A 54,678-nucleotide genomic window follows, 5' to 3' on the forward strand; every position below is an offset into this window, starting at 1 on the left:
GAAGGCGTCCGGCGTCTCGCGCGCCGCGAGCCGCGCGGCCTCGTAGGCGGCGGCGTCCATATGGGCGCGTTCGGCCCAGTCGGCAGGGACGGGATACAGGTCGGGGTCGGTCATGGGGGGGACCTTCAAAGCGCTAGAAGCCATATTTTGCAAACACCTGAAGGCGGGTCACATCACCCGACAGGCCCGATTCCAGCTCCCGCTCGCCATGCATGAGCTTGGCGCCGAGATCCATGCCCGGGATGGGCGTCCAGATCAGGTTGGCCCGCACGCTCTGGGCCGACCTGTTGGTCGCGAGACCGATGATCGACGGGTCGTTGTCCACGGTCTGGGCCGACCAGGTCAGGTTCGAGCGCCACTGCGGCGACCAGATATGGCGATAGCTGGCGAAGCCGGCGACAAGGCGGATCGCCTGCAGGTCTCCGGACGCGTTGAGGACGGCGTCGTTGGCGAAGTTCAGGCCGACGTAGCGGCCGATGCCCTCGCCGCCGGACAGCATCAGACGAAGATCGTCGGCGGCGCCGACCTTGATCCTGGCTGCGGCGGACAGGCCCCAGCCCGCGGTCGAGGAGTCGATCGCGCCGACGCCTGTCGTCTGATCCCGCAGCTGGCGCACGAGGCCCGCGACCGAGGCCTCGCCCCATGGCCGGGAGATCGCATAGCGGGCGGTCAGGTCCGGCAGGCTGTTGTCGTCGGCCACGATCCGGGTCGCACCGAGATGGGGCGTGATGGTCGTTTCGGGATTCTCCAGCGCGATCGAGAACGGACCGCGCGTGTAGCGGACCTGGACCTGACGGTTGAAGACGGTTCCCTCGGAAGCCCCGACATAGTCGGCCGTGTCGGGCAGGACCGCGAGGTTCTGGAAGTTCGTCCACTCCTGGCCGAACAGCCAGTTGTCGATGGTCACGAAGGCGCGGCGCAGCGCGGGAGTGGACGGGCTGGTCGTCCGCTGGTCGCCGGTCCCCGGCAGGACCTGGAAGTCCATTTCGATCCGCGTGCCGACCTTGTGGCCGCCGATCATGCCGTCGGTCGTCAGCCAGAACCGGGTTTGACGTGCGTTGAAGTCGGTGGCTGTACTTTCGTCCGCGCCACCGACGGGGATCGAGCCCGGCAGATAGAAATCACGCAGCTGGTCGCCATTCGCGGGGTCGCCGCCGCTGTACTGACTGGCCATGAAGTCGGCCTTCACATAGCCGCCGATCTTCAGGACGTTGTTGCCGACGCGGAAGCCGTCCGCCGGGGTGACGACGGGCGGGGGCGCAGGCGGCCCGGCGGCGACGGTCTGGTCGATGCGGATGATGTCCCGGGCCTGGGCTGTCTGCTGGGCATGCGACGCCTGGACCTCGCCTTTCAGCGCGTCCAGCTGGGCCTCCAGCAGGGCGATCCGGGCCTCCAGCGCGGCGGGGCCGTCCTGCGCCCGGACCGGAGCGCCGATCAGGGCGAGCGTTGCGGCGCCGGCCATCAGGATGTGTCTGAGCATGGTTTCCTCCCGGGGTGCGTCTGATGCGCGCCTGTCGAGACCTTTCCGGAAGGAACCGCTTTGGAGCCATTAGCCATTGGTCTAGTTACGACCAAGGTCGGGGGGTGTCAGAGTGGCGCAGGGCACGCGCCGCCAGAGCGCGGCCCGGGAGCAGACGACATCATGGACCGCATCGTCATCGCCGATGATCACCCCCTGTTCCGGGCTGCTCTCGCGACGGCGCTGATGCGCGCGGCGCCCATGGCCTTGATCGAGGAAACGTCCAGCCTGGCCGGGGCGCGCGCCGCCCTGTCGGCCGGCCCGGTCGATCTGCTGCTGCTGGACCTCAAGCTGTCGGACAGCGAGGGGTTCGCCGGCCTTGCCGGCATTCGCGCCGACTTTCCCGCGGCGCCCGTCGCGATCGTCTCCGCCAGCGAAGATGAGGCCACCATCCGTCGGGCGCTTGCATTCGGCGCGGCGGGCTTCATCCCCAAGTCCGCCACCCTGGCGATCATGGTCGAGGCGCTGGCGTCCATCCTGGCCGGCGAGGTATGGGCTCCGGTCCTGCCGGATGCCCCGGTGGTCGAGTCCATGGAGGCGCGGATCGCCAGCCTCACGCCATCCCAGCTGAAGATCCTGATCGGATTGCAGCATGGACGTTTGAACAAGCAGATCGCCTTCGACCTCGGCGTCACCGAGGCGACGATCAAGGCGCATTTGACCGGCGTATTCCGCAAGCTGGGCGTTCATAACCGGACGCAGGCCGTGATCGCAGCCCAGGCTCTGACCACGGAGATCTGAGGTAGAAGGCGAACGCCGCTCAGATCCCTCTCTTGCTGGACAGGAATGCCTTGAGGTTCGCCGGCTTGACCGGCTTGGACATCAGGACGGCTCCCGCCGCCGCCGCCCGCGCGGGGAGGGTCGGGTCGGCATCGGCGCTGATCAGGGCGAGATGGCTGACGCCGCGCGCCTTCAGCGTTTCGATCACGACGAGGCCATCGGGGCCTTCGCCCAGATGGAGATCGATCAGGGCGGCGTCGAATGCGCCTCTGACCGCAACGGCCGAGGCCGCGTCCGGGGCCGTCACGACGGTCATGCCCCAGCGCGTGAGCAGGGCGCTCAGCGCCTCGAGGATGACCGGCTCGTTGTCCACGCAAAGGACCCGCAGCCCCGTCGACAAAGGCTGCAGAGAGAGCTGCGGCGTCGGCGCCGAGGCGATGGCCTCCGCGAGCGGCGCGGTGACCGAAAACGCGGACCCGCGACCCGGGCTGGATCGCAGCGCAAGCGGGTGATCGAGCAAGCTGGCGACCCGCTGCACGATGGCCAGACCCAGTCCGACGCCAGGCTCGTCGCCGCCCTGTCCCGGCAGCCGGGTGAACTCGGTGAAGATCGCTTCCCGCTGGTCTTCGGCGATGCCGCGACCGGTATCCAGGATGTCGATCCTCAACGTCTCGCCGATCGTGCGCGCCCCGACGAGGATGCGGCCCTTGTCGGTGTATCGGATGGCGTTTCCGACGAGGTTTTGAAGCAGGGAGCGCAGCAAATCGGCGTCGGACAGCACCCATCGACCTGACGATATGACGCTCAGTCGCAGCCCCTTCTCGACCGCCAGGGGTGTGAACTCGCGCCGTATGTCGGCGAACAGGGCCTCGACCGACAGGGCCCCGACGGTCGGCCGCACGCCACCGGCCTCGAGCCGTGAGAGGTTGAGCAGGGCCTTCAGCAGGCCGTGGGCGGATTCGATAGAACGATCCGCGTTGTCCACCAGACGCCAGGTCTCGGGCTCCTGCGCGCCCTTGCCCTCCTTCAGCGCCGCGATGAACAGCCGGGCGGCGTGAAGCGGCTGCAGCAGGTCGTGACTGGCGGCGGCGAGGAAGCGGGTTTTGGAGGCCGTGGCGTCCTCCGCCGCCTGTTTGGCCTCGACGAGCCGTTCGGTCCGGTCCGCCACGCGGGCCTCAAGTTGCTCGTTGGCCTCCTCCAGCGCCAGGGCCGCGCGGCGTAGTTCAGTGATATCCGTGTAACTGGTGACATAGCCGCCCCCCGACATCGGCGCGCCGGTCGATTTGAGGATGCGACCGGTCGGCTGGGCGCGCTCGTGGTCATGCGGCTCGCGGCGTCGCAGCGCCTCCAGCCGCCGCTCGATCCAGGCTTCCAGATCGTATTGTGCGACCTCACCCCGCTCGGCATTCAGCCGATAGACCGCGGCCACCGGCTGGCCGACGTGGACGAAGCCTGACGGCAGACCGAACAGCTCGATATAGCGGGCGTTCCAGGCGATGAGGCGCAGGTCCTCGTCGACCACGCTGACACCCTGGTCGATGTTGTCGAGTGTGGCCTGCAGCAGTTCCCGGTTGAACTGGACGGCCTGGGACGCCTCGTCTAGCATGCGCACCACGTCCTCCGGCGCGCGACCGCCGCCGGCGAGCGCCGCAGAGATGACCCGTCGGGCCGAGGAGGCTCCGACCGCGCCCGCCAGCATCCGCTCGGCCGCACGCGCTAGGCCCGCATCGGCCGGTTCGGCGTCCTTCAGGACGCGACCGGTCTCTCGCCCGAAGGCAGCAAAGGCCCGATCGGCCCCGGGATCGCCTACGAACCGGGCGACCAGCGTCTTCAGATCGCCCACCGAGGCGCCGGACGGGGCGGACGCCTGTTCCCGCCAGTCCGGACTCAGGCGATCGACGAAGGCGCGCGCCTGGATCCGATCGATCAGTCGTGGCTGGGCGGCTCGCGAGACCAGGACATAGACCAGGGTATTGAGGCCCAGGCTCACGAAGACGGCGGCGGGCAGGGCGTCATCCAGGCCGAACGGCCGGATCGCGCCGGCGCCGAGGGTGGAGCCGATTTGCGGCAAGGCCAGCAGCAATAGCCAGATCGCCGTGCCGCAGATGATCCCTGCGATGGCCCCGCGTGCATGGCCGTCTCGCCACATCACCGCGCCGAACAACGCGGGCGCCAGCTGGGCCAGGGCGGCGAACGACGTCAGGCCGATCGACGCCAGGCCGGACGCGCGATCAATGGCCTGGAAATAGAGCCAGGCCAGCAGAAGGATGGCGCAGATGACGATCCGACGCACCTGCAGGATGGTCTTGGCGACGTCCGACGAATCCTCTCGCCGCCGCCACCGACCGCGGGCCAGCAAGGGCAGGATCAGGCTGTTGGACGCCATGGCCGAAAGGGCGACGGTTTCCACGATCACCATGGCGGTGGCCGCCGAGAAACCACCGACGAAGACGACGGCGGTCAGCAGCGTGGCGCCTTGGGAGAAGGGCAGGTCCAGCACATACAGGTCGGGGTTGGCGATCAGCGTAAACACGCCGCCCGCCGCGAGCAGCGGCACGACGGCCAGGCTGGTGATCAGGAGATAGATCGGAAAGACCCAGCGCGCGCGGCGAATCTGGGCGGGCTGCGCCTCCTCCACGAAGGCGACGTGGAACTGGCGCGGCAGGCAGAAGATGGCGAGCGTCGCCAGCACGGTGATGGCGATGAAGCGTGCGTCGATGACCGGGGGAGCGGCCAGATCCTTCAGCGCGGCCGTCACTGCGTCGGGCGAAGGCGAGCCGAACAGGAGCAGGGCCGCGAAGATCGCAACGGCCACGAGCGCCGCGAGCTTGACGATCGACTCCAGGGCGATGGCCTGGATCAGGCCGCGATTGTGCTCGGTCAGGTCCGGGCGCCGCGCCCCGAACAGGATGGTGAACCCGGCCAGGATGCAGGCGATGACGCTGACCGTCAGCTGCTCGGACCCGGCGACGGGCGTGCCCGCGGTCACCAGTTGCCAGGCCATGGACAGTGATTTCAGCTGCAGCGCGATATAGGGCAGCGACCCCATGATGGCGACGCTGGCGACCAGGGCCCCGAGCGTCTGGCTCTTTCCATATCGGGCGGCGATGAAGTCGGCGATCGAGCCGATATTCTCGCGCCGGGCGGCGGCGGCGATTCGTTGCCAGATCGGGAACAGAACGACGATCCCGAGGGCCGGACCGATGTAGATCGGCAGGTACTCCCAGCCGTCGCGGGACGCTGTGCCGACCGCGCCGTAGTAGGTCCAGGAGGTGCAGTAGATCGCCAGCGACAGGGCATAGGCCCAGGGGCGCGGTCGACGGGCGGGCGCATGAGGTCCCGGCCGTTCCGTCCGCCAGGCGACGAAGAACAGCACCCCCATATAGGCGGCGACCATCGCCAGGATCAGCAGACTGAACATCAGGATCATCTAGAGGGGTTTGGGTCTGGCCCTGCAAGGCAAAGGGCGGGGGATCATTGCCGATCCACCCGCCCCTGCCTTTGCCGCCCTGCGTCGTGTCAGGCGTTCAGGTCGACGTCCTTGCCTTCCTTGACCAGCAGGAAGCCCAGCACCACCGTCGCCAGGGCGACGATGATCGGATACCAGAGGCCGTAGAAGATGTTGCCGGTCGCCGCGACCATGGCGAAGGCCGTCGTCGGCAGGAACCCGCCGAACCAGCCATTGCCGATGTGATAGGGCAGCGACATCGAGGTGTAGCGGATGTTGGTCGGGAACATCTCCACCAGCGCCGCCGCGATCGGCCCGTAGACCATCGTCACATAGAAGCCGAGGATGAACAGGATCAGCACCACCATCGGCTTGTTGACCTGATCGCTGTCGGCCTTGGCGGGATAGCCTGCGGAGGCCAGCGCACCGCCCAATCCGGTTTCCCAGGTCTTCTTCGCGGCCGCGAACTCGGCGGTGGGAAGCGCCTCGCCCCTGAAGCTGGGGTAGACCACGCTGTCACCGATCCGGACCTCGGCGACGGCACCCGCAGGCGCCGCCAGGTTCGTGTAGTTGACGCCGGCCTTGGCGATATAGGACTTGGCCAGGTCGCAGGACTGGTTGAACACCGTTTTGCCCACGGGATCGAACTGCACGTTACAGTCGGCCGGATCGGCATAGATGGTGACCGGCTGGGACGCCGTCGCATGGGCGAGGGCCGGATTGGCGGCAGTCGTCAGGGCCTGGAACAGCGGGAAATAGGTCAGGGCCGCCAGCAGGCACCCGGCCAGGATCACGGGCTTGCGTCCTACCTTGTCCGAGAGCCAGCCCCAGAAAACGAAGAAGGGGGAGGCGGCGACCAGGGCGATGGCCAGGAGGATGTAGACGAGGGTGGAGTCGACCTTCATGACCCGTTCCAGGAAGAACAGGGCGTAGAACTGGCCCGTGTACCAGATCACCGCCTGCCCGGCAGTCAGACCGACCAAGGCGATCAGCACCAGCTTCAGATTCGGCCATTTCAGGAAGGAGTCCTTCAGCGGCGTCGACGAGCCCTTGCCCTCGGCCTTCATCTTCTGGAACGAGGGGCTCTCCGCCAGCTTCAGTCGGATCCACAGGGACACGCCCAGCAGCAGGATCGAGACCAGGAAGGGGATGCGCCAGCCCCAGTCAGCGAACGCTTCCTCGCCGACCGCCAGGCGGACGCCCAGGATCACCAGCAGGCTGAGAACCAGACCGGCGGTCGCCGTGATCTGGATGAAGGAGGTGAAGAAGCCCCGCTTGCCCTTGGGAGCGTGCTCGGCGACGTAGGTTGCGGCGCCGCCATATTCGCCGCCCAGGGCCAGGCCCTGGATCAGGCGCATGACGACCAGGATGATCGGCGCCGCGATACCGATGGCGGCATAGGACGGCAACAGACCAACCACGAAGGTCGACAGGCCCATCAGCAGCATGGTCACCAGGAATGTGTTCTTGCGACCCCAAAGATCGCCCAGCCGTCCGAAGAAGACGGCTCCGAAGGGGCGCACCGCGAACCCGGCCGCGAAGGCCATCAGCGCGAAGATGTAGCCGGTGGTCTCGTTTACGCCCGAGAAGAACTGGGCCGTGATGATCGCGGCCAGCGAGCCGTACAGATAGAAGTCGTACCACTCGATCACGGTGCCGACGGACGAGGCGAGAATGACAAGACGGGATCGCTTGTCGAGGGCTCGCTGGTCCATAGCGGGCGCACCCACGGCGCTGTCGGTCATAGAAATCCTCCCAAATCTCGCCGTTGATCGGCTGTTCTGTCGCCGCGCAGGCGGCGTCGATCTGGACCGTGACAGCGATCGACCGCTTCGGGCAGATCGACTTTCGTCGAACAGCCTGGGTGGTGGTGGCAGGCAGGGAGCGCCCGGTCCCGTTTCGGGGAATGACGTTCGGGCGCAAAGCGTGCAGGGCAGGGTAGCGCAGGGATGTCCGTCACCGCTCTTCTCCGTCGTTCGCCCTGTCTGGTTTCCCGCAATGACCGCGTTGCGGAGCGACCGATAATGCAGCCTCGCCAGCGTCAGAAGGTCGACCCCTCTCCGTCTCGAAAGCTGCCCGTGAGTTTGGCCCGGGCAAACCCGTCAGCCTTGTCTGACAGCATGTCTGTGAAAGCGGTGACGGTCATTCGCCGCCGGGGGCATCTGTGCGTGAACGAGACCTCGCCGACGTCAGGCTGACGTCAGACTTTAAGCCCAGCATGCGATCGAACGGAGAGTTCCATGACCAGTACGGCTCCACAGGCGATCAGAATCATCAAGACCTGGGACTGGGGCGTTCGCCTGTTTCACTGGCTCCTCGTGGCCGCCATCGCGGTCGCCTTCCTGTCTTCCGAGGAAGGCAGCGCGTTGTCGCCCTGGCACGTCCCTGCGGGTTGGGTGGCGGCGATCCTGATTGCCTTCAGGCTGGTCTGGGGCCTTGTGGGTGGCGAACACGCCCGCTTCGCGAACCTGATCCGTCCGTCGCGGATGGCGGGCCATGTGAGGGGTCTGTTCGCGGGGCGGGTCCATGCCTCGCTGGGTCACAACCCGTTGGGCGGGATCGCCGTGCTGGTCCTTCTGGCCCTGGTCGCCGCGACAACCTTCACCGGGATCACGGGCGGAGAGGACGGGCATGAGGCCATCGCCTACATCCTTCTGGCGATGATCGCCCTGCACGTCGTCGCGGTCGTGGCGATGTCATTCCTGACCCGGGACAATCTGATCGGCGCCATGATCACCGGCCGCAAGAAGACGACCCGCTTCCCGAACGCCCGGGATGCCGCTCCGCCCGCGCGCTTGGCCATACCCCTCGCCGTCCTCGTCGTTGCGGGGTCCGCCTATGCCGCGACCCGCATCGACCCGCGGGCCTTCACACCGGGCGCGCATGGCGAGGCCGGCGAAGGGGGTGAGGGCGGCGAGGCCGGGGAAGCGGACGAAGACTGAAAAGGCCAGGGATCTTGCCAGACTAGATGACGGTCCCGAACAGGTGGCCGATGCCTGCGGTCAACCCCATGGCGAAAGCTCCCCAGAAGGTGACGCGCAATACGGCCTTGACGATGCCGGCCCCGCCGACCCTGGCACCGATGCCGCCCAGCAGGGCCAGACCGACGAGGGCGGAGCCTGACACCAGCGCCACGAGCAGCGATCCGGGCGCCACGACCACCACCGCCAGCGGCAGCACCGCCCCCACCGAGAAGGTTGCGGCTGACGTCAGGGCCGCCTGGATCGGGCGTGCGGCCGTATGCTCGGACAGCCCCAGTTCGTCCCGCGCATGAGCTCCCAGCGCATCATGGACCATAAGCTGGCGCGCGACCTCCAGCGAGACCTGCGCATCGACGCCCCGGCTGCGATAGATGGCGGCCAGTTCGCGGGTCTCGGCCTCCGGATCGGCATCCAGCTCGGCGCGCTCACGCGACAGATCGGCGGCCTCGGTATCGGCTTGAGAGCTGACCGAAACATACTCGCCCGCCGCCATCGACATGGCCCCGGCGACGAGTCCCGCGACGCCCGCGACGAGGATCCCTGTCTTGCTGGTCTGGGCGGCGGCAACGCCAACGATCAGACTGGCGGTCGACACCAGTCCATCATTGGCCCCCAGCACTGCGGCGCGCAGCCATCCGATCCTGGCGACCAGATGGCGTTCGGGATGGCGTTCAAGACGGCTCATGTTTGATTTTCCTTGGCTGGAGAAAAGACGAGGATCAGTTCGGACCGGTCCGGCCGGGTCTCTATCCGTCCACCATGCGCCGCCATGATCCGCGAGACGATGGCCAATCCCAGACCGGCCCCGCTTATGCTTGCGTGATCTCCACGGCGATACCGTTGGCTGAGGTCGGCGAGGCGTTCCGAGGTCAGCCCGCCCCCGCCGTCGATCACCGAGAGCCTTGCGCCTGGCCCGGCCGCGACGATCACCGTGCTTCCGGGCGGCGTCACCCGAAGCCCGTTCTCGACGAGGTTACGAAGGGCGGCGGCAATGGCTTCGCGGCGGCCTTCGACAAGGACGCCACCATCAAGCTCCAGCGCCACCGACTTGTTTTCGGCGACGGCCAGGGGGGCATACTGCGAGACGATTTCCGTGGCGACTTCGGCCAGATCGACCGGGGTCGCAGTCACCGGCGCCGCCGCCTGCACGTCCAGCTGCGCCAGCACCAGAAGCTGATCGACCAGCCGGGACATTGCCGCGACATCCCGCTTCAGCCTCTGCCCTTCGGCCGAATCCAGCCGGTCCAGCTCCAGCGCGAGGACAGCCAGCGGCGTTCTCAGCTCATGGGCGACGTCGGCGGCAAAGGCTTCCTGGCGAGTCGCGGCCTCGTCGAGGCGGGCGAGCATCCCGTTGACGGCATCCGCGAAACCCGTCGCCTCGGCCGGAAAGTCATGCACATCGACCCGGAAGCCCTTGTCGGCGGCCTGGGCGGCCTCGATCCGTGCACCGGCAAGGCTCAGCGGCCGCAGGGATGAGCGGATGACCCACAGCGCGGCCAGGGTCATGGGCACGATCAGCACCAGCAACGGCACCACGACATGGTCGGCGACCTCGTTCGCGATCCCCGCGAACTGGATTTCATCTCGCCTCGCCCGGGACGACAGGCCGTATTCGACCCCCACGAACAGAAGCAGGATGAAGCCGCCGATGACGCTCATCAGGGCAAACCCGAGCATCAGTCGCTGGAAGATGGACGGCGTACGGTTCAAGCGACGGTGTCCCGCATCAGATAGCCCAGCCCACGGACGGTGTGCAGCATCCCTGTGCAGCCCGCATCGTCGAGCTTGCGGCGAAGTCTGGAGACCGCCACCTCGACGGCGTTGGGCGTGACCGGCTCGTTGAACGCATAGAGCGACTCTTCCAGCGATCCCCGGGTCACGACCGACCCTGCCCGGCGCATCAGCGCCTCCAGGAGATCGCCTTCACGCCGTGACAGTTCGATCGGCAGGTCGCCGTGTACGGCCTGGCGCGAGGCGACGTCGAACGCGAGAGGCCCGACCTGAAGCACGGGCGTCATCCGTTGACCCGGTCGCCGCAGGATCGCCCGGCACCGCGCCGACAGCTCCGAAGCCTCGAACGGCTTGACCAGATAGTCGTCCGCCCCGGCGTCCAGCCCCGTGACCCGATCATCGAGCCCGCCGCGCGCGGTCAGGACCAGGATGGGCGTCAGGTCCGTCGCCCGCCGCAGGGTTCGGACCCAGTCGAGCCCGTCGCCATCCGGCAGTCCAAGGTCGAGGAGGATAAGATCGTAGGTCGCGCTGGCGACGGCTTCCGCCGCGCCTTCGATATCCTGGCGCCAGTCGACGACGAAGCCGTCGTGGACGAGCCCTTCGCGGAGGAGCTCGCCCAGCCGGATCGTGTCTTCAACGAGGAGGAGACGCATGATCGACATCCGTACCGCTGGCGGCGCGTTTCCAGCCGGTCACCATCGACATGACCAGATTTTCGCGGTGACGCCAGCTTTCCACGAGCGCTGCGAGCACATGCAGGATCGCAAGCGCCATGATGGTGTTGGCGGCCGTCTCATGGGTCGCCTCGAGCCAGGGTGCGCCCCAGAAGGCGTCCAGACCCATCATCCAGCCGGTGACGCCGCAGAAGAGCGACAGCAGGATCAAGGCTGCCATCATCAGGCCGCCCGCCGGATTGTGGCCGATGTAGCGTGGCTCCCGTCGCTGGATCATGGCTTTTAGATAGCCGGCGATGCGACGGGGGCCTGCGACGAAGTCCGAGAAACGGGCGTGCCGAGGGCCGACGAAGCCCCAGACCAGCCGGATCGCGATCGCCGCGACGATGACATAGCCGACGTAGCGGTGAACCGGCTTCAGTTCGCGAAACACGGTCAGATTGGCGACGATGCCTGTGACCAGCGTCCAGTGAAACAGTCGCACCACCGGATCCCAGACCTTCGTACGACTGTGTGTCGCCGCAGGGGATGGGACGACCGGCCCATCCCCCAGACGCACGGTTGCCCTGGACACGGGGCTCAGTCCTCGTTGTTCTGGACGACGGCGCCGGTCACCGGGTTGAAATAGACCTCGGCGCGATGGCCGTTGGCGGCGCGGGCATAGATCTCATAGCAGCTGCCGCTGACCTGAAAGACGCGGACATTGGTGTAGCCCAACTGGGCGACGCGCGCCCGCATCTGGGCCTCGGTCAGCCATTGGGCGCGGGGCGCCGTGGTGCAGACCGGGCCGGCCGAGGCCGTGGTCGCGAAGCTCGTCATGGCCACGCCGACCGCTGCGGCGAGGGACAGGGCGACGGCCGAGGGGATCAGGAACTTGTTCATGGGGAGCCTCGAGACGATGGACGGGTCGCCGGACAACATCGCCCGGTGACGCCAACCTGATGTCCGAAGCTGACGGCGACCTGACGGCTCGTTTGAAAGCGACGCCGTCTGCAACTGCGGAGCCAGGTCCGGTCGTCAGGCTCCGGTCAGGCTTCGGGCCGAGACAGCATCCGCGCATCGGGCGCACGCCAGACACCGGAGACTTCCCATGACCCTCAAGAGCCTTCTGACCGCCGCCGTCGGCGCCATCGCCCTCTCTGCCGGGGCGGCGGCCGCCCAGGACCTGAATCCGCAGACGCGGGCCAATCTGGAGGCCGCCATGCACGGCGAGGCTTTCGCCAACCTGAAGTATCTTCGCTACGCCGAGGTCGCACGCGAGAGCGGCAACGCCGAACTGGCCCAGTTGTTCGAAAGCTCCGCCAACGTCGAAGCCAACGAGCATTTCGCGCGCGAGGCCGACGCCCTGAAACTGGATGGCACGAACGACGCCAACCTGGTGGATGCGATGGCCGGCGAGCAGTAGGAGAACGTGACCATGTATGTCCGATTTGCGGACCAGGCCGAGGCCGTGGGCGACACCCGCGCCGCAGCGATGTTCCGCCAGATCGCCTCCGACGAGGGCGATCACTACGAACGCTATCGCGCCGCCGCAGAGCGCCTCCGTCAGTCCCGCTAAGTCGTCTTCCGATGCTCCCTTCGCCAGAGTTGGACGAAGGGAGCGACGGCCTGGGTATCGATTCAAGCTATGCCCGCGGTGCTGGCGGTCTAACGCTAGAAGGTCTCCGGTCAGGGTTTAATGGCCAGGTGGCGGAAAGAGCCCGATCAGTTTCAAGCGTCACCGCCTCCCGGCGGCCGTGATCGTGCAGGCAGTGCGCTGGTATTTCCGCTTCACGCTCAGCATTCGCGCCGTCGAGGTGCTGATGGCCGAGCGGAGGAACGAGGTCAGCCGCGAGGCGATCCGCTGCTGGGTTAGCAAGTTCGGACCGTTGATCGCGGCCAATCTGCGCCAGAACCGGCCATCGCCGAGTAACTTAAGCCAAACGGCCTCCGGCAAACCCGGGGCGGTTCAGCGGCCTTCGTCTATGGCGGATATGGTACTTTGCCAGGCTGGAGCTATCACGATCAGTGGTGGGTCTCGCACAATCCCAACGGCACCTTCATGGCGCGCGGCGCCTTTGGCCAGGCCTGCTACGCCGACCCGAAAGCCGAAATGACCATCGTCCGCTTCGCTTCCGGTCCCAACGCTGGAAACGCGCTGATCGATCCAATTCCACTGCCGGCCTACCAGGCGATCAGCGACCACCTCATGGCGGCGTCTCCAGAATAGCTTTTCCCGGCGCCCACTTCTGTGGACGGCCTCTTGATAGGCAAGAGGCCGGTTTGGGTTTGGGCGGTGGATCTGCGAGGTGCGGACGCAATGGAGATGATGGTGGGTGATGTTGGGTTCGAACCAACGACCCGCTGATTAAGAGTCAGCTGCTCTACCAACTGAGCTAATCACCCGTACCATCGTCGCGCGGTCGTCAGGGACGTCCGGCGAAGGGGGCGGAAATAGAGACATCAGCGCGGGGATGCAAGGGATTTCCGACCGGTGTTCCGGTTCGCCGCAGGGCGGTCTAGCATCCTCGCGGAATCGGTCCGGCAAGGGCCATCGGGGGAGTAAGCGAATGGCCTTCTGGAACCGGCGCAAGTCGATCGACGCGATGCACCAGGCCTCGGACGGACCGAGGCTGAAGGCGACCCTGAGCTGGCCGCACCTGCTGGCGCTGGGCGTGGGAGCCATCGTGGGGACGGGCATCCTGACCCTGATCGGCGTCGGCGCGGGGCTGGCGGGGCCGGCGGTGATGATCAGCTTCGCCCTGGCGGGACTGGTCTGCGCCTGCGCGGCCCTTGCCTATGCCGAGTTGTCGACGATGATGCCCCAGGCGGGCAGCGCCTACGCCTACTCGTATGCGGTGCTGGGCGAACTAGTCGCCTGGATCGTGGGCTGGAGCCTGATCCTCGAATATTCTCTGGTCGTTTCGGCGGTGGCGGTGGGCTGGTCGGGATACGCCGTCGGCTTCCTGACCGGACTGGGCATCGACCTGCCGACGGCCCTGACCGCGGGACCCCATGTCGCAGGCGGCATGGTCAACCTGCCGGCCGTGGCGATCATCGGCCTTGTGACCGGACTGCTGCTGCTGGGCACGCGGGAGAGCGCGACGCTGAATGCCATCCTGGTGGTGATCAAGGTCGCGGCCCTGATCGCCTTCGTCGCCATCGCCTTGCCGGCGTTCGACGCGGCCAACTTCACCCCCTTCATGCCCAACGGGTTTGGAGCGCCCGCCTTGCCGTTCGGGGAACTGATCACCGGCCAACCGGCGGTTCAGACCGGGGTCATGGCGGCGGCGGCGATCATCTTTTTCGCCTTCTACGGCTTCGACGCCATCTCGACGGCGGCTGAAGAGACCAAGAAGCCCGAGCGCGACCTGGCGATCGGCATCGTCGGTTCGATGCTGATCTGCACGGTGCTATACCTGGTCGTGGCGGCGGCCGCGATCGGTGCGCGGCCGGTGGCGAGCTTCGCGGACAGCCCCGAGCCTCTGGCCCTGATCCTGCGCGAGATGGGGCAGGGGACGGCGGCGCAATGGATCGCGGCCTCGGCCGTCATCGCGCTTCCGACGGTCCTCCTGGCCTTCCTGTTCGGCCAGAGCCGCATCTTCCTGGGCATGGCGCGCGACGGCCTGCTGCCGACCTCGCTGGCCAAGATCTCGTCGCGCGGCGTGCCGGCGGTGGTGACGGTGTTCACCGCCATCGTGGTCGCGGCCCTGGCCGGGGTCATGCGGCTGGACGAACTGGCGTCGCTGGCCAATGCGGGGACCCTGGCGGCCTTCGCGGCGGTGGGGGTCTGCCTGATCGTCCTGCGGCTGCGCGATCCGAACCGGGTGCGGAAATTCCGGGCGCCGCTGTGGTGGCTGGTCGGGGCGATCACCATCGTTGGCTGCGTCGTCTTCTTCTTCAGCCTGCGGCCATCGACCCAGATGTGGTTCGTGGTCTGGAACGCCGTCGGTCTGGTGATCTACTTCCTGTGGTCGGCGCGGAACGCCCGGCTGGCGAAGAACCCCGATCAGGCCGCCTGATGTCTCGCCGCGACCTGTCCGGCGCCGTCGACTTTTCGGTCCTGGACCGAACGACGGGCGGCGACGACGGGGTCGCGCAGGAGGTGCTGGGACTGTTCGTGCAACAGGCCGAGATGTGGTCGCCGATGCTGGACACCCGGATCGAGGGCTGGCGCGACGCCGTGCACACGATCCGGGGCGCGGCGGCGGGGATCGGAGCGGGAGCGCTGGCCGAGGTCTGCGCCCAGGCCGAGACGGCTGAAAGGGAGGTCGCGCCAGCCAGGCTGGACCATGTCCGCGACGCCCTCAACGCGACGCTGGCCGACGTTGCGGCCTGGCGGCACGAGTTGATGCTGAGGTCGCTGAAGGGCTAGCGACGCGTGCGGTCGTAGGTCGAGAACTCGTGGGCGATGCAGCGGTCGATGAGCAGGCGCCAGACCGGTTCGGCGATGTCGCGCGACAGATGACGAGCGTCGGCGGCCGCAAGAACTTTCGAGACCACATCCTCGATGCGGGCAGCGTCGTGGACGGCGTCGCGGTCCGGCTTGATCCGGGCGGCGGCGTCCATGTAGCGCTGCCGCTCGGCCAGCAGGGCGACGAGGGCGCGGTCCAGGGCGTCGACGCCCTGGCGAACCTCGACCATGGTCTCGCAGGCCGCGGGATCGACGCGCGCATCCACGGCGACGATCTGGGGGTGGTGTTCGGCCGACCCAATCCTATCCGACAAAGGCGCGCTCCAGAACATAGTCGCCGGGCTCTGCGTTTGAGCCCTCCTTCATGCCGAAGCCTTCCAGCAGTTCGGCGGTTTCCTTGATCATGGCCATGGAGCCGCACAGCATGACCCGGTCGCGCTCGGGCGAGAACCCGTGCGGCAGACCGAGGTCGTCGAACAGGACGCCGGACTTGATGCGATCAGTGATCCGGCCGGGGGTTTCGAAATCCTCGCGGGTGACCGTCGGGTAGTAGGTCAGCCTGGCCATGGCCTCGTCGCCGATCAGGGGATCGTCGTGGATGCCCTTGGTGAGGAAGTCGCGGTACGACAGGTCGGCGACGTTGCGGACCGTGTGGCAGACGATGACGCGGCCGAAGCGGCTGTAGGTGTCGGGATCGCGGGCGACGCTGAGCCAGGGGGCAAGGCCCGTGCCGGTCCCGATCAGCCACAGGGTCTCGCCGCCGTTGAGGGCGTCCAGCACCAGGGTCCCGGTCGGCTTCTTGCCCATCAGGACGGTATCGCCCGGTTTGATGTTGACCAGGCGCGAGGTCAGGGGGCCGTCGGGCACGGCGATGGAGAGGAACTCCAGCGCCTCGTCCCAGGACGGGCTGGCGATCGAATAGGCGCGCAGGACGGGCTTGCCGCCGTCAGCGCCCGGCAGGCCGATCATCACGAACTCGCCGGAGCGGAAGCGGAAATCCTCGGGGCGGGCGACGCGGAAGCTGAACAGCTGGTCGGTCCAGTGATGGACCCAGACGACCTCGAGCTCATGGAAGGCGGAGGGCTTCGGCGGCGGCGGGGACAGGGCGGCGTCGGTCATTGCGGGTCTTCTAGGCGGACGGGCCGCCGGGCGAAAGGTCGTCGGGGTCGCGGCCGAATCGACTCCGGAAATTGGAGTCCGGGTCGTCCATAGAGTCTGATGCCCCCGACTCCGGAAATTGGAGTCTAGATAGTCCACTGAGTCTTGTTCGCCGCATCGGACCTCATGCGAACGGAACTACCAGACGGACACGCCAAGATAGGTCGCAGCCCTTCGGATGGAAGGGGATGACGCGGCCGATTTCTGCGACTAGCGTCCGCGCCCATGCGCACAGTTCTTCTTGCTTCCGTCTTTGCCCTGACGGCCGGTTCGGCCTTCGCCCAGTCCGCCAACCCCGCCGTGCTGACGCCGGAGCGGGTGTTCGCCAACCCCAGCCTGAACGGCCCGGTGGCCCAGGGGGTCAGCCTGTCGCCCGACGGCGAATTGGTCGCCTTCCTTAGAGCGCGTGAGGACGATGTTTCGGTGCTGGACCTGTGGGCGGCGCCGACCGGAGCGGGCGAGCCTTTCAGGCTGATCGACGCGCGCGCCCTGGTCCCCGACGCCGGCGAACTGTCCGAGGCCGAGAAGGCGCGGCGCGAGCGGATGCGGATCTCGCAGCGCGGCGTGGTCGAGTATTCGTGGGACGAACAGGGGCGCTACATCCTCGCGCCGCTGGAGGGCGACATCTTCCTGGCCAGCCGGGAAGGGGGCGGGATTCGCCGCCTGACCGAGACCGAGGCCGACGAGATCGACGCCAAGGTGTCGCCCGAGGGGAACTACGTCTCCTTCGTGCGCGACCAGGATCTGGTGGTCATGAACCTGGCCTCTGGCGCCGAGCAGGCAATCACCACCGAAGGCGACGGCCTGATCACCTGGGCGACGGCGGAGTTCATCGCCCAGGAAGAGATGGACCGCGACACCGGCTACTGGTGGAGCCCGGACGAGACCTACATCGCCCTGCAACGGACCGACGAGACGCCCGTCGATATCGTCCCCCGTCTCGACATCACCGGCGGCGGCGCGAGTGTGGTTGAGCAGCGCTACCCGCGCGCCGGGCGGCCGAACGCCATCGTCGAACTGTATGTGCAGGACGTCGCCGCCGGACGTCGGGTCAAGGTCGACCTGGGGGCTGACACCGACATCTATCTGGGCCGGGTGAACTGGTCGAAGGACGGGCGGACCCTCTACGTCCAGCGCCAGTCACGGGACCAGCAGACGCTGGACCTGCTGCGCGTCGATCCGACGACGGGCGCGTCGCAGGTGATCGCGACCCAGACGTCTAAGGCCTGGGTCGATCTGACCGATGACTTCAAGGCCCTGAGCGACGGCCGGTTCATCTGGTCGGACGAGAGCACCGGCTGGCGGCACCTGTATCTGTACAACGCCGACGGCACGAAGATCCGCGCGATCACCTCGGGCGACTGGCCGGTCAAGGCGCTGAACGGCGTCAACGAGCGGACGGGCGAGGTCTTCTTCACCGCCTCCATGCGCGACGGGCGCGAGCTGCCGATCGAGCAGCAGCTGTTCCGCGCCAACATGAACCGGGCGGCCACGCCCGTGGCGATCACCCCGGCGGGCGGATGGTGGAGCGCCTCGGTCAACCGGACGGCCACGGCCTATGTCGGCGACTATTCCGATCCGGTGACGCCGCCGCAGTCGGCCCTGTACCGGATCGACGGGACGCGGGTGCGCTGGATCGAGGAGAACCGGCTGGCCGAGGGGCATCCCTTCTTCCCGTTCGCAGGGCGGACCCGGGCGCCGGAGTTCGGCACGCTGGAGAGCCACGGCGAGACCCTGGTCTGGCGCATGCAGACGCCGCCCGACTTCGATCCAACCCGGACCTATCCGGTTGTGATGCAGGTCTACGGCGGCCCCAGCACCGGAGCCGGAGTGAAACGCAGCTGGCAGTCAACGACCAATCAACTGTTGACGGAGGCGGGATATATCGTCTTCCGCCTCGACAACCGGGGTGAGGGAGACCGTTCGGCGGCGTTCAAACAGTCGCTGTACCGGCAGATGGGAACGGTTGAGATCGAGGATCAGGTTCTGGCAGCCAACCATCTGAGATCATTGGCCTACGTCGATGATTCCCGGATCGCCATGATGGGCTGGTCCTATGGCGGGTTCATGAGCCTGATGGCGCTGACCGAGCCGGAAATGGGGCTGGCGTCGGCCATCGCCGGGGCGCCGCCGACGGAGTGGAGCCTCTATGACACCCACTACACCGAGCGGTTCATGTCGACGCCGGAGGCCAACCCCGAAGGCTATGCCGCATCGGACGCCATTCCGCGTCTGGACAACCTCACCGGCCGGCTTCTGCTGATGCACGGCATGGCGGACGACAACGTCATTCTCGAAAACTCGACGCGGGTCATCGACTCGCTTCAGTCCAAATCCATCCCGTTCGAACTGATGCTCTATCCCGGGCAGCGGCACGGCGTGCGGGGCAACGACAGGCAGCTGCAACAATGGCGCATGTATCTCGACTTCCTCGACCGCACGATCGGATCGCGGGCGCCCTAGGCGGACTGATCCTCGCCGGGTTCGCGGCGCCGGCGTTCGCGCAGGACACGGCGCCGATACTGGCGGAGCAGGCGGCCGAGGCAGAGGTGCGATGCGCTGGCGTGGAATCGATCGCGGGCGGCGGTGGAATTGACGTCGCTTCGGCGGTCGCTGGCCTCCACTGCCGAGAGGACGCGACGTCATCGCATGCCGTCATCCGCTGGGCTTCGATGGAGAGCCTTGACGCATACTATGCGGACGGGGGCGACGGCCTCTCGATCCTGCTGAAGGACAATATCGAGACGGCGGACATGCCGACGACGGCGGGGTCGCTGGCGCTGGCGAACAATGCGCCGGGACGGGATGCGCCCCTGGTGACGCGGCTGCGAACGGCGGGCTTCCTGATCCTCGGCAAGACCAATCTGTCGGAGTGGGCCAACATCCGCTCGACCCGGTCGATCAGCGGCTGGAGCGCGGTCGGCGGTCTGACGCCCAACCCCTATGATGCGACGCGGACGGCCTGTGGCTCCTCGTCGGGCAGCGCGGTCGCGGTCGCCGTCGGACTGGCGCCCGTCGCCATCGGCACGGAGACCAACGGCTCCATCGTCTGCCCGGCCTCGGTCAACGGCGTCGTCGGGTTCAAGCCCACCGTAGGACTGGTCAGCCGCACCCATATCGTGCCGATCAGCCATTCCCAGGACACCGCCGGACCCATCGCTACCACGGTGCATGATGCGGCCCTGGTCCTGACCGCCATCGCCGGATCGGACCCTATGGATGCCGCGACAGCCGAGGCGGACACGCGCAAGGTCGACTATGTCGCCGCCCTCGATGCGGACTCCCTGCGCGGCGCGAGGATCGGGGTGCTGCGGTTCATGGCGATCACCTTCTCGGATGATACGAAGGCGGCGTTCGAACGGTCGCTGCAGGCCATGCGCGACGCCGGCGCCGAGCTGGTCGAGATCACCGAGGGGCCGGACATGCGGGCCATAGGCGGGGCGCAGCTGACGGTGCTGCTGACCGAGCTGAAGGTCGACCTGAACGCCTATCTGGCCTCGACCGACCCGGAACAGGTGCCGACGCGGACCCTGGCGGACGTCATCGCCTTCAACGCAGCCGATCCGCGCGAGACCGTGCTGTTCGGACAGGAGCTGTTTGAGCGCGCCGAGGCGACCGGCGGGCTGGAGGATCCGGCCTATGTCACGGCGCGGGAGACCTCGCTGCGGCTGTCGGGCGTCGAGGGGATCGACCGGATGATGGCGGAGAACCGGGTTGTGGCCCTGGTCTCGCCGACGACCTCGCGCGCCTGGACCAACGACCGCGACGATCAGGACGAGGGGCAGGGTTCGGCCAGCACGCTCGCGGCCGTCGCCGGCTATCCACACCTGACCGTCCCTATGGGGATGGATCGCGGCATGCCGGTCGGGATCAGCTTCATGGCCGGCGCCTGGCGGGACGCGACGGTGCTGTCGCTGGGCTATGCCTTCGAGCAGAAGACGATGGCGCGACGGGCGCCGGGCGAACCGGCCCCGGCCGGTCAGGACGCACAATGATGATCCGGCGCGGCATGCTTCTCGGCCTGACCTTGGCCGCCCTGACTCTGGCGGGATGCGCCACGCCCAATGGCGACGGCAGCTGGGACCTGGGCCAGGACGCTCCCCGATACCAGCCGCCGACCGTGGCCGCCCTGATCGCGGACCCGACGCTGGCCCCGGGAGCTCTGAGCGCCTCGATGGCGCTGATCGCGTCGACCGGGGTCGGTTCGGATCAGCCGATCAACGCGGTGATTGCGGTCAGCGATCTCGAAGTGATGGAGCCGGGCGTGTTCGCGCCGGGCCCCCTGTCCGGCGTGCCGATCCTGCTCAAGGACAATATCGAGACGGCCGACATGCCGACGACCGCCGGCTCGATGGCGCTGCTCGACAACGCGCCGGGGCGGGACGCGCCTCTGGTCGCGCGGCTGAGAGCGGCGGGCGCGGTCATCCTGGGCAAGACCAACCTGTCGGAGTGGGCCAATATCCGCTCGTCGGCCTCGGTGTCCGGATGGAGCGGGGTGGGCGGCCTGACCCGCAATCCGCATGCGCTGGACCGCAACACCTGCGGCTCGTCCTCGGGCTCCGGCGCGGCGGTGGCGGCGGGACTGGCCCCCGCGGCGATCGGGACGGAGACGGACGGGTCGATCGTCTGCCCGGCCGCGATCAACGGCATCGTCGGCTTCAAGCCGACCGTCGGGATGGTCTCGCGCACGCACATCGTGCCGATCAGCCATTCGCAGGACACGGCCGGGCCGATGACGCGCACCGTCGAGGACGCGGCCATCCTGTTGTCGGTCATCGCCGGTAGCGACCCCGCCGACCCGGCTACGGCTGAGGCGGATGCGCGGAAGGTCGACTTCCGGGCCGCGCTGGACGCCGGCTCGCTGCGCGGCACCCGGATCGGGGTGGCGCGGTTCCTGGCCGGCTATTCGCCCGGCACGGACGTGGTGTTCGAACAGACGCTGCAGGCCCTGCGCGAGGCCGGGGCGGTGCTGGTTGAGATCACCGACGGGCCCGACATGGAGGCCATCGGCGAGGCCGAGACGACCGTGCTGCACTATGAACTCAAGGCCGACCTGAACGCCTATCTGGCCTCCACCGATCCGGAGCAGGTGCGCACCCGGACCCTGGCCGACGTCATCGCCTTCAATATCGCCACGCCGCGCGAGATGGCCCTGTCCGGGCAGGAAACCTTCATCAAGGCCGAGGCGACGCGGGGGCTGGACGATCCGGAATATATTGCGGCGCGCGAGACCTCTCTGAGGCTGGCGGGCGCAGAGGGGATCGACCGGCTGCTGAGCCGGAACGCGGTCGTGGCCCTGGTCGCTCCGACGGTCGGACCGGCGTGGTCGATCGATGTGGTCAACGGCGATCACTATCTGGGCGCGGCGTCGACCTTGCCGGCGGTCGCGGGCTATCCGCATCTGACCGTGCCGATGGGGTTCGTGCAGGGGCTGCCGGTGGGGCTGAGCTTCATCGGGGCGAAGTGGGACGACGCGCGCATCCTGTCGCTCGGCTACGCCTTCGAGCAGGCGACCCATGCGTACCGGCCCGCCGTCCTGCGTCGATCCATCGACGACCTGGGGGAGGTGGCCTCGGTGCTGGCGCCGGTGGTGGCGCAGCCCTGATCGTCTCGACGCGTTGAATCCGATAGCCGATCTAGGAACCTGACCCCGGGCGGTGCACTTTGTCGGCGATGGAAAAGCTGTTCGTTCGTTTCGCCACCCTGACCGCCAAGGTGGCGGGCAAGCCCTGGACCTTCATCGGATGCCTGATGATCGTCGTCATTTGGGCGGTGACGGGGCCAGTGTTCCAGTTCAGCGAGACCTGGCAGCTGGTGATCAACACCGGCACGACCATCATCACCTTCCTGATGGTCTTCCTGATCCAGAACACCCAGAATCGCGACGGCGCCGCGATGCAGGCGAAGCTGGACGAGCTGGTCTATGCGGTGAAGAAGGCCGACGCGCGGTTCATCGGCATCGAACACCTGACCGAACGGGAGCTCGACAAGATCCTGGAGGAGGTCGAGAAGCGCGGGCGGGAAGTCCATGCGGGCAAGCCGGCGCGGGCCATCACGGGCAAGCCTGCGGTTCGGGCCGAAGACGTGGAGGCGGTCCAGCCGAGGGCCGCGACGCCGGCCGCCGAGCGCAAGCCCGCTGCCCAATCACGCGCCAGGGGCAAGGCGTGAGCGACCTGATCGCCAATGTGTTCGGCACGGCGGCGGCGGCCTGTTCGATGGTTAGTTTCGCGCCGCAGATGATCAAGATCTGGAAGACGCGGGACGCCTCGTCGGTGTCGCTGAAGACCTATTCCCTGACGGTGATCTGTTTCGTGCTGTGGGTCGTCTACGGGGTGCTGAGCGGGGCTTGGCCTATCATCGTCGCCAATGCGGCGGCGCTGGTGATGGCGAGCGGGGTGCTGATCATGAAGTGGCGGTTCCGGGACGGAGATCCCGACAAGACCTAGCCGGCCAGGCTGTTCAGCCAGTCTTCCAGATTGGTGTAGCCGTCGCCGTCGCGGTCGGCCGCGCCGTCGGGCGACGCTGGATCAAGCCCGTTGGCGGTCTCCCACATGTCGGGCATGCCGTCGGCGTCGGTGTCGATCCAGGGCGTTCCGGGGGCGAGATCGGGCCAGCCGCCAACCTCGGTCTGGCTGTTGATGATCCGGCCCGTGCCGTCCACGACGCCGGCGAGGATGCGGGCGTCCACGGCATCCCGGGCATGGGCGGCCCCGGCCCCGGCCAGCACTGACGCGAAGGCCTGATCCGCTGTTCCGGTCGCGCCCATGGCCCAGTCGGGCAGGGCGGTCAGACGATAGCCGGGCGTGTCGTCGCCCGTGACCGGCGCCCAGGGATCAGCCGGCACGACCCCGTCGATGCTGTTGGCCTCAAACCAGGCGTGAGCCGCCGTCGACTCTTCCTCGAAGATCACCGCGCCGGTGGAGTCCGGGCCGCGCCTGTAGGCATTGCCGGCGAAGACATAGGTCGAGACCGTCGCCGGATCCTTGTCGGAGTTGTAGCCCGCGTGACCCTGGCCCCAGTCGTAGAAGACGTTGTTGCTGAACTCGAACCGGGGCCCGACCGGATCAATGTCGGGCGTCAGATAGTTGCCGGGGCGCGGCATTCTGGCGCGGTGGGCGGCCCAAAGATTGTGGTGGAAGGTGAAGCGGGCGCCGCGATTGCCGCGCACCAGCGAGCCATAGCCGTGGTCGCCTTTCGAATGGGCCGACAGGTTCAGGCTCTCGGCGATGATCGACCACTGGACGGTGACGGCGTCGATGACCCGGTCGCGGCTGCCGATCGACAGGGTCTCGTCCACTGACCATGAGGCGGAGACATGGTCCAGGATGATGCGTTCGCCCCGATCAATGGTGATCGCGTCGGTCTCCACCCCGTCCTCGTCGCCGAGCCGTGACCGGATGTAGCGGACGACCACATCGTCGGCCGAGATCAGCAGGGGCTGGCCGCGAAGGGTGATGCCGCCGCCGGGCGCGGTCTGTCCGGCGAGGGTGATGCGCGGTTCGCGGATGCGTAGCGGGATCGCCAGCCGGATCGTGCCGCCGATGTCGAAGATGACCGTGCGCGGGCCGTCTGTCTCGACGGCGGCGCGCAGGCTGCCCGGGCCCGAATCGTTCAGGTTGGTGACGCGGAGCACTGCTCCGCCGCGTCCGCCGACGGCCTCACGACCCGCACCGAGCGCGCCGGGAAAGGCCACGACCACGGTCGCATCGGCCTGCGCAGGGGCGGAGGCCGTGGCGCAGCCAGCGGCTGTGGCGAGAATGCCAGCTGCCACGCTTGCCTGTGCGAGACGGGTTGCAAGATGGGTCTTCATCGGGTTAGGCTCGCCATTGATACCGGTGTCAGATCGTTTGTGGTCTGCAAATGATACCGGTGTCAAACGGTCACGGGGAAGGCCCCGGTCCGACGATAACAGATCGGCAGGAAGCCGGCGTCATGACATTCCTTGGGAGGAGGCACTATGTATCAGTATCGTCAGGGGCGCCCGTGCGCACTCCGTCAAGGGCTTGTGGCCGGTGTGTCCGGCCTGGCCATCGCGCTGACCCTCGGGGTCGCGTCGGCATCCGCCCAGACCGCACCCGCGCAGGATGACGAAGAGACCCAGGTTGACGAGATCGTCGTCACCGGCTTCCGCGCCTCGCTCGACGCGGCGCTCAGCATCAAGCGTCGCGAGGCGGGCGTCGTCGACGCCATCGTCGCCGAGGATATCGCCGACTTCCCCGACCTGAACCTGGCCGAAGCCGTTCAGCGCATCCCGGGCGTCTCCATCGACCGCGACGCCGGCGAAGGTCGTTCGATCACGGTTCGCGGCCTGTCGTCGGACTTCACCCGCACCCGCATCAACGGCATGGAAGCCCAGGCCACCACGGGCGGCACGGACTCCTCGGGCGGCGCCAACCGCGGCCGTGGCTTCGACTTCAATGTGTTCGCCTCCGAGCTGTTCAACTCGATCACCGTGCGCAAGACGGCCGCGGCCGAGACCGAAGAGGGCTCGCTGGGCGCGACCATCGACCTGCAGGCCACGCGCCCGTTCGACTATGACGGCTTCACCCTCGCGGCCTCGGTCCAGGGCGGCTACAACGATCTGTCGGAAACGACCAACCCGCGCGGCGCCCTGCTGCTGTCCAACACCTGGAACGACGGCATGTTCGGCGCCCTGGTGTCGGTCGCCTATTCCGAGCGTGACCTGTGGGAAGAAGGTTTCAGCTCCGTGCGCTGGGCCCCGGCCGCAGCGCCGGGTTCGACCAACTCGGGCGGCTTCTGCTCGCCGTTTGGGCTCGCTCCCCAGAACCCGACCAACAACACCACCAACGGAAGTTCGGCCACCAACTGCGCCGTCGGCGTGAACCGTCCGGCCGGCACCGCCGAGAACATCGCCGCCTACAACACCGCCAACCAGGCTGGCGTCTTCGTCCCGCGCCTGCCGCGCTATGGTCGCCTGACCCACCACCAGGAGCGTCTGGGCGTCACCGGTTCGTTCCAGTTCAAGCCCGATGACGACACGGTCATGAGCCTGGACATCCTGTATTCGAAGCTGGACGCGACCCGTCAGGAAGACTTCTTGGAATCCCTGTCGTTCAGCCGCAACGCGGCCGCCGGCGGCCAGACCCAGATCGCCGTGCGTCAGGCGGCGGTCGAGAACAATGCCCTGGTCTATGGCGTCTTCGACAACGTCGATGTCCGATCCGAGCAGCGCTATGACGAGCTGGCGACCGAGTTCACCCAGGTCAACTTCACCATCGACCGTCAGTTCACCGACACCCTGCGCGGCAAGTTCTACATCGGCCGGGCCCAGTCGGAGTTCTCCAACCCGGTCCAGACGACGGTCACCCTCGATCGCCAGAACGTCCAGGGCTACTCCTTCGACTTCCGCAACAACCCGAACACCCCGGTCATCAACTACGGCTTCGACGTCGCCAATCCGGCCAACTGGGCCTGGCGCGACGTCAGCCTGGGCACCACCCTGGCTGCCCTGCCGCGCTCGGAAATCCGTCTGCGTCCGAACGGCGTGGACACCACCTTCGAAGCGGTTTCGGGCGATGTCGCCTGGGACGTCAATGACTGGCTGACCCTGAAGGCCGGCCTGAACGGCAAGACCTATCTGTCCGATTCGTACGAGTTCCGTCGGACGGACGAGACGGTCGTTCCGACCCTGCCGGCCGGCGCCACGATCGCCAGCATCACCAACCTGCTGACCGGCTTCGGGACCAACCTGATCCCCGGTGGCACGGCCTCGTCGTGGGTTCGTCCGAACCTCGACGCCGTCGCCAGCCTGTTCAACATCTACTGCAACTGCAACACGGGCGTGGCGGGCGGGGACTTCACCCTGACCAGCATCACCAACGGCAACGCTCGTGGCGGCAACCGCACGATCGAGGAGAATGACTTCGCCTTCTACGTCCAGGCGGACTTCAACACCGATCTCGGCGGGATGCCGTTCCGCGGCAACGTCGGCGTGCGCAAGGCCTATACCGAGCTGATCGCCGAGGGCTATTCCTCGACCGGCGGCGGCACGCGGGTCCGTGGCGAGAACAGGTACGACGACCTCCTGCCGTCGCTGAACCTCGCCATCGAGCCGATGGAGGACCTGATCGTCCGCTTCGGCGCCGCCAAGGTCATGGCGCGTCCGCAGATCGGCAACACCCTGGCCGGGACCAACTATCTGGTGCCGACCACCTCGTTGGCGGCGACGGGCCCGAACTTCACGGCCAGCATCGGCAACGTGAACCTGGAACCGTTCCGCGCCAAGACCTACGACTTCACCGTCGAATGGTATTTCGCCCCGGAAAGCCTGCTGTCCTTCGCCTACTTCTACAAGGACATCGACACCTACATTCAGATCATCCGTCAGGACCTGCCGTACACGGCCCTGACCGGTCTGAACCCGTCGGCGTTCGATCCCAGCCTGTGCACCGCCGCCTGCTCCGGCTCGACCGTCTTCCAGCTGACCTCGGCGGTGAACACCGAGGGCGGCCCGCTGAAGGGCTTCGAGATCAGCTACCAGCAGCCCTTCCGCTTCCTGCCGGGCTTCCTGGAGAACACGGGCGTCCAGCTGAACTACACCCACGTCGAATCGGAGATCGACTACTGCAGCGACGCACTGTGCGCGACCTTCGTGACCAACGACCTGATCAACCTGTCGCCGGAAGCCTGGAACGGCACCCTCTACTACGAGGACGACCGGTTCTCGGCGCGGGTCTCGGCCTCCTACCGCCAGCAGTATCTGCAGAACGTCCCGGGCCGGAACGGCAACCTGATCGAGGGCAAGAACGAGACCCTCAACTGGGATGTCTCGTCGTCCTTCAACCTGACGGAACAGGTCAGCCTGACCTTCGAAGGTCTGAACCTGACGGACGAGGAGAACCACCAGTACGTCGGCGACGGCAGCCGTCAGTCGACGTCGGTCTACCACCACACGGGCCGCCAGTTCTATTTCGGCGCGCGGTACCGCTTCTAGGGAGCGTTCACTCCTGAGCGCGAACTGGGCCGGGGAGGGGAAACCTTCTCCGGCCTTTTCTTTGCTGCGTCGGGGCTGGAAATCGGCGCGCAGGTGACGGCCAGTCGGCGCGAGCGTGCGGCGGCGCAGGCCAGGGCTGACCTCAGCCTGCCGTGCGGCGCCGCCCGGTCACCACGACGTCGACCGCGCGGTCGCGGCGGATGCGGGCGATGCGGCTGTCGAGCGCCTGGGTCACGTCGCCGACCGTGACGGTGGTGATGACGCGGTAGTAGTTCGAGGTGAAGCCGGTCCCGGGCAGAGACGGGGCGCCTTCGGTCGCGAGGTCGGCCGGGTTCAGCAGGCCGTTGCGGGCCCGGACCGCCAGCAGCTTGCCGGCGACCTCGGAGTCTTTCGTCATCAGGGTCAGAAGGGGCAGGCCGACGGTGTTCAGGTTGATGGTCGCGTCCTCGGGAAGGATGACGACATAGGGGGCCAGCCTGTCGAGGTCGGTGCGGGGGACTCCGGCGGCGACGATCAGACTGTCGTCGGTCAGGGGGCCGGCGACGCGGACGACCGAGGCGATGCGGATCAGGGACGTCGGGTCGAGGTTGAGCGAGGCGCCGATGGCCTGGAACAGGGCGATGGGGGCGGCCTCGCCGGACTGCATGGCGTTGAGGTTGAAGCGGGACTGCTCGTCCTCGATCGCCAGGGCGAAACGGCCGCCGGGAACGGCGATGGCCTGCTGACCCAACTGGGCCCAGGGCTCGGCCAGGTTGTCGGTTCCGGCGGCGACGAGGGCGTCGCGACGCAGGGTGGTGACGGCGGACAGTTCTCCGGCGCGGGCGTAGGCATTGGCCTGGGCGGCGTCGCGCAGGCGGGTGGAGCGCTGGACCTCGATGTCCTGGGTCGAGACCATGATCAGGACCGCGACGCTGGCGACGGCCAGGACCAGCAGGACGTTGAGCAGGATCATGCCCTCGCGGCGGGTCAGCTTCAGCCTCATGGCGCGACCACGGGGGGCGCCGGCTCCATCAGCGGGATGGAGGCGACCCGACGCAGGGTGGCGGTCGGCTGGCCGTCGACACCGGTCAGTGTGATGTCGAGCGCCACGGCGGTGACGCCTTCGTCAGGGGCCGGGCCGGTCGCGAGGGGCCGGCCGTCGGGACCGGTCAGGGGCAGGGCGGGCTGCTGCGGCTGGGGCCAGGCGTCGAGCCAGTCGCCGCGACGGCGGTGGAATGTCCAGCGCAGGGAAGAGACCTGGGTCAGCAGGGTCTGAACCCGCTCGCCGCCCGCGCCGGTGATGGTGCGGGTCAGGGCGTCGCCGTTGAGGTCGTAGCAGACATTGACGATGCCGCCGGTGATGTCCGCCTTCTGCAACGACAGGGACGAGGCGCCGCCACCGAGCGAGCCGGTGATCTGGTCGAGGTCGGAGGAGACGACCAGCATGGCGCGCTGGATCTCCGCCATCCGGCCGAGCCGGGTGTCGGTGGCGTCCTGGGTGCGCAGGACGCTGTTCAGCAGGGTGAAACCGGCCACGCCGATCAAGGCGAACAGGGCCATGGCGATCAGCACCTCGATCAGGGTGAAACCTTTGCGACGGCGCTTCGCATCCCGCGCTCGCGTGTTATCCGGGGACGAACGGAGAGACGGCCATGCTGAAGGTCTGGAGAACACGCGAGGGGGAAGGCGGCCGGGCTGCGGGCGCATTTCAGTTCGAGCGGCTGACGGTGAAGGTGACGCGCTGGCGCGTGGTGCTGGCCGGCGTTGCGGTCGGGGCGTATGCGCTCGGCCTGATCGCCATGGCGCCGTCCGAGATCATCGTCGCCCGCTCCTCCAACGGGGAGCGGCAGGCGGTCGGGACGGTCTGGGCCGGAGAGCGGGCCATGCCGGGCGGGTTCGGGGCGCGCTGGGCGGTGACGCCCTTCTCCTCGATCCTGCATCTGTCGGGGGCGCTGCGGCTGGGTCTGCGCGGGCCGGACACGGCGGCGACGGCGCAGGTTCTGGCGCGGCCGGGGCGGGTGCTGGTGCGCGACCTGGAGGGGACGGCGTCGATGCGGTTGATCAATGCGGCAGCGCCGGGCCTGCCGTTCGCCTGTTCGTCGGTGATGCGGTTCGACGTGGCGCGGCTGTCGCTCAAGGGGAGGCCGGAAGGGGCGGGGACGATCCCGGTCTCGCCCGGCGATTGCGCGCCTTCCGGCGGCGGGGCGGCGACCCCTCTGCCGGCGCTGAACGGGACGGTCTCGGCGGACGGAGCGGCGACCACGGTCGTGTTTGCGCGGGCGGATACGGCCGCCGAGGTGATGAAGGCGCGGGTGCAGGCGGACGGCGGGCTGACGGCCTCCATCGAGCCGGGCGGCGTCGGCCTGATCCCCGGCGTCGGGGCGCCGGTGTCGATCGAGACGTCGCTGTAGGGTGGCCACGCCAAACGGTCTCCTCCCCGTCGGCCGCTTGGCCGATGGGGAGGTGGCTCGCAGCGAAGCGGAGAGACGGAGGGGTTCTTTCCGCGTCCACGAATAACCCCTCCGTCAGCTCGCAAGGGCTCGCCGCCACCTCCCCATCGGCCAAGCGGCCGACGGGGAGGCGACCGGAATGTCTGTCGTCGGCTCACAGGCCGGCGAGGTTGTTGAGGTTCACGATCGGCATGAGGATGGCCAGCACCATCAGCAGAACGATCCCGCCCATCACCAGAAGCACGCCAGGCTCGACCAGGGAGACGAGGGCCTGGACGAGGGAGTCCAGCTCCTGTTCCAGATCCTGGGCGGCGCGTTCCAGACCGTGGCCGAGCTTGCCCGACTGTTCGCCGGCCGCGACGATGGCCAGCAGAAGGGGCGGGAAGATCTCGGCCTCGGCCATGGCGCGGCGCAGGGACGAGCCCTCGCGAACGCGGGCGGCGACGAGGATGGCGCGCTCGCGGGCGAAGCGGTTCGGGGTGACGGCGGCCGATGCCTGAAGCGCCTCGACCAGGGGCACGTCGGAGCGGACGAGCGTGGCCAGCGATCCTGCGAACCGGGCGGCGTTCAGGTGCTGGACGAAGCCGGCGAAGGGCGGGGTCTTCAGCAGGAATTCGGCGAAGCGGCGCGCGTTCGCGGGCACGGCCAGCCAGCGGTTCCAGGCGATCCCGGCGATGACGAGCGCGATCATGACATAGACGCCGAAGGTCTGGACGAAGGCCGAGAGCGCGATCAGGGCGCGGGTCAGGAAGGGCAGTTCGGCGCCGCGCGAGACGAACACCTTCACGATGTCGGGCACGACATAGATCATCATCAGTGTGATCATCAGCAGGGACACCCCCGCCAGCAGCGCCGGATAGAGCAGGGCCAGCTGGACCTTGCGACGGGCCTTCTCCTGATTGCCGACGAACTCGGTCAGGTGGGCGAGGACGGTCGACAGCTTGCCCGACTGTTCGCCGGCGGCGATCGAGGCGCGGTAGAATTCGGGGAAGACTTTCGGATGACGCCCCAACGCGGCGGCGAAGCTGCGGCCCTCGAGAATGGCGGAGCGGACGTCGGTCAGGACGACGCCGATGGGCTGGCCCTCGGTCTGCTGGGCGGCGATGCGCAGCGCCTCCTCGATGCGGATATCCGAGCCGATCAGGGTCGAGAGCTGGCGGGTGACGGCCGACAGGGTCTTTGAGCTGATGCCCTGCTGGAAGATGACGATGCCCTTGGACAGGTCGGTCTTGCGGCGCTCTCCGGCCAGGGCGACGGCGGTGGGGAGCAGGCCCCGGTCGCGGACCAGCTGGCGCGCGCCGACGTCGGAGGCGGCCTCGATGGTCCCCTTGTGCGGCCTGCCTTCCGCATCCACGGCCTGGAAGGCGAACACGGGCATCAGGCGTCTTCCCGCACCACGCGGGCGACTTCCTGGACGGAGGTCTCGCCGGCCAGGGCCTTGGCGGCGCCGTCTTCCAGAAGGCCCGGGCCGCGCTGGCGGGCGAGGCGGATCAGGTCGGCCTCGGCCGCGCCGTCATGGATGGCCTGCTGCATCTCGCCGTCGATCTCGATGACCTCATACACTCCGAGCCGGCCCTTGTAGCCCTCGCCCCGGCACTCGGGGCAGCCGACGGGACGGAAGATGCGGGCCCCGACCGGGACCACGCCCCCGGTCATCTCGCTGTCGGCCTGGGTCGCCTCAGCCGGCGACTTGCAGTGGGGGCAGAGGCGGCGGACCAGACGCTGGGCGATCAGGCCCGATAGCATGGGGGCCAGCAGATAGCGTTCGACCCCCATGTCGATCAGCCGGGTCACGCTGCCGACCGCCGTATTGGTGTGCAGGGTCGACAGCATCAGGTGGCCGGTCATGGAGGCGCGCACGGCGACCTCGGCCGTCTCGTGATCGCGGATCTCGCCGACCATGATGACGTCGGGGTCCTGACGCAGGATGGCGCGCAGGCCGCGAGCGAAGGTCAGGTCGATACGGGCGTTGACCTGCATCTGGCCGATGCCGTCGAGCGCGTATTCGATCGGGTCCTCGACCGTCATGATGTTGCGGCGGCGGTCGTTCAGCCGGGTCAGGGCGGAGTAGAGGGTGGTGGTCTTGCCGGAGCCGGTCGGACCGGTGACCAGGATGACGCCGTGCGGTCGGGTGATCATCCGCTCGAACGTCTCGAGGTCGCGGTCGCTCATGCCCAGTTGGGCCAGATCCAGCGACGTCGAGCCCCGGTCGAGCAGACGCAGGACCACGCGCTCGCCGTGCTGGGACGGGATGGTCGAGACGCGGACGTCGACGTCGAGGCCGCCGATGCGCAGGGTCACGCGCCCGTCGTGGGGGACGCGTTTCTCGGCGATGTCCAGGCGGGCCATGACCTTGATGCGACTGACCAGCAGCGGGGCGAGGGCGCGAGCGGGCTGCAGCACTTCGCGCAGGACCCCATCGATGCGGAAACGGACGACCAGCCGCTTTTCCTCAGCCTCGATATGGATGTCGGAGGCGCCGTCGCGGATGGCCTGGAGCAGCAGGGCGTTGATCAGGCGGACTACCGGCGCGTCGTCGCGGCTGTCGAGCAGGTCGTCGACGGCGGCCGCGTCCTCGGCCAGGGCGGCAAGATCGTCCTCGGAGGCGGCGTAGTCGGCAGCGGGGGCGGCCTCGCCTCCGGTCTGTTCGCGCAGGATGGCGTCGAAGCGGTCGTCGTCCACGGCCTCGAAGGCGATGTCGGCGCCATTGACGCGGCGGACCTCCAGCAGGGTCTCCAGCGTCGCCGAGCGGCGGTGCAGGCAGACGGGCCGGTCGCCCCCCTCTCCTGAAGGCCGCAGGATCATGGCCCCGCGCCGGCGGGCGAACCCGTAGGCGAGGCTGGCGGTCGGGGCGGTGTCTTCGGCGAGGCTCATCATCCCCTCCGTGCACCCCGGCAAAGGCCGGGGTCCAGATTGCGAACGGGAATGTTGGGGCCGAAGGCGTGTCGACTCATCCCGGCCGACAGCCACTGTGATCCGGGCCCCGGCCCTCGCCGGGGTGCAGGGTATGAAGAGAGGCTCATGATTGAGTTACGCGCAGGGAGACGTCCACGACGCCTTCGGACGCCCCGCGCCGGATGTTGACAGAGGACAGGGTGGCGCCGGAGGCCTCCAGCGCCGCCAGCCAGGGAATGACGGCGTCGTAGCGGGCGCCGGTCACGCTGACCTCCGCTGAGCTGTCGTCGCCGGTGATCGTGGGGATGATGCCGAAGGTCGCGGCCTGGGTCGGGATGGCGGTCTGCAGCGGGCCGGACAGGGCGGCGGTCGGGGCGACGATGCCGCCCGCGGTGCGGACATCGACCATGACCTGCTCATAGGCGGCGATGCGGCCGATGTCCGTGGCGCGGGCGTCGAGCAGGGGGCGCAGGATGGCCAGCCAGACGATGGCGATGACGATCAGGCCGCCGAGGAAGGCGATCATCGCCTGTTCGCGACGCGAACGCGACGCCATCCAGGCGGCGGCGTTGTCGAGGGCGGGGGACCTCATCCGGCGCCTCCCGGCGTGATCTGTATGGTGGCGTTGAGGCCGTTGGTCGCCTGGGTGGCGTCGACGGCCGCGGGGGTTCCGGTCGCGGTCAGGCCCGAGGCGTTCAGGGCGGCGACCGCCCGATCCAGTGTCGCGGCGTCCGAGACGGCAACGCCGAGGTCGAGCGAACCGGGCGCATAGACGGCGGAGTTGAAGGCCACGGCGCCCGCGCCCGGCAGGGCGCCCGAGGTCTGGGCCAGCAGCCGGGTGAAGGGGCGGACGCCGCCGCCTGCGGAGGGCAGGACGCGGCCGGCGGCGGCGATCAGATCGTCTTCGGCCGCGATCTGCGGAGCGACGGACTGGAGCAGGGAACGGGTCTCAGCCTCCTTCTTCTCCGCCATGCTGTGCAGCAGGAGGGTATCTATGCCGAGGATGCTGATGTGGGCCAGGACGCCGATTCCGGCGACCAGGGCGAGGGTCCGGGCAGTGCTCGGCCCGCCGGAGCGGGTCGCGGCCCAAGGGCCCTGACGCAGGTCGAGCGGCGGCAGGACGGCGACCGTCTCTCCCATCGACCCGAGCAGGGCGGCCTCGTGCTCGACCCCGTCGGCCAGGGCCTCTGGCAGGGGATCGCCGATGGTCTGGAGGCGGGGCTTGCCCGCGGCGGTCCAGGCCGCGTCGATGGCCGAAAGCGGCAGGGCGAATCCGGCGCCGTTGTCGGTGCGGACCAGGGCGCGATCCGCCTCCGCCTTGACCACCCAGGCGCCCGGCGACGGCATCGGCAGTGTGAGGGCGTCGGGCAGCAGGATCGACGGTTCGAGCTCGGCCTCTGCCAGCAGGGCGATCCACGACTTCATCCGGGCGTGGCGCACGACCCCGGCGATGTGGCGGCGCGGGGCGACCTCCATGCCGAGGGCGAAATGCAGGGTGGCCAGGGGCTCGCCGACGGCATCCTCCAGCGCATAGGCGAGGTTGGCGACGCGCTGGGCGCGAGTCGGGAAGGGCAGGTCGACCGTCAGGGTCAGGACGTCTTCCGAAGGGACCAGAACCGTCGTCGGCCCCGCATAGGTCCGGTCGACTGCTATGATTCTGTCATCGACGATGCGCCATAAGCCTCGGCTCGGAAGGTTCGAACGGGCGGGTCGACCGAGCATTGGCGGAACTCAATAGAATGGCGTGGTCGGAGGCGTTGACCCGGTCTATAGCAGCGAAAACAAGCCTGTCGCCACTGGCTAAGCCGTCGAGAAAAAGTGTCATGGTTACTTTGTCCAAGCGTCACAAGCTTGACCGTCGTCTTGATGGGCGGCGTGCGGGTCTGACTCTGGTCGAGATGATCGTGGTGCTGGCCATCATCGCCGTGGTCGCCGTGCTGATCGTGCCCAATGTCATCGGCCGCCCTGACGAGGCGCGGGTGACCGTGGCCAAGACCGACCTGAAGACCATCGCGACCGCTCTGCGCATGTATCGCCTCGACAACGGCGACTATCCGACGACGCAGCAGGGGCTGGAGGCGCTGGCGTCCCGTCCGACCACGCCGCCGGAGCCGCGCGCCTATCCGGCCGAACCCTATCTAACCGAGGTCCCGACCGATCCCTGGGGCAAGCCCTACGTCTATCGCAGCCCAGGCACGGGCGGCGCCTACGACCTGCTGTCCTACGGCAAGGACGGCGAGGAGGGAGGCGAGAAGCTCGACGCCGACCTGAACGAACGCACGCGCTGATGGGTCGTGTCGGGGGACGCAGTCTGAAGCGACGCTCCGGGATGACCCTGGTCGAGATCCTGGTCGTGCTGGCCATCGTCGGGGTCATGGCGGGCGTCGTCACTCTGGGCGTCGGCGCGGCTGATCGCGGGACGGGTGTCGAGACCGAGGCCAACCGTCTGGCGGACCGGCTGAGGCTGGCGGCCGACGATGTGCTGGTGACGCGCCGACCCCTGTCGCTGGCCTTTGACGGCGAGGGCTATGGCTTCGTGCGCGGCGACGCGGGCACGACCGGCGTGGTCGATGCCCTGGCCGAGCGGCATGCGCTGCCGGCGGGCGTCCGGATGGTCGGGCTGGGCGTAGCTTCGCCGGTGGCGATCGACCCCGACGGCGCCCAGCCGGTCGCGGCCTTCGGCCTGGCCAAGGGAGACCGCCGCTGGCGTGTGACTTTCGACGGACTGAACGCCGTGGCCGAGCCGGTGAGCGACGAGGCTCCGGCATGAAGCACGGCTATTCCCTGATGGAGGCGCTGGTCGCCCTGTTCATCCTGGCCATCGCCACGGTGGGGTTGACGCGCGCGACCCAGGCCCATGTCGACGGCGTGCGCGGCCTGGAGCAGAGGGTGGTGGCCCAGTGGGTCGCCGAGAACCGGCTGGTCGAGCTGAATCTCGAAGGTCCGATGCAGACGGCGGACGTGTCGGTGGTCCGCATGATGGATCGCGACTGGGACGTGCGGGTCGCGCGGCGGAATACGGACGATCCCGATCTGGTCGCCGTGGATGTCGCGGTGTCTCCGGCGGGGTCGGGGAACGAGGCTGTGCGGCTGTCGGGCTTCGTCGATCGGGGAGCGGCGGCATGACCCCCGAACGCAGGGACGAAATCGCGCTGAGGGTCGTCAGCGTCGTGGTCGTGGGATCGCTGGCTCTGGCTCTGGCGGGGCTCACCTGGCGGCTGACCGGCTGGGACGACGGACGCGACGAGGTCGCCGTGGCCGAAAGGCTCGCGCCTCTGGGCGGCGCCGCGGCGCCGGGCGCCGATGCGGATCTGGCGCGGATCGTGTCGCTGGCGCCCTTCGGCGGGGCAGTCGCGGCGGGCGGCCTGCCGGCCTCGACCCTGGGTCTGGTGCTGAAAGGCATCCTGATGGCTTATCCGCCCGCCGCCTCGACGGCGTTGATCGCGATCGGCGAAGGCCCGGCAGCCATCTATGGCATCGGCCAGACGCCGGTCGGCGACGCGGTGATCGAAACCATCGAGGTGGACCATGTCATCCTGTCCTCCGGCGGCGCGCGCCAGCGGCTAGACTTCCCCGAGCCGGTCGCGATCGATCCGGCCACTGTGTCCAACGCGACGCCGGCCGCGGGGATCACCGTGATGCCGGTCCAGCCGCCGCAATCGCCGGCAGCGGCGGCGGCCCTGGCGATGTCCTCGCCCGTGGCCAGTGCGGCGGCGGCGGCGGCGGCCTCGCAGCCGGCGCCGCGCGTCGCGGACGCGGGACCCACGCCGAGTGTCGCCGCTGCCGCCGGCGCGGCAGGCGTGACAGCGACGGCGTCAGGCTATCGTATCGGCCCAAATCCCTCACCCGAGCTGCGTCGCTTCGGCCTGCAGCCCGGCGATGTGATCGAGACGTTGAACGGCCAGGCGGTCGGCGATGCGGGCTCGGATCAGCAGCTCTTCGAACGCGCCCGGTCCGCCGGACAGGCGCGCGTGGTGGTCGTCCGTGACGGACGCCGTCTGACCCTCAACTTTCCCCTTCGCTAGGAGCCCGGCGTGACGAAGTTTCTCCGCCTGACCACCACCAGCGTGCTGGCCCTCAGCCTCGCCGCCGGCCCCGTCGGGACCGCCTCCATGGCCCAGACCGTGGCCCCCGCGCCCGTCGCCATGCAGGACGTTGTCATCAACATGCGCGGCGCCGACATCAAGGATGTCGCCGAACAGGTCAGCCGCATCACCGGCCGCACCCTGGTGCTGGACCCGCAGGTGCAGGGGCAGGTCAACGTCGTCTCGGCCGAACCGTTGAGCCGCAATGGCGTGTGGGAGCTGTTCCTTTCGGTGCTGCGGACTTCGGGTTTCGCGGCAGTGCGCAGCGGCAATCTCTGGCGCGTCGTGCCCCAGGCGACCGTGGTCCAGAGCGGGGCGTCGGAGACCGGAGCCGCCACCTCCAACCAGCAGATCGTGACCCGTCTGGTCCGCCTGCGGAATCTGCCGTCGGATCAGGCCGTGCGCGCCCTGCGGCCGCTGGTGTCGTCCTTCGGCGCCATCGAGGCCCTGACCGAACCGAACGCTGTCGTCGTCACCGACTACGCCGAGAACATCCGCCGGGTGCAGCAGCTGGCCGCGACCCTTGATCAGGGCGGCGGGACCTCGTTCGACAGCATTGCCCTGCGCCACGCCTCCGCGACCGAGGTGGCGGCCTCGGTCAGCGCCCTGCTGGGATCTGACGCCGGCGGGCCGCGCGTGACGGCCGACGAGCGCTCCAACGTCCTGTTGATCCGGGGCGACGCGGCCGACCTGGCCCAGGCCCGATCGATCGTCGCGGCGCTCGACACCCCGGGCGGGGCGACGCCGGTCACGCGGGTCGTGCGTCTGAGGAACTCCGACGCCGAGTCGATCACCGAGATCGTGCGCGGCCTTCTGGGCGGCGAGCCGTCGGCGAACAACCCGGTGGCGCGGTCTCTGCGGGGCAATACCGGACTGGCCAGCCTCAGCGCCTCCAACCGGGACACGGCGGCCATGGCGGCCAGCGCCTTGACGTCGGGCGATGGCGCGGCGGCTTCCTTGCCCGCATCCGGGTCGCCGGCCCGCGCCGACGGTTTCACCCTGGACGGCGTGACGGTGCAGGCCTCGCCCGAATTGAACGCCGTGGTCATGCGCGGCCCGCCCGCGACGGTGGACATGCTTGAGGATGTCATCAGCCAGCTCGACCTGCGCCGCGCCCAGGTGAAGATCGAGGTCGCCATCGTCGAGATCACCGGCGAACTGGGCGAGCAGATCGGGGTACAGCTGGGCCTCGGCGGCGCGGTCCCGGCCGACGGCGTGGTCGGGGGCACCGGCTTCTCCAACGCGGGGAGCGACCTGGGCACGGTTTTGAGCGCGCTGGGCTATCCGGCCGGGCGCCTGCTGGGCGCGGGCCTGTCGCTGGCGGCGGGGTCGGAGGGCGACTTCGGCCTGCTGCTGCAGGCCGTGGGCACCAACAATGCGGCCAACCTGCTGTCCTCGCCCAGCATCACCGTGCTGGACAATGAGGCGGCCGAGATCGTGGTCGGCCAGAATGTGCCGTTCCGCACCGGCAGTTTCGCCACGGACGGCAACTCGACCAATCCCTTCACCACCATCAGCCGTGAGGATGTGGGCCTGACGCTTCGGGTCGTTCCCCGGGTGCACGAGGGCGGCGTGGTGCGGCTTGAGGTCAGCCAGGAGATTTCCTCGCTGGTGCCGACGGCGATCATCGGGGCGGCGGATCTGGTCACCAACCGGCGCAGCCTGCAGACCTCGGCCCTGGCCGACGACGGCGAGACGATCGTGCTGGGCGGCCTGGTCACCGACGACCGTCAGACCGCAAATAGCCGGGTTCCGGGCCTGGGGAGTCTGCCGCTGATCGGCGCGGCCTTCCGCTCGCGGCGTGACAGCCAGACGCGGCGGACCCTGTTCATCTTCCTCAAGCCGACGATCCTGCGCGACAGCGCCTCGGTCGCACAGGATGCGCAGGACGCCTACGATCGGCTGCGGCGCTCGGAGCCGGTGCGGCTCGATCCGACGCGTCCGGAACCGATTGCGCGCGACCCCCGGCTTCAGCCAGAGGTGGACGAGGTTTTCTAGACCGCCCCACTCCGTTAATCCCCGTGAAGGCGGGGATGATCGGGATTAGTGGTCGTTTCGGCGCGGCGCGAACCGCGGAATGACCAGATCAGGATCGGCCTCGGCGCCCTCGGGCGGGCGAGAGACAGGCTGGCGTTGGTCGGTCAGACGCAGCAGGGGCGGCGCAATCCGTCCCCGGGCCTCCACCCGGCGATAGACAGTCTGGCCGCCGAACAGGGCGGCGCCGCCCGCCAGGGCTCCGCCGAAGAAGATCAAGAGGGCGGTGAAGGCCCCGTCCCACCAGCGGTCCTTGCCATAGACGGCGGTCGGCGCGCCGCCGGTCGCGGCGGGCGTCGGCGGGCGCGCCGTCGTCGGCTCGGCCAGGGTCATCAGCACGCCGCCTCGCGCCAGCATCATCGGCACATTGGCGCGCGGGATGACGGCGTAGGCGCCGGCGCCCGTGCGCATCAGGGCGATGTCCTGATCCAGCAGGGCGGTCCCGAAATCCTTCAGCAGCGCCTCCCCGGTGTACCAGCCGTCGGCGCGGAAGGTAACGAGGCCGTCGACCGCCGGATCGATGGTCAGGTCCCAGGCGAGGGCTCCGCCCACCACGTCCTGGGCGGCCTCGGCGACGGGCGTGTCGGTGAAGCTGAAAACATAGAACTGCACCGGCTCGGCGGCGGCCGGGATCGGCGACGCGGCGGGCGCCTGGGCAAGCGCCGGGGCGGCGACCAGCATCAGGGCCAGAAGGGCGGGGCGGAACAGACGCATCGGAAGCCTCGATACCATGCCGACCTCATGCGGACCTAAGACGACAGGACGATGAAATCGCTCGCCGCCTCGTCTAGGGTGGTCGCGCACGGACCCGTCCGTGCGTTTCAGGAGACCGATGTGGTCCAGGTTCCCGGCGCCGCCCGACGCGCCGCCGCCTTTCGCCGAATGCGTGACGCCCGCTCCAGCGAGGTGGCGGAGGACTATGTCGAACTGGTCGGCGACCTGATTGCGGAAACCGGCTCGGCGCGGCTGACCGACCTGGCCGATTGCCTCGGCGTCGCGCCGGCGACGGCGGCCAAGGCCCTGCAGCGGCTGCAGCGGGACGGGCTGGTGGAAACCAAACCCTACCGCTCGATCGCCCTGACCCCGGCGGGCGAGACAATGGCGGCAGCGTCGCGCGAACGGCACCGGATCGTGCACGAATTCCTGATCGCGCTCGGCGTCACGGGAGAGACCGCCGAGGCCGATGCGGAGGGCATAGAGCACCACGTCAGCCCCGAGACCTTGACCCTGTTTGAAAGCCTGACCAGGCGCCTGCGCGACGGGGGCTGATTTCCTCGCATCCGGTGACGATTTGTCGCGTATATGGATTCAGCCGAGGCTGAATTCGCGCCGGGCAGGGAGATATCGATGGCCGCTCCAGGCGCCGCTGACCACAATTGCTCGCTGCCGGAGGCCCATCGCAGCATCCCGGTGTGGACCGAAGGCAGTGTGGCGCGGCCTTGGTGGCGGCGGATGCTGGCCTTCTCCGGCCCCGGCTTCCTGGTTGCGGTCGGCTATATGGATCCCGGCAACTGGGGCACCGATCTCGCGGGCGGCAGTCAGTTCGGATACGCCCTGTTGTGGGTCATCCTGGCCTCCAACCTGATGGCCATCTTCCTTCAGGTCCTGTGCGCGCGGCTGGGGCTGGTCAGGGGCCAGGACCTCGCCCAGGCTTGCCGGGATACCTACTCAAAGCCGACGTCGATCGCGCTGTGGCTGCTGTGCGAGATCGCCATCATCGCCTGCGACCTGGCCGAGCTGGTCGGGGCGGCCGTGGCGCTGAACCTGCTGTTCGGCATCCCGCTGATGTGGGGCGTTCTGATCACCGGCTTCGACGTGCTGATCCTGTTGATGCTGATCAATTTCGGCTTCCGCTGGCTGGAGGCGATCGTCATCGCCCTGGTCACGACCATCGGCGCCTGTTTCGCCTGGTCGATCTTCCTGGCTCAACCCGACTGGGCCGCAGCGGCGCACGGAGCCCTCCTTCCCAGCCTGCCGGGCGGAGGCGCGCTGTTGATCTCGCTGGGCATCCTCGGCGCGACGGTCATGCCGCATAACCTCTATCTGCATTCGTCGATCGTACAGACGCGGGCGCATGGCCGGGGGATCGCCGACCTGAAGGCGGCCATCGGGCACAATACGGTCGACACGATCGTGGCCCTGGGCGCCGCCTTCTTCGTCAACGCCGCGATTCTGGTGCTGGCGGCGGCGGTGTTCTGGAAGGCGGGGGTCGAAGTCGACGACCTGCGCCAGGCGCACGAACTGCTGAAACCCGCCCTGGGCGGAGCGGCGGCCACGGCCTTCGCGGTCGCCCTGCTGTGCTCGGGCCAGTCCTCGACGATTACAGGGACCCTGGCCGGTCAGATCGTGATGGAGGGCTTCCTCAGGATCCGCATCAAACCGTGGATCCGGCGGCTGGTCACCCGGAGTATCGCGATCGTGCCGGCCCTGGTGATCGTCTCGGCCACTGGTGGGCGGGACACGGTCCAGCTGCTGGTCATCAGCCAGGTCGTGCTGTCGATGCAGCTGCCGTTCGCCATCTTCCCCTTGATGATGCTGACGTCGGACAAGGTGAGGATGGGCCAGTTCGCGAACGGGCGCGTCGTGCAGGTGGTTGGTTATTCGATCTGCGCGGTCATCGCCGCGCTGAATGTCTATCTGCTGTGGAGCGTGATCGGGCCGATGTGGCTGGGACTGTTGGCGGCAGTGATGATCGGCTTTGCGGCCTGGGTGCGGCTCGGCTACCGCGCGGCCGCTATTTGAGGAAGGTGTCGGGCCGCACCGCGCCGGTGCCGAGGTCGATGCGCATGCGGAGCCCCTGGAAGCTGTCGGCGATCAGGACTCCGTCTTCCAGCCGCATGGCGACGAAGGCGTCCTGGGCGTCGCCCTTGGGCGGATGCGCGGTCCAGCGGCGACGGCCGGTCGAATGCAGACAGACGATGGAACCGCGCTCGCCTTCGGCCGCCGACAGGCCGTGGAGGATCAGGCGGTCGCCGTCGGGCAGGTCGATCTGCGTCATGGAAGGGGGATCGGGTCGGAGAAGCTCTCGGCCGGGATCAGTTCGAGAAGCTGGACCTGCCGGCCGCCGCCGGGCTGGTCGAAGGCGGGGGCGGCGATGCCGACCTTCATCAGGGTGCCCGCGGGGACAGTGACGACGGCGTAGAACTCTGCCGTGTTGGCGGGCGGCAGGGCCATGGCCTCGCGCACGCCTTGCGAAGACGTCGGCTGAACGGGCGACAGCCAGGCCCCGAGGCGGTTCGCGCCACCCCCGTACGCCCGGTAGAAGGTCATGACGCGATCGGTGCGGACCTCCTCGACCGGTCCGGCCCAGGCCTCGACGAGGACGGCCGGAGCGGGGGCGGCATAGGTCGTGGGTGCTGCGACGGTGGAACAGCCCGCGAGGCCCAGCGTCAGGGCGGCCATAAGCATCATGACGGGCGTCAGCAGCCAGTCGCGCGTCGCTGCCCTGAAGTTCGTCATCGTCGTCTCCCCGATTCCCGCGGCGAGGCTACACCCGGGCCTGCATGAGCGCCTAGTAGACGTCGCGACGGTAGCGGCCGGTCTCGACGAGGTCGCGCAGGGCGTCGGCGCCGAGGACGGTTTCGAGCTCCGTGTTCACGCCTCCGGCCATGCCTTCGAGGCTGCCGCAGACGTAGATGGCGGCGCCGCGTGCGACCCAGTCGCGGACGGAATCGGCTTCAGCCTCGATCACCGCCTGGACATAGCGACCGTCGCCGGGATCGCGCGAGAAGGTGCGATCGAGACGGGTCAGGGTTCCTTCAGCCAGCCAGCCCCGCAGTTCGGCGTCATGGAAACTGTCGTGAGCCGCCGTGCGCTCGCCGAACATCAGCCAGGCGCCGGCGGTCGCCTTCCGGGCAGCGCGAGCCTTCAGATGCGAGCGGAGGCCGGCGATGCCCGTGCCGTTGCCGATCAGGATCATCGGCGTCGCCGCCTCCGGGCCGTGGAAGGCGCGGTTGGCGCGGATGCGCATCGGCGCGATCTCGCCGATTTCCAGCGTCTCGGTCAGCCACCCGGAGGCGAGGCCGGGCGTTCCGTCGGGCCGGCGCATCAAACGGATCAGGAACTCGGCGCGGCCGTCTGCAGGCAGGGAGGCGACGGAGTATTCGCGGTGGGCCAGGCCGCCCTCGGGCGAGGGGGTGCCGACCTCGGCGATGTCGCCGGCGACCCATGGCGGGGCGCCGTCGACGGGCTCGAACGCCAGATGCCAGGCGCCCTCGCCGGGGCTGCCTGGGTTCAGCAGGCGACGCTCGACCAGACGCCAGTCGGCATAGGCGGGCGCGGCCCAGTCTGGTGCGGCGACCGAGCCGGTCAGGCGGCTGAGCTCGCCCTGCCAGTGGCGGACGGCCGCGGCGTCGCCGTTGTCGACCTCGACCGCATCGAACAGGGGCCGGGCGCCTGCCGACTTCAGCCAGCCGTCCAGCGCCCGACCGTAACCGCAGAACTCGACATAGGTCCGGTCGCCGAGAGAGAGGAGACCGTACTCCAGCCCTTCCAGGCGCGTTTGATCGGTCATGATCCGGCGGACGAAGCGGGAGGCGCTGTCGGGAGCGTCCCCCTCGCCGGTGGTCGAGGCGATGAACAGGATGCGGGCGGCGATCAGGTCGGTCGGCTCGATGTCGGCGAAGGACTTCACCCGGGCGGGGCAACCGGCGTCGGCGAAGGCCTTGCGGGTCATCTCGGCCAGTTCGTCACCGAAGCCGGTCTGACTGGCGACGGCGATCAGGGTCGAGCCCGGCTGCGCGGCCGCCGTGGGCCTGGCGCGGACCCGCCGGATCTTCCAGCCGGTGAAGGCGAGCCAGGCGACGACGGTCAGGGCCGCCCAGATCCACCGGATCGGGTCGTCGCTCACCCGGCTTCGTCCTCGTCCATCATGGCGACGAAGGCGGGGGTCAGGTGTTCGACGACGCCGTCGGCGGTACGGACCACCATCTGGGCGGCGAGGTCGTAGGCCTCGGCCGTCGCCGGACCTGCCTCGGGGCCGAGAACGGTCAGGGCGGTGGCCCAGGCGTCGGCGATCATGGCGCTGGCATGGAAGACGGTGACCGAGGTCACGCCGTTATCGATCGGCCGACCGGTGCGGCCGTCGATGGTGTGTGGATAGAGCCGTCCGTCGTGCTCGAAGGCGCGGCGCCAGTCGCCGGAGGTGGCGACCGCGATATCCACCAGCGCGGCGACGGTGCGGGCGGAGGGGGCGCCCGGCGGCTCCTCCAGACCGATCCACCAGGGCTGGCCGTCCGGCTTCACGCCCTGGCCGCGCATCTCGCCGCCGATCTCGACGAGGTGGGAGGTCGCGCCGAGACGCGTCAGGGCTTCGGAGACCCGGTCCACCGCATGGCCCTTGGCGATACCGGCGAAGTCCAGCGTCATGCCGCCGGGCTGCATGGCGCCGCGCGCATCCCGGTTCAGACGCAGCTTCTGCCAGCCGCTGACGGCCAGGGCCGCGGCGACCTCGTCGTCCGACGGAAGGACGGTCCCGACGCGCGCTCCGGACGGGCCGAAACCCCATAGATCGACGAGCGCGCCCAGGGTCGGATCGACCGCGCCATCCGTGTCGTCGGCCAGATTCATGGAGGCGTCGAGCACCGTCCAGAAGGTCTGGGACAGGGCCCAGATTCCGGCGGGCGCGGCGTTGAAGCGGGAGATCTCGCTGGTCCGGTCCCACGGGCTGAAGGCGGCAATGACCGCGTCCAGCTCGGTCCGGACGGCGACCATCAGCGCCGCGTCGTCGATCCCGGCCGGGGCGACGGCGCGGACCGACCAGGTCGTGCCCATGGTCTCGCCGCCCAGCCGCCGGACGTCGTCGCCTGGCGGTCTGGACGGCGGAGCGTCCATGGGCGGGATCAGGACGCGGGTCGCCGACCGCTCGTCCCCCTCGCGGAGATCGAGCGGCGGCGGGGCGCCGTGCGATCCGCGAAGAGTCAGGGGAGGACCTGCAGGATGGCGGTGTACTGGGCCGAGGCGACCGGCGGGCCGTTGCGACCGCCGCCGGCCGGGGCCGCCGGGTCGCGCCACGAGGTGTTGACCCAGTACAGGCCGGCCTCGGGCCAGGCGATCGAGACCCGGCCCTCGACGTCGGTCCTGGCGGTGATCTCGTGCGGGTTGTCGCGGTACTGCAGGCCGCCGCGCGCCACCACCACGTCGGCGTCGGCGTAGGGCCGGCCGTCCTTCAGGAACTCGAATACGCCCGCCTCGCCGGCGACCAGGTCGTTCGGGTGGGTCACCGGGATCATCTCGATACCGACGCCGCTCGGGGTGAAGACGGTGGTGGTCGGCTCGCCCAGGGTGACGAAGGTCTCCAGCCGGTTGGCGCTGAAGGCCGAGGCGACGTCGGCGGCGCCGGCCGGGATGTTGGCCGCCATCTCTGCGGCCGGACCCCGCCAGCGGCCCTGTTCGCCGTTCAGCGTCCAGGTCGCGGTCATGCCGGCCGAGGCGTTGGCGATCTTCCAGGTGCCGGGCTTGTTGACCTCGACATCGAAGGTGGTGCGGTAGGCGCCCTGCATCAGGTTGGCGGCCGCGTCGGCCGAGCCGTCGGGCGCGGTGATGACCAGGCTCTGGGGCGACAGGCGCAGCGGGGCGTGGTCGGCGATGAAGACGCCGTTCGAGGCGCCGGCGTCGAACGAGACCCAGAAGGAGTCTCCCGACAGAACGGTGTGCGAGGGCATCAGCCAGCCCCGGTGGGCGCTGGCCGACATCGGCGCGGCGACGGCGGCCAGGACGGCCAGGGCGGCTAAAACTTTGGTGGGAAGGATGAAGGTCTTCATGCGACTGTTCCCTAGCGGGTGACGGCGACGCGGACGGCGCCCAGTTCGGAGGTTCCGGCGGCGGAGGCGGTGTTGGCCGCGCCGCCCCAGGTGAAGGGCAGGCGGACGACCTCGCGGCCCCCCTGTTCGCGGGCCGCCTCGACGACGATGTTGTACGAACCGGCCGGCAGACTGGCGAGGCGGGCGCCGGAGACGGTGACCGTCTGGCGGCCCGGCGCGCGGGTCGGTCCGGTGACGCCGTCGATCGGCAGGGCCATGGCGCGGCCGCCCTTGCGCCACCAGGTGCGGATGTCCTTCAGATACTGTTCGCCGTCGCCATCGCCGCGCGCCGTGGCGCCGGCCTCGTACCACAGGGCGATGGTGCGCACGGCCGTCTGGGCCGTGTCCTGCCGCTCGATCCAGACCGCGACATAGGGGCGGTGATAGGCGGCGGTCGAGAGGGTCGGCACCTCCAGTGTCACGGTCAGGTCGGCGGCCAGGGCCGGGGCGGCGATCGCGCTCGCGGCGGCGGCGAGGATCAGGGGCAGGGGACGGATACGCGACGACATGGAGAGGGACTCGTCAGTGGATGAAGATGAGGGCGATGATGACCGGGATGGCGATGCCCAGCCCGACCAGGGGCCAGGTCGAGGCGCGCGTCCGGGCGTGCAGCCAGAGCAAAGTCAGGCCGGTGACGGTGAAGACGATGCAGGCGACCGCGAAGACATCGATGAACCAGTACCAGACGGGGCCGGTGTCGCGGCCCTTGTGCAGGTCGTTGATGTAGGCGACCCAGCCGCGCGTCGTGGTCTCGCGCAGGGCCTCGCCCGTACCCCGGTCGATGGTGACCCAGCCGTCGGTGCCGGGGCCCTTCAGCGCGATATAGATTTCGTCCGGCGCGGTCTCGGTCGCCTTGCCGGCGATGGAGATATCCAGCTCCGAGGAGACCCAGCGGGCGATCGCGTCGGGGACCGGATCGGTCGTCTCGTCAGGGACGTCCGACAGCCGCTCCAGCAGGGGAGCGGGCAGGGTCGCCGTCAGCTCCATCGTCACGGGTTCGGCCGGGATCTGGGCGGCGTGGTTCAGGGTGATGCCGGTGATGGCGAACAGCAGCATCCCGGCCAGCGACAGCCCCGCCGAAATCCAGTGCCAGCGGTGCAGTTCCTTCAGCCAGAAGGCGCGCGCGCCGTTCATCGACCGCGCACGGGCGGCGGCCTTGGCGACAGGTTTTGCGGCGGCGTCGGTCACACACGGCCTGTGCCATATGTTGAGAATGATTTGCAAGTGCCTCTATCCGCGTTCGGTGTCGCGGCGCCTTGGGCGACAGGGGGAATCCCGGCTGATAGGGTCGGGAAACGGTGGCGGGGAGTATCCTGATGCGGCGTATCGGTCTGGCGGCGGCAATGGCGGTGTGTCTGGCCGGGCCCGGATGGGCGCAGGCGTCCGATCCGGTCGAGGCCGTCGACGTCTTCATCGGCACGGCGGGCAAGGGCCACACCTTCCCCGGCCCGGTCGCGCCGTTTGGCATGGTGCAGCTGAGCCCCGACATCGACTAGCGCTCCTTCCGCCAGTCCTATGACTGGGCCTCGGGCTATCGCAACAACGATCACCGCTGGCGGCGAACTGCATTTCGTCATAGACGCACAACCGAACCGGACCTGGGGCGCTGGCGCGGCGGCACGACCTTATTCGATGAGCGGGCGCTGACGATCACCTCTCCGCGCGCGAAGGCGCTTGGGGAGGACAGGTCGCGCAGCGACCAGGAGGGGGTGACGCGATCTCACCGATCACCGCGTCTTTCCCTCACGACTGTCAGGATGAAGTTGAGCACGCCGTCGAGTTCATCGCGCACATCCGAGGCCCGCAACCGAATGACGCGCATGCCTTGCTCGCCCAGCCACGCCGTCGCCCCCTCCTGACCGCTTCGCGGTCTGTCCTCCCCATTCGCCTTCGCGAATGGGGAGGTGACGCGTGCGGCGCCATCCCAGACCCTGCAAACTACGTCGAACGAATTTTTCTGTTCGACATAGAAATCTTGATCCAGTCAGTGTCGGCGGGACGCACACCCTTCCGAACGCGCCCTGGTTCGCGGCGGGTGTAGAGTTCGTAGTCACGGTTCGCGGAGAGGGCGAACAGAGGATTTCGTCCGTTTCGTCCGTTTCGTCAGGGTGTTTTTCGTCAGGCCGAACGGACAAACCCCCGCAGCACGTTGGCCTCCGTGCTCAGCACCAGCCGGTCGATGTCGATCCGCTTCGGCTCGGCGAACAGGATGAAGTAGTATTTCATCTGCTCGGACCACCAGTAGCCGGGGCAGTTGTCGCCCTGGGTCATCGGCCGGGTCGAGATGTCCTGCAGCGAGGTGTAGCCGTACTCGGCCTTCGAGCTGGACTTCATGTTGCGATAGTGGGTCGCCGCGATGGCGCGGTAGCGATCGTCGCGGTCGTGCTGCCACAGGTTCAGGCAGGCGTCGGCGACCTCGGGGCGCAGGCCCGTGCGCAGGGTGCGAGGACGAGCCGTCGTCACGTCGGTCGATTCCGGCACGATCAGATAGCGATCCTGCATCGTCTCGTAGGTCTTGAGGAAGTCGTCGCCCTCGGCCTTGAAACCCGCCTGTCCCAGTAGCCCCGCCAGATAGGCGCCCAGCACAGTCTGCGACGTGCCGGTCACCGCGCCGGTCTCGTAGTCGACCATCGGGAACCAAAGCAGGCCGTCGTAGCGCCTGCCCTGATGGTCGATCATGGCCTGCAGGCACTCCTGCGCGGCGACCTTCAGCGCCTCGTCGCCGAACAGCTCCCAGGCGTCCCACAGGTATTCGTAGAAACTGTCGGCATAGACGTCGATGGAGGCGTTGCGGCTGGTTAACCGGCCCGTCCCGGCGTGGATGTTGGCCGCCATCAGGCCGATCCCGGACCGCATGTTCAGGGCATGCATCAGGGCCCGTTTCGCGGCGGCATGGTATTTCGGCTCGCCCGTCAGCTGGCTGAGAACCCCGAACTCGGTGATGTAGGTGCCGATCTCGGCGAGGTTGGTCTCGGGGTCGCGCACCGCGCCGGTCTTCAGGTTCACATAGCGGTAGGGCAGGCCGTGCGGAGAGGCGTCGAATGCCTTCATCAGCCGGTCGGCAAGGTCCTTCGCCTTCCCCAGCAACACCGGATCGCCGCAGGCCAGGTGCGCCGACAACAGGCCGCCGACCAACCGGATATTGGTCTCGAACACCTGCGCTTCGCCGTCGATGTCGAAGTCCAGGTTCGCCTTGACCCAGTCGACCCCCGCCTGGAACTCGGCGTCCAGCTCCATGATCCACAGGGTGTCCAAGGTCTCGACCAGTGACAGACCCAGGTCGTGGCCCTCGATGAAGAAGGACTGCGACGTGCCCGAAACGGGGTTGATCTCGTCCTTGCCCCAGGCGCGTTCGACATAGTGGTCCCAGGCCCATTTGAACTGGGCCTTCACATCGGTGCCCAGTTGTTCCCAATCCTGCGCGGCCCAGTCTTCGGACTGCGCGAAGGCGGGGAGGGGCGCCAGGCTGGCGAGCAGACCGCCTCCCGCCAGGGTCAGCGCCGAACGACGGGGCAGGGACAGGGTTCTCATCGCCGAACGCTCCGATTGACTCCCGCCGCACCATGGCGGTCGCCCCGACGGTCCGCCAGTCGCGGCGTTGTCGTGAAGGGTCGAATGCAGGCGGCCGGTCGCCACGCCCTCGACACCCCTGTCGGTGCGCGCTCCAAAGTTCTCCCGCCGGTTCACAACGTCTATGTCGGCCTTCAAACATAAACGGCGGGATGCACGCTTAGGGAATTGCTTTCCATCGACTAACCCTGTTGGTTGATCCGGGGGGTGGGACGATGAACGAGCTTGAGCAGCTCACCGCGCGAGAACGACAGTGCCTGGTGGGTGTCGCACAGCATCGCCAGTCGAAGGAGATCGCGCGCGATCTCGGGATCTCCTCAAAGACCGTCGACAAGCATATCGAGACCGCGTGCAAGCGACTGGGCGTCGCCTCACGCCGGGACGCCGCGCTTCTTTTGATCAACGCCGGCCTACGGAACGAACCCGTAGGGGAGCCGTCCCGAGTAGCCGATGCCGCCTCGGGCGCCGCCTTCTTTCGCACGAAAGGAGGCCCCATTGACCCTCACATTACCGAACTGGACCTGGGACTATCTGGAGACCGTCTTCGAGGACCTGGCGCAAACACCGGCCGAGAAAGCGGCCGTCCTGCACCTGGTCGCGGTGACGCGCGAGATGAGCCCATTTCTCTCGAAGCTCGATCTGCTGCGCGAGATTATCTGCATCGGGCTCGTACTGTTGCCCGATCACGATCGGCCACCGAGCGCGGCCAATCTTCGACCGTCGAGTACCGCCGCGTCGGGCGGGATCTGCTAATGGTGATCGCCCTGACGTGCGGCATCGTTTTCCTGCTCGCGGGAGCCATCGGCGCGACGCTGATGATCCAGCACCTTTTGCACACGGCGGATCAAGCCCAGCAACTGCGTTGATCCGCTTTCCAACAAGCGAAGTCCACCATGACCCCCGCCAGGCGGGAGAAGGAGCCCCCATGCAACGACGTGAATATGGACAGAAGCTGGCGACGGCCCTGTTCGAGACCGAAGACGCCATCGATGCAGCCCTGGAAAAGGCGGCCCACCTCATCGCCGCGATGTCTTCCATTCGCCGCGAGAACAACCTGTCCGCCGTGCTCGGCAGCCACGCCATGACCGGCGTCACCGGATCCGTCCGTGCGCTCGGCAAGGCTCGGGACCAGATCGTCGCCGCGCATCACGCACTTCAGGCGGCCGCCCCGCAGGTCGGACTGGGCAATACCATCATGCAGGGCACGGGTGTCGGAAAGCCCGAAGAGAGCCTGCCGCGTCCAACGGGTCTCAAGGTCGCCGCTTGATGCTATGCTCGCGGTGCGCCTCGACGGCGTATCGCGAGCCTCCGCATGTTCAACGACAACGTCCTATTCCTGGCCACGGCCGCCCAGATCGGCGGTGTGATTCTGAACATCGTCGTGTGCGGTACGGCCATCTGGAAAGGCGCGCACACCGAACGGGTCGCGGCGATTTCCATCGTGATCGCCTCGATCCTCTCGCCACTCGTTCAGAATTGGACCGACTGGACCTCGCCGCAGTGGAACATCCTCATCATCGACGCGGTGAATCTCGGGGTGTTTCTGTATCTGCTCGTCCGAACCCACAGGGTGTGGCTGCTGTTCGGTTGCGCGTTCCAGCTCCTCGCGATCCTCAGCCATGTGGGCATGCTGATCGATCCCAGCGTCGTGGCGCGCGCCTATATCTCCACTCTATATCTCATGTTCTACGGCCTCATGATCGCCCTGGCAGCCGGAATCTGGGAGGGTCGGTTGCGCGATGCGCGCGCGCGAGTTGCGTCAGCCGAGCGGAATGTTCTAGCTTGATCCCATGACTTCTGCGACGCCAAACCCGATCGATATTGCCGTGGGCCAACGTGTTCGCGCCGTGCGCGAACTGCGTGGCCTCACCCAGACCGATCTGGCCAAGGCCACGGGCGTGACATTCCAGCAGATCCAGAAATATGAGCGGGGCACCAACAGAGTATCGGCCTCGCGCCTGATGCTCATTTCCCATGCGCTCGGACAGCCGGTGAGCACCTTCTTCGAGCCGGACGAGCCGGGGGCCAGGGATGGTCTGGACCTGTTCGCGGTGAGCGGCTCGAAGGCCTTACTCGAGGCCTACGGGCGAATCGAGACGGCGGATCAACGCCGCATCGTCGTGGCGCTGGCGCGTTCGCTCGCCAGCGACCCGGCCGCCTGAGTCAAACAAACCACACGGCTACCCGTGCCTGTGGCCAGCGAGACGGGTGCGGGGAGCGGTCCTGACGCGCCGCTGCCTAGACGTTGCTCTGTCTGGCTACGATGTCGATGAGCGGACCCATCGAATGATCAACGTCGATGATGTGAAGGCCCCAGTTCCGATCCACACCGGTGGTCCGGATGATCTGGCCGTCCGGGTCGTCGGTCCGGGGATCGGCTGACGTCCCGACCGGGCGGGACCATGTTGGGCGCGTCGAGGATCAGTGCGAAGACGATCTGTTCCTGGGCCGGTTTCGCCGTCGATCTGTTGGGCAATCAGCCGGGTGATCATGGCTCCACCTTGGCTATATGGTCGATGGGGACCCAGGGCGATGGGAAGACCGCCGAGCAGGAGTTTGAGGAACACGCCGGGCCGGCGACGTGAACGGAGTGACTCTGGACGTCGCCGCCAATCTATTTTAGGCTTAAAATATGTCGTCGCGCAGGGCTGTCAAAAGGATCGCCGTCGTCGGGGCCGGGCCCGGAGGGCTCTACCTCGCCATCTCGCTGAAACTGCGCGACCGGTCACTGGATGTGGTCGTGCATGAGCGCAACCGGCCAGACGATACCTTCGGCTGGGGCGTGGTCTTTTCCGACCAGACCCTGGCCAATCTGAAGGCCAGCGACCCCGAGACCGCCGCGACCATCGAGGCCGCCTTCGTCCACTGGGACGACATCGACGTGCATATCCATGATCAGACTGTCCGCTCGGGCGGTCATGGCTTCGCCGGCATCGGGCGGCAGCGCCTGCTGACGATCTTGCAGGACCGCGCCCGCTCGTTGGGCGTCGATCTTCGGTTCCAGAGCGAGGTCGCGGATGTCCGCGCGCTGGACGCCGATGTGATCATAGCCGCCGACGGGTTGAACAGCCGCGTTCGCAACGAAACGCTGGAGGTGTTCGGCGTCGATGTCGATGTGCGGCCCAACAAATACATCTGGCTGGGCACGACCCAGGCGTTCGATGCCTTTACCTTCGCCTTCGTCCAGACGCCGCATGGCTGGATCTGGGCTCACGCCTATCAGTTCGAGCCGGGGGCTTCGACCTTCATCGTTGAATGTTCGGGGGCGACCTGGAGGGGTCTCGGTTTCGACGGGATGGGTCAGGACCAGACTTGTCGGACGGCCGAGGCGCTGTTCGCCGGGTGGCTGGGCGGTCATGCGCTGATGAGCAATGCGCGCCACCTGCGCGGATCGGCCTGGCTCAACTTCTCGCGCGTGGCCTGCGCCAACTGGCGCGACGGCAAGGTCGTGCTGCTCGGCGACGCCGCCCACACGGCCCATTTCTCGATCGGATCGGGCACGAAACTGGCGTTCGAGGACGCCATCCGACTGGCCCAGGCCCTGACTGAACCAGGAGATCTTGACGCCGGCCTCGCCGCCTATGAGGCCGAGCGCCGCGTCGAGGTGCTGAAGCTGCAGAGCGCCGCCCGCAACTCGACCGAATGGTTCGAGACCGTCGACCGCTACGTCGATCTCGACCCGCTACAGTTCGCCTACAGCCTGCTGACCCGCAGCCAGCGCGTCAGCCATGAGAATCTGCGCCTGCGCGACCCTGCCTTCCTGACACGGGTCGAGCGCTGGTTCGCCGATCAGGCCGGGGCTCCGCTCACGGACGATCCCCCCGCACCGATGTTCGCGCCCCTGCGGCTGCGAGGTCTGACCCTGCCCAACCGCGTGGTCGTCTCGCCCATGTGCATGTATTCGGCCGAGGACGGGACGGTGAACGACTTCCACCTCGTCCATCTCGGCGGCCGGGCGCTGGGCGGCGCGGGACTGGTCTTCACCGAGATGACCGATGTCTCGGCCGACGCCCGGATCACGCCCGGATGCGCCGGGATGTACCGCCCGGAACACCGCGACGCCTGGCGGCGGATCGTCGACTTCGTCCACGCCCAGGGCTCGCGCATCGCCATCCAGCTGGCCCATGCCGGCCGCAAGGGCTCGGTCGAACGGCCCTGGGGCACGCGCGCCGATCAACCGCTTGAGGACGGCTGGCCGCTGATCGCCGCCTCCGCCATTCCGTGGTCGGACGAAGACCAGACCCCGCGCGAGATGACCCGCGCCGATATGGACCGCGTCCGCGACGACTTCGTCCGCGCCGCCGGCTGGGCCGACGAGGCCGGCTTCGACATGGTCGAGCTGCACTGCGCCCACGGCTATCTGCTGTCGTCCTTCCTGACCCCTGTCTCCAACCACCGCAGCGACGCCTACGGCGGCCCGCTGGAGAACCGCCTGCGCTTCCCGCTCGAGGTCTTCGCCGCCCTGCGCGCCGCCTGGCCCGACGACAAGCCGATGTCTGTCCGATTGTCGGCCACGGACTGGGTCGATGACGGCCTCACCCCCGAGGACTCGGTCGCCATCGCCCGCGCCTTCGCCGACGCCGGCTGCGACCTGATCGACGTCTCGGCCGGCCAGACCTCCGAGCAGGCGAAGCCGGTCTATGGCCGCATGTACCAGACGCCGTTCAGCGACCGCATCCGCAACGAGGCGCGGGTAGCCACCATGGCGGTCGGCAACATCTATGAGATCGACCACGTGAACAGCATGCTGGCCGCCGGCCGGGCCGATCTGTGCGCCCTCGCCCGGCCGCACCTGGCCGATCCGAACTGGAGCCTGCGCGCCGCAGCCGAGCTGGGCTGGCGCGGCATCCAGCCCCCCCTTCAATACCGCGCCGGCTTCGCCCAGCTGGCCCGGAACATGGAACGCCAGTCGCAGGCGGGACCGGTATGAGCGGCGCGCTGGACGGACGCCATGCGGTGGTGACGGGCGCCGGGTCCGGCATCGGTCGCGCGACCGCCGAACGCCTGGCCGAGGCGGGGTGCCTCGTCACCCTGATCGGCCGCCACATCGGCCGGCTGGACGAGAGCGCCGACCGCATCGGAGGCGCCGCCTTCGCCGCCCCGGCGGATGTGACCGACGCCGAAGCCCTGGCGGCCGCCATCGAGGCCGGGCGGGACCGGTTCGGGCCGATCGACATCCTGGTCAACAACGCCGGCGGGGCGTCGTCCGCGCCCTTCCTGAAGACCGACATCGCCAACCTTCGGGCCATGCTGGCCCTGAACCTCGAAGCGCCCGCCGAGGCCGCGC

General features: G+C 68.4%; 55 protein-coding genes, 1 tRNA gene and 1 pseudogene (1 of these 57 only partly in view). 29 read left to right on the forward strand and 28 right to left on the reverse strand.

What is annotated here, in order from left to right; translation table 11 throughout:
• Window positions 1-133: 133 nt before the first annotated feature.
• Window positions 134-1,480: a DcaP family trimeric outer membrane transporter gene (locus tag ACP7A5_RS13530; protein ID WP_426042403.1), complete on the reverse strand. Its 1,347-nt coding sequence runs from the start codon at window positions 1,478-1,480 to the stop codon at window positions 134-136.
• Window positions 1,481-1,642: 162 nt separating this feature from the next.
• Here ACP7A5_RS13530 and ACP7A5_RS13535 point away from each other — a divergent pair, with 162 nt between their 5' ends.
• Window positions 1,643-2,260, forward strand: coding sequence for a response regulator transcription factor (locus tag ACP7A5_RS13535; RefSeq protein ID WP_426042404.1), 618 nt, complete (start codon window positions 1,643-1,645; stop codon window positions 2,258-2,260).
• A gap of 19 nt (window positions 2,261-2,279) precedes the next feature.
• Here ACP7A5_RS13535 and ACP7A5_RS13540 read toward each other — a convergent pair whose 3' ends face one another.
• Together ACP7A5_RS13540 and ACP7A5_RS13545 are read right to left on the reverse strand one after the other, a co-directional pair.
• The gene (locus ACP7A5_RS13540; protein ID WP_426042405.1) at window positions 2,280-5,660 is read right to left on the reverse strand and encodes a hybrid sensor histidine kinase/response regulator; all 3,381 of its coding nucleotides are present in this window, start codon (window positions 5,658-5,660) and stop codon (window positions 2,280-2,282) included.
• 98 nt (window positions 5,661-5,758) lie between these two features.
• A complete protein-coding gene (locus ACP7A5_RS13545; RefSeq protein ID WP_426042406.1) occupies window positions 5,759-7,432 on the reverse strand; it encodes an MFS transporter in 1,674 nt (557 codons plus the stop codon).
• A 495-nt stretch (window positions 7,433-7,927) separates the two neighbouring features.
• Between ACP7A5_RS13545 and ACP7A5_RS13550 the strand changes: the two genes are divergently transcribed.
• A complete protein-coding gene (locus tag ACP7A5_RS13550; protein WP_426042407.1) occupies window positions 7,928-8,629 on the forward strand; it encodes a cytochrome b/b6 domain-containing protein in 702 nt (233 codons plus the stop codon).
• A gap of 22 nt (window positions 8,630-8,651) precedes the next feature.
• Here ACP7A5_RS13550 and ACP7A5_RS13555 read toward each other — a convergent pair whose 3' ends face one another.
• From ACP7A5_RS13555 to ACP7A5_RS13575, 5 genes are read right to left on the reverse strand one after another with little or no spacing between them, the layout of a single operon-like run.
• A complete protein-coding gene (locus ACP7A5_RS13555) occupies window positions 8,652-9,353 on the reverse strand; it encodes a VIT1/CCC1 transporter family protein (protein ID WP_426042408.1) in 702 nt (233 codons plus the stop codon).
• On the reverse strand, window positions 9,350-10,378 hold the full coding sequence (locus tag ACP7A5_RS13560) for a sensor histidine kinase (RefSeq protein ID WP_426042409.1): 1,029 nt from the start codon (window positions 10,376-10,378) through the stop codon (window positions 9,350-9,352). The genes ACP7A5_RS13555 and ACP7A5_RS13560 overlap by 4 nt, the downstream gene beginning before the upstream one ends.
• Window positions 10,375-11,052 carry a response regulator transcription factor gene (locus ACP7A5_RS13565; protein WP_426042410.1) on the reverse strand — a complete coding sequence of 226 codons (678 nt, stop codon included), beginning with the start codon at window positions 11,050-11,052 and terminating at the stop codon, window positions 10,375-10,377. Before ACP7A5_RS13565 ends, ACP7A5_RS13560 begins: the two co-directional genes overlap by 4 nt.
• Window positions 11,033-11,647 carry a cytochrome b/b6 domain-containing protein gene (locus ACP7A5_RS13570; RefSeq protein ID WP_426042411.1) on the reverse strand — a complete coding sequence of 205 codons (615 nt, stop codon included), beginning with the start codon at window positions 11,645-11,647 and terminating at the stop codon, window positions 11,033-11,035. Before ACP7A5_RS13570 ends, ACP7A5_RS13565 begins: the two co-directional genes overlap by 20 nt.
• Window positions 11,648-11,652: 5 nt before the next feature.
• Window positions 11,653-11,955 (reverse strand): PepSY domain-containing protein, encoded by a 303-nt coding sequence (locus ACP7A5_RS13575; RefSeq protein WP_426042412.1) that lies wholly within the window; start codon window positions 11,953-11,955, stop codon window positions 11,653-11,655.
• Window positions 11,956-12,163: 208 nt separating this feature from the next.
• On the opposite strand from ACP7A5_RS13575, the gene ACP7A5_RS13580 reads away from it, so the two are divergent.
• Together ACP7A5_RS13580 and ACP7A5_RS13585 are read left to right on the forward strand one after the other, a co-directional pair.
• The gene (locus ACP7A5_RS13580; RefSeq protein ID WP_426042413.1) at window positions 12,164-12,478 is read left to right on the forward strand and encodes a hypothetical protein; all 315 of its coding nucleotides are present in this window, start codon (window positions 12,164-12,166) and stop codon (window positions 12,476-12,478) included.
• Window positions 12,479-12,490: 12 nt separating this feature from the next.
• Window positions 12,491-12,631: a ferritin family protein gene (locus ACP7A5_RS13585; protein ID WP_426042414.1), complete on the forward strand. Its 141-nt coding sequence runs from the start codon at window positions 12,491-12,493 to the stop codon at window positions 12,629-12,631.
• A gap of 159 nt (window positions 12,632-12,790) precedes the next feature.
• Here the strand turns inward: ACP7A5_RS13585 and ACP7A5_RS13590 are convergent, their stop codons facing one another.
• Complete coding sequence (locus ACP7A5_RS13590; RefSeq protein WP_426042415.1) at window positions 12,791-12,955, reverse strand: hypothetical protein; 165 nt, start codon at window positions 12,953-12,955, stop codon at window positions 12,791-12,793.
• 99 nt (window positions 12,956-13,054) lie between these two features.
• Here ACP7A5_RS13590 and ACP7A5_RS13595 point away from each other — a divergent pair, with 99 nt between their 5' ends.
• Window positions 13,055-13,282, forward strand: coding sequence for a hypothetical protein (locus ACP7A5_RS13595; RefSeq protein ID WP_426042416.1), 228 nt, complete (start codon window positions 13,055-13,057; stop codon window positions 13,280-13,282).
• 100 nt (window positions 13,283-13,382) lie between these two features.
• Here the strand turns inward: ACP7A5_RS13595 and ACP7A5_RS13600 are convergent.
• A tRNA-Lys gene (locus ACP7A5_RS13600) sits at window positions 13,383-13,458 on the reverse strand.
• A gap of 164 nt (window positions 13,459-13,622) precedes the next feature.
• Between ACP7A5_RS13600 and ACP7A5_RS13605 the strand changes: the two genes are divergently transcribed.
• Together ACP7A5_RS13605 and ACP7A5_RS13610 are read left to right on the forward strand one after the other, a co-directional pair.
• Window positions 13,623-15,074, forward strand: coding sequence for an amino acid permease (locus tag ACP7A5_RS13605; protein ID WP_426042417.1), 1,452 nt, complete (start codon window positions 13,623-13,625; stop codon window positions 15,072-15,074).
• Complete coding sequence (locus ACP7A5_RS13610) at window positions 15,074-15,427, forward strand: Hpt domain-containing protein (protein ID WP_426042418.1); 354 nt, start codon at window positions 15,074-15,076, stop codon at window positions 15,425-15,427. The genes ACP7A5_RS13605 and ACP7A5_RS13610 overlap by 1 nt, the downstream gene beginning before the upstream one ends.
• Here ACP7A5_RS13610 and ACP7A5_RS13615 read toward each other — a convergent pair.
• Both ACP7A5_RS13615 and ACP7A5_RS13620 read right to left on the reverse strand, forming a co-directional pair.
• A complete protein-coding gene (locus tag ACP7A5_RS13615; protein ID WP_426042419.1) occupies window positions 15,424-15,798 on the reverse strand; it encodes a chorismate mutase in 375 nt (124 codons plus the stop codon). The two genes, ACP7A5_RS13610 and ACP7A5_RS13615, sit on opposite strands and share 4 nt — an antisense overlap.
• Window positions 15,770-16,585 (reverse strand): ferredoxin--NADP reductase, encoded by an 816-nt coding sequence (locus tag ACP7A5_RS13620; RefSeq protein WP_426042420.1) that lies wholly within the window; start codon window positions 16,583-16,585, stop codon window positions 15,770-15,772. The genes ACP7A5_RS13615 and ACP7A5_RS13620 overlap by 29 nt, the downstream gene beginning before the upstream one ends.
• 264 nt (window positions 16,586-16,849) lie before the next feature.
• Here ACP7A5_RS13620 and ACP7A5_RS13625 point away from each other — a divergent pair, with 264 nt between their 5' ends.
• From ACP7A5_RS13625 to ACP7A5_RS13645, 5 genes are all read left to right on the forward strand, one after another.
• Window positions 16,850-19,087, forward strand: a complete 2,238-nt coding sequence (locus ACP7A5_RS13625; protein ID WP_426042421.1) for a DPP IV N-terminal domain-containing protein — start codon at window positions 16,850-16,852, stop codon at window positions 19,085-19,087.
• A 209-nt stretch (window positions 19,088-19,296) separates the two neighbouring features.
• Window positions 19,297-20,619 (forward strand): amidase, encoded by a 1,323-nt coding sequence (locus tag ACP7A5_RS13630; protein WP_426042422.1) that lies wholly within the window; start codon window positions 19,297-19,299, stop codon window positions 20,617-20,619.
• A 257-nt stretch (window positions 20,620-20,876) separates the two neighbouring features.
• Window positions 20,877-22,229, forward strand: a complete 1,353-nt coding sequence (locus ACP7A5_RS13635) for an amidase (protein WP_426042469.1) — start codon at window positions 20,877-20,879, stop codon at window positions 22,227-22,229.
• 68 nt (window positions 22,230-22,297) lie between these two features.
• Window positions 22,298-22,792, forward strand: coding sequence for a low affinity iron permease family protein (locus ACP7A5_RS13640; protein WP_426042423.1), 495 nt, complete (start codon window positions 22,298-22,300; stop codon window positions 22,790-22,792).
• Window positions 22,789-23,070, forward strand: coding sequence for a SemiSWEET family sugar transporter (locus ACP7A5_RS13645; RefSeq protein WP_426042424.1), 282 nt, complete (start codon window positions 22,789-22,791; stop codon window positions 23,068-23,070). The genes ACP7A5_RS13640 and ACP7A5_RS13645 overlap by 4 nt, the downstream gene beginning before the upstream one ends.
• Here the strand turns inward: ACP7A5_RS13645 and ACP7A5_RS13650 are convergent.
• The gene (locus tag ACP7A5_RS13650; RefSeq protein ID WP_426042425.1) at window positions 23,067-24,434 is read right to left on the reverse strand and encodes a pectate lyase family protein; all 1,368 of its coding nucleotides are present in this window, start codon (window positions 24,432-24,434) and stop codon (window positions 23,067-23,069) included. The genes ACP7A5_RS13645 and ACP7A5_RS13650 overlap by 4 nt on opposite strands.
• A 195-nt stretch (window positions 24,435-24,629) precedes the next feature.
• On the opposite strand from ACP7A5_RS13650, the gene ACP7A5_RS13655 reads away from it, so the two are divergent.
• Entirely contained in the window at window positions 24,630-27,578 is a 2,949-nt protein-coding gene (locus tag ACP7A5_RS13655) for a TonB-dependent receptor (protein ID WP_426042426.1), read from the forward strand.
• A 142-nt stretch (window positions 27,579-27,720) separates the two neighbouring features.
• Here ACP7A5_RS13655 and ACP7A5_RS13660 read toward each other — a convergent pair whose 3' ends face one another.
• Both ACP7A5_RS13660 and ACP7A5_RS13665 read right to left on the reverse strand, forming a co-directional pair.
• Window positions 27,721-28,560, reverse strand: coding sequence for a general secretion pathway protein GspK (locus ACP7A5_RS13660; RefSeq protein ID WP_426042427.1), 840 nt, complete (start codon window positions 28,558-28,560; stop codon window positions 27,721-27,723).
• A complete protein-coding gene (locus ACP7A5_RS13665) occupies window positions 28,557-29,264 on the reverse strand; it encodes a prepilin-type N-terminal cleavage/methylation domain-containing protein (RefSeq protein ID WP_426042428.1) in 708 nt (235 codons plus the stop codon). Before ACP7A5_RS13665 ends, ACP7A5_RS13660 begins: the two co-directional genes overlap by 4 nt.
• On the opposite strand from ACP7A5_RS13665, the gene ACP7A5_RS13670 reads away from it, so the two are divergent.
• Window positions 29,210-29,968 (forward strand): hypothetical protein, encoded by a 759-nt coding sequence (locus tag ACP7A5_RS13670; RefSeq protein WP_426042429.1) that lies wholly within the window; start codon window positions 29,210-29,212, stop codon window positions 29,966-29,968. The two genes, ACP7A5_RS13665 and ACP7A5_RS13670, sit on opposite strands and share 55 nt — an antisense overlap.
• 193 nt (window positions 29,969-30,161) lie before the next feature.
• On the opposite strand, the gene ACP7A5_RS13675 is transcribed toward ACP7A5_RS13670, so the two are convergent.
• From ACP7A5_RS13675 to gspL, 4 genes are all read right to left on the reverse strand, one after another.
• Complete coding sequence (locus ACP7A5_RS13675; protein WP_426042430.1) at window positions 30,162-31,385, reverse strand: type II secretion system F family protein; 1,224 nt, start codon at window positions 31,383-31,385, stop codon at window positions 30,162-30,164.
• A complete protein-coding gene (gspE, locus tag ACP7A5_RS13680) occupies window positions 31,385-32,881 on the reverse strand; it encodes a type II secretion system ATPase GspE (protein WP_426042431.1) in 1,497 nt (498 codons plus the stop codon). The genes ACP7A5_RS13675 and gspE overlap by 1 nt, the downstream gene beginning before the upstream one ends.
• A gap of 145 nt (window positions 32,882-33,026) precedes the next feature.
• Window positions 33,027-33,494, reverse strand: a complete 468-nt coding sequence (gene gspM, locus ACP7A5_RS13685) for a type II secretion system protein GspM (RefSeq protein ID WP_426042432.1) — start codon at window positions 33,492-33,494, stop codon at window positions 33,027-33,029.
• A complete protein-coding gene (gene gspL / locus ACP7A5_RS13690; protein WP_426042433.1) occupies window positions 33,491-34,624 on the reverse strand; it encodes a type II secretion system protein GspL in 1,134 nt (377 codons plus the stop codon). The genes gspM and gspL overlap by 4 nt, the downstream gene beginning before the upstream one ends.
• Before the next feature lie 101 nt (window positions 34,625-34,725).
• Between gspL and gspG the strand changes: the two genes are divergently transcribed.
• From gspG to gspD, 5 genes are read left to right on the forward strand one after another with little or no spacing between them, the layout of a single operon-like run.
• Window positions 34,726-35,190, forward strand: a complete 465-nt coding sequence (gspG, locus tag ACP7A5_RS13695) for a type II secretion system major pseudopilin GspG (protein WP_426042434.1) — start codon at window positions 34,726-34,728, stop codon at window positions 35,188-35,190.
• Window positions 35,190-35,672: a prepilin-type N-terminal cleavage/methylation domain-containing protein gene (locus ACP7A5_RS13700; RefSeq protein ID WP_426042435.1), complete on the forward strand. Its 483-nt coding sequence runs from the start codon at window positions 35,190-35,192 to the stop codon at window positions 35,670-35,672. Before gspG ends, ACP7A5_RS13700 begins: the two co-directional genes overlap by 1 nt.
• The gene (gspI, locus tag ACP7A5_RS13705; RefSeq protein WP_426042436.1) at window positions 35,669-36,028 is read left to right on the forward strand and encodes a type II secretion system minor pseudopilin GspI; all 360 of its coding nucleotides are present in this window, start codon (window positions 35,669-35,671) and stop codon (window positions 36,026-36,028) included. The genes ACP7A5_RS13700 and gspI overlap by 4 nt, the downstream gene beginning before the upstream one ends.
• Window positions 36,025-36,927, forward strand: a complete 903-nt coding sequence (locus tag ACP7A5_RS13710; RefSeq protein ID WP_426042437.1) for a type II secretion system protein N — start codon at window positions 36,025-36,027, stop codon at window positions 36,925-36,927. Before gspI ends, ACP7A5_RS13710 begins: the two co-directional genes overlap by 4 nt.
• Window positions 36,928-36,936: 9 nt before the next feature.
• Window positions 36,937-38,985: a type II secretion system secretin GspD gene (gene gspD, locus ACP7A5_RS13715; protein ID WP_426042438.1), complete on the forward strand. Its 2,049-nt coding sequence runs from the start codon at window positions 36,937-36,939 to the stop codon at window positions 38,983-38,985.
• Between the two features lie 45 nt (window positions 38,986-39,030).
• On the opposite strand, the gene ACP7A5_RS13720 is transcribed toward gspD, so the two are convergent.
• On the reverse strand, window positions 39,031-39,753 hold the full coding sequence (locus tag ACP7A5_RS13720) for a hypothetical protein (RefSeq protein ID WP_426042439.1): 723 nt from the start codon (window positions 39,751-39,753) through the stop codon (window positions 39,031-39,033).
• A 33-nt stretch (window positions 39,754-39,786) separates the two neighbouring features.
• Between ACP7A5_RS13720 and mntR the strand changes: the two genes are divergently transcribed.
• Both mntR and ACP7A5_RS13730 read left to right on the forward strand, forming a co-directional pair.
• Window positions 39,787-40,290: a manganese-binding transcriptional regulator MntR gene (gene mntR / locus ACP7A5_RS13725; RefSeq protein WP_426042440.1), complete on the forward strand. Its 504-nt coding sequence runs from the start codon at window positions 39,787-39,789 to the stop codon at window positions 40,288-40,290.
• Between the two features lie 78 nt (window positions 40,291-40,368).
• Window positions 40,369-41,763, forward strand: coding sequence for an Nramp family divalent metal transporter (locus tag ACP7A5_RS13730; protein WP_426042441.1), 1,395 nt, complete (start codon window positions 40,369-40,371; stop codon window positions 41,761-41,763).
• On the opposite strand, the gene ACP7A5_RS13735 is transcribed toward ACP7A5_RS13730, so the two are convergent.
• The 7 genes from ACP7A5_RS13735 to ACP7A5_RS13765 all read right to left on the reverse strand — a co-directional run bounded on the left by ACP7A5_RS13735 (window position 41,756) and on the right by ACP7A5_RS13765 (window position 47,009).
• On the reverse strand, window positions 41,756-42,019 hold the full coding sequence (locus tag ACP7A5_RS13735) for a hypothetical protein (RefSeq protein WP_426042442.1): 264 nt from the start codon (window positions 42,017-42,019) through the stop codon (window positions 41,756-41,758). The genes ACP7A5_RS13730 and ACP7A5_RS13735 overlap by 8 nt on opposite strands.
• Window positions 42,016-42,480, reverse strand: a complete 465-nt coding sequence (locus ACP7A5_RS13740; protein WP_426042443.1) for a hypothetical protein — start codon at window positions 42,478-42,480, stop codon at window positions 42,016-42,018. The genes ACP7A5_RS13735 and ACP7A5_RS13740 overlap by 4 nt, the downstream gene beginning before the upstream one ends.
• Window positions 42,481-42,532: 52 nt before the next feature.
• A complete protein-coding gene (locus ACP7A5_RS13745) occupies window positions 42,533-43,870 on the reverse strand; it encodes a sulfite reductase subunit alpha (RefSeq protein ID WP_426042444.1) in 1,338 nt (445 codons plus the stop codon).
• Entirely contained in the window at window positions 43,867-44,853 is a 987-nt protein-coding gene (locus tag ACP7A5_RS13750; RefSeq protein ID WP_426042445.1) for an FAD:protein FMN transferase, read from the reverse strand. Before ACP7A5_RS13750 ends, ACP7A5_RS13745 begins: the two co-directional genes overlap by 4 nt.
• Before the next feature lie 86 nt (window positions 44,854-44,939).
• Window positions 44,940-45,782: a DUF4198 domain-containing protein gene (locus tag ACP7A5_RS13755; protein ID WP_426042446.1), complete on the reverse strand. Its 843-nt coding sequence runs from the start codon at window positions 45,780-45,782 to the stop codon at window positions 44,940-44,942.
• An 11-nt stretch (window positions 45,783-45,793) separates the two neighbouring features.
• A complete protein-coding gene (locus ACP7A5_RS13760) occupies window positions 45,794-46,330 on the reverse strand; it encodes a DUF2271 domain-containing protein (RefSeq protein ID WP_426042447.1) in 537 nt (178 codons plus the stop codon).
• A gap of 13 nt (window positions 46,331-46,343) precedes the next feature.
• Complete coding sequence (locus ACP7A5_RS13765; RefSeq protein WP_426042448.1) at window positions 46,344-47,009, reverse strand: PepSY-associated TM helix domain-containing protein; 666 nt, start codon at window positions 47,007-47,009, stop codon at window positions 46,344-46,346.
• 128 nt (window positions 47,010-47,137) lie between these two features.
• Here ACP7A5_RS13765 and ACP7A5_RS13770 point away from each other — a divergent pair, with 128 nt between their 5' ends.
• Window positions 47,138-47,317, forward strand: coding sequence for a hypothetical protein (locus ACP7A5_RS13770; RefSeq protein ID WP_426042449.1), 180 nt, complete (start codon window positions 47,138-47,140; stop codon window positions 47,315-47,317).
• 622 nt (window positions 47,318-47,939) lie between these two features.
• Here the strand turns inward: ACP7A5_RS13770 and ACP7A5_RS13775 are convergent.
• Entirely contained in the window at window positions 47,940-49,352 is a 1,413-nt protein-coding gene (locus tag ACP7A5_RS13775) for a glycoside hydrolase family 47 protein (RefSeq protein ID WP_426042450.1), read from the reverse strand.
• Between the two features lie 254 nt (window positions 49,353-49,606).
• Between ACP7A5_RS13775 and ACP7A5_RS13780 the strand changes: the two are divergent.
• From ACP7A5_RS13780 to ACP7A5_RS13810, 7 genes and pseudogenes are all read left to right on the forward strand, one after another.
• Window positions 49,607-49,774 (forward strand): annotated as a pseudogene (locus ACP7A5_RS13780) (response regulator transcription factor); the annotation flags it as partial.
• Between the two features lie 112 nt (window positions 49,775-49,886).
• Window positions 49,887-50,144, forward strand: a complete 258-nt coding sequence (locus ACP7A5_RS13785; protein WP_425992580.1) for a hypothetical protein — start codon at window positions 49,887-49,889, stop codon at window positions 50,142-50,144.
• A 172-nt stretch (window positions 50,145-50,316) separates the two neighbouring features.
• Entirely contained in the window at window positions 50,317-50,658 is a 342-nt protein-coding gene (locus tag ACP7A5_RS13790; protein WP_426042451.1) for a hypothetical protein, read from the forward strand.
• Window positions 50,659-50,703: 45 nt separating this feature from the next.
• Entirely contained in the window at window positions 50,704-51,177 is a 474-nt protein-coding gene (locus ACP7A5_RS13795; RefSeq protein WP_426042452.1) for a hypothetical protein, read from the forward strand.
• A 4-nt stretch (window positions 51,178-51,181) separates the two neighbouring features.
• Window positions 51,182-51,553, forward strand: a complete 372-nt coding sequence (locus ACP7A5_RS13800) for a helix-turn-helix domain-containing protein (RefSeq protein ID WP_303694874.1) — start codon at window positions 51,182-51,184, stop codon at window positions 51,551-51,553.
• Between the two features lie 470 nt (window positions 51,554-52,023).
• Window positions 52,024-54,321, forward strand: a complete 2,298-nt coding sequence (locus tag ACP7A5_RS13805; RefSeq protein ID WP_426042453.1) for a bifunctional salicylyl-CoA 5-hydroxylase/oxidoreductase — start codon at window positions 52,024-52,026, stop codon at window positions 54,319-54,321.
• On the forward strand, window positions 54,318-54,678 hold the start of the coding sequence (locus ACP7A5_RS13810; RefSeq protein WP_426042454.1) for an SDR family NAD(P)-dependent oxidoreductase. It continues 407 nt past the right edge of the window; the window shows 361 of its 768 coding nt (coding positions 1-361); it begins with the start codon at window positions 54,318-54,320; its stop codon lies off the right edge, out of view. Before ACP7A5_RS13805 ends, ACP7A5_RS13810 begins: the two co-directional genes overlap by 4 nt.

It is taken from the genome of Brevundimonas sp. TWP2-3-4b1 (assembly GCF_049897665.1).
Classification (GTDB): Bacteria; Pseudomonadota; Alphaproteobacteria; order Caulobacterales; family Caulobacteraceae; genus Brevundimonas; species Brevundimonas subvibrioides_B.

Excerpts from the sequence above, each read along its gene's own strand:
- ACP7A5_RS13755 (WP_426042446.1), bottom strand. The coding sequence starts at position 45,782 with ATGAAGACCTTCATCCTTCCCACCAAAGTTTTAGCCGCCCTGGCCGTC.
- ACP7A5_RS13605 (WP_426042417.1), top strand. The coding sequence starts at position 13,623 with ATGGCCTTCTGGAACCGGCGCAAGTCGATCGACGCGATGCACCAGGCC.
- ACP7A5_RS13675 (WP_426042430.1), bottom strand. The coding sequence starts at position 31,385 with ATGCCCGTGTTCGCCTTCCAGGCCGTGGATGCGGAAGGCAGGCCGCAC.
- ACP7A5_RS13650 (WP_426042425.1), bottom strand. The coding sequence starts at position 24,434 with ATGAAGACCCATCTTGCAACCCGTCTCGCACAGGCAAGCGTGGCAGCT.
- ACP7A5_RS13545 (WP_426042406.1), bottom strand. The coding sequence starts at position 7,432 with ATGACCGACAGCGCCGTGGGTGCGCCCGCTATGGACCAGCGAGCCCTC.
- ACP7A5_RS13730 (WP_426042441.1), top strand. The coding sequence starts at position 40,369 with ATGGCCGCTCCAGGCGCCGCTGACCACAATTGCTCGCTGCCGGAGGCC.
- ACP7A5_RS13620 (WP_426042420.1), bottom strand. The coding sequence starts at position 16,585 with ATGACCGACGCCGCCCTGTCCCCGCCGCCGCCGAAGCCCTCCGCCTTC.
- ACP7A5_RS13790 (WP_426042451.1), top strand. The coding sequence starts at position 50,317 with ATGCAACGACGTGAATATGGACAGAAGCTGGCGACGGCCCTGTTCGAG.
- gspI (WP_426042436.1), top strand. The coding sequence starts at position 35,669 with ATGAAGCACGGCTATTCCCTGATGGAGGCGCTGGTCGCCCTGTTCATC.
- ACP7A5_RS13710 (WP_426042437.1), top strand. The coding sequence starts at position 36,025 with ATGACCCCCGAACGCAGGGACGAAATCGCGCTGAGGGTCGTCAGCGTC.
- ACP7A5_RS13670 (WP_426042429.1), top strand. The coding sequence starts at position 29,210 with ATGCTGAAGGTCTGGAGAACACGCGAGGGGGAAGGCGGCCGGGCTGCG.
- ACP7A5_RS13610 (WP_426042418.1), top strand. The coding sequence starts at position 15,074 with ATGTCTCGCCGCGACCTGTCCGGCGCCGTCGACTTTTCGGTCCTGGAC.
- gspM (WP_426042432.1), bottom strand. The coding sequence starts at position 33,494 with ATGAGGTCCCCCGCCCTCGACAACGCCGCCGCCTGGATGGCGTCGCGT.
- gspE (WP_426042431.1), bottom strand. The coding sequence starts at position 32,881 with ATGAGCCTCGCCGAAGACACCGCCCCGACCGCCAGCCTCGCCTACGGG.
- ACP7A5_RS13760 (WP_426042447.1), bottom strand. The coding sequence starts at position 46,330 with ATGTCGTCGCGTATCCGTCCCCTGCCCCTGATCCTCGCCGCCGCCGCG.
- ACP7A5_RS13700 (WP_426042435.1), top strand. The coding sequence starts at position 35,190 with ATGGGTCGTGTCGGGGGACGCAGTCTGAAGCGACGCTCCGGGATGACC.
- ACP7A5_RS13615 (WP_426042419.1), bottom strand. The coding sequence starts at position 15,798 with ATGTTCTGGAGCGCGCCTTTGTCGGATAGGATTGGGTCGGCCGAACAC.
- gspL (WP_426042433.1), bottom strand. The coding sequence starts at position 34,624 with ATGCTCGGTCGACCCGCCCGTTCGAACCTTCCGAGCCGAGGCTTATGG.
- mntR (WP_426042440.1), top strand. The coding sequence starts at position 39,787 with ATGAAATCGCTCGCCGCCTCGTCTAGGGTGGTCGCGCACGGACCCGTC.
- ACP7A5_RS13805 (WP_426042453.1), top strand. The coding sequence starts at position 52,024 with ATGTCGTCGCGCAGGGCTGTCAAAAGGATCGCCGTCGTCGGGGCCGGG.
- ACP7A5_RS13550 (WP_426042407.1), top strand. The coding sequence starts at position 7,928 with ATGACCAGTACGGCTCCACAGGCGATCAGAATCATCAAGACCTGGGAC.
- ACP7A5_RS13625 (WP_426042421.1), top strand. The coding sequence starts at position 16,850 with ATGCGCACAGTTCTTCTTGCTTCCGTCTTTGCCCTGACGGCCGGTTCG.
- ACP7A5_RS13540 (WP_426042405.1), bottom strand. The coding sequence starts at position 5,660 with ATGTTCAGTCTGCTGATCCTGGCGATGGTCGCCGCCTATATGGGGGTG.
- ACP7A5_RS13585 (WP_426042414.1), top strand. The coding sequence starts at position 12,491 with ATGTATGTCCGATTTGCGGACCAGGCCGAGGCCGTGGGCGACACCCGC.
- ACP7A5_RS13630 (WP_426042422.1), top strand. The coding sequence starts at position 19,297 with ATGGAGAGCCTTGACGCATACTATGCGGACGGGGGCGACGGCCTCTCG.
- ACP7A5_RS13635 (WP_426042469.1), top strand. The coding sequence starts at position 20,877 with ATGGAGCCGGGCGTGTTCGCGCCGGGCCCCCTGTCCGGCGTGCCGATC.
- ACP7A5_RS13530 (WP_426042403.1), bottom strand. The coding sequence starts at position 1,480 with ATGCTCAGACACATCCTGATGGCCGGCGCCGCAACGCTCGCCCTGATC.
- ACP7A5_RS13580 (WP_426042413.1), top strand. The coding sequence starts at position 12,164 with ATGACCCTCAAGAGCCTTCTGACCGCCGCCGTCGGCGCCATCGCCCTC.
- ACP7A5_RS13800 (WP_303694874.1), top strand. The coding sequence starts at position 51,182 with ATGACTTCTGCGACGCCAAACCCGATCGATATTGCCGTGGGCCAACGT.
- ACP7A5_RS13720 (WP_426042439.1), bottom strand. The coding sequence starts at position 39,753 with ATGGTATCGAGGCTTCCGATGCGTCTGTTCCGCCCCGCCCTTCTGGCC.
- gspG (WP_426042434.1), top strand. The coding sequence starts at position 34,726 with ATGGTTACTTTGTCCAAGCGTCACAAGCTTGACCGTCGTCTTGATGGG.
- ACP7A5_RS13660 (WP_426042427.1), bottom strand. The coding sequence starts at position 28,560 with ATGAGGCTGAAGCTGACCCGCCGCGAGGGCATGATCCTGCTCAACGTC.
- ACP7A5_RS13535 (WP_426042404.1), top strand. The coding sequence starts at position 1,643 with ATGGACCGCATCGTCATCGCCGATGATCACCCCCTGTTCCGGGCTGCT.
- ACP7A5_RS13640 (WP_426042423.1), top strand. The coding sequence starts at position 22,298 with ATGGAAAAGCTGTTCGTTCGTTTCGCCACCCTGACCGCCAAGGTGGCG.
- ACP7A5_RS13665 (WP_426042428.1), bottom strand. The coding sequence starts at position 29,264 with ATGCGCCCGCAGCCCGGCCGCCTTCCCCCTCGCGTGTTCTCCAGACCT.
- ACP7A5_RS13775 (WP_426042450.1), bottom strand. The coding sequence starts at position 49,352 with ATGAGAACCCTGTCCCTGCCCCGTCGTTCGGCGCTGACCCTGGCGGGA.
- ACP7A5_RS13740 (WP_426042443.1), bottom strand. The coding sequence starts at position 42,480 with ATGACGAACTTCAGGGCAGCGACGCGCGACTGGCTGCTGACGCCCGTC.
- ACP7A5_RS13735 (WP_426042442.1), bottom strand. The coding sequence starts at position 42,019 with ATGACGCAGATCGACCTGCCCGACGGCGACCGCCTGATCCTCCACGGC.
- ACP7A5_RS13795 (WP_426042452.1), top strand. The coding sequence starts at position 50,704 with ATGTTCAACGACAACGTCCTATTCCTGGCCACGGCCGCCCAGATCGGC.
- ACP7A5_RS13555 (WP_426042408.1), bottom strand. The coding sequence starts at position 9,353 with ATGAGCCGTCTTGAACGCCATCCCGAACGCCATCTGGTCGCCAGGATC.
- ACP7A5_RS13575 (WP_426042412.1), bottom strand. The coding sequence starts at position 11,955 with ATGAACAAGTTCCTGATCCCCTCGGCCGTCGCCCTGTCCCTCGCCGCA.
- ACP7A5_RS13565 (WP_426042410.1), bottom strand. The coding sequence starts at position 11,052 with ATGCGTCTCCTCCTCGTTGAAGACACGATCCGGCTGGGCGAGCTCCTC.
- ACP7A5_RS13770 (WP_426042449.1), top strand. The coding sequence starts at position 47,138 with ATGCGGCGTATCGGTCTGGCGGCGGCAATGGCGGTGTGTCTGGCCGGG.
- ACP7A5_RS13750 (WP_426042445.1), bottom strand. The coding sequence starts at position 44,853 with ATGGACGCTCCGCCGTCCAGACCGCCAGGCGACGACGTCCGGCGGCTG.